The organism is Burkholderia sp. JP2-270, assembly GCF_003233675.1.
Lineage (GTDB): Bacteria > Pseudomonadota > Gammaproteobacteria > Burkholderiales > Burkholderiaceae > Burkholderia > Burkholderia pyrrocinia_C.
Window position 1 is genome coordinate 286,818 of the sequence record NZ_CP029825.1, and the last position, 56,900, is coordinate 343,717.

Sequence of the window (56,900 nt, forward strand, 5' to 3'; positions counted from 1 at the left end):
CGTGTCGGCCGCGCGCGCGAGCAGGTACGCGAGCCCGACCGGGTCGCGCATGCCGTCGGGCAGCACGCGCAGCGTCAGGTAGAAGGAGCGGGAAACGTTCTTCAGCAGGTCGCCGAGCAGGTAGGCGGAATCGGTTCGGGTCGTCATGGGTCGGGAAAAATCGGCCGGCGCGGGCCCCGGGCGCACAGGGGCGCCGGGCGCCCGCGCCGGCCCGCGAGTCGCCGCATCGTCGCGCCGCGCGGGCGTCGGCCCGGGCGCTGCGATGCAAAATTCCCGCAAGTTTAGTGCATCCGGCGCGCGGCCTGCCCGCGACGGCCGGAATACGGCACGCACATCGATGCCGCGCCCGTCCCCGCCGCCCTCGTCGCAGCCCAGAACAAAACGGAAAGGACAAAGTAATACATATGTAATTATTCGATGCGACGATCGCGTCCCGTTCGACTCCGTATGGCACGGCGCAACAGCCGCGCCGGCGAAGCGAGCGCCCTTTCCCGACTTTTCCGACTCCCGTTTCGAAGGTTCATCGACATGTTCTTCACGCGCCCGAGCGCCCTGCGCTACGTCCCGTTCGCCTGTGCCGCCGCCTTCCTGCTCGCCGCGTGCGGCGGCGACGACGACCTGACGTCCGATCCCACGCAGCCGATTTCCGCGAAGGTCCAGGTGGTCGGCCATCGCGGCGCGAGCGCACTGCGCCCCGAACATACGCTCGCGTCATACCGCAAGGCGATCGAGGACGGCGCGGACGTCATCGAGCCCGACCTCGTATCGACGCGCGACGGCGTGCTCGTCGCGCGCCATGAGAACGAGATCTCGGGCACGACGAACGTGTCGGCGCTGCCGCAGTTCGCAGGCCGCAAGGCGACCAAGACGATCGACGGCGCTCAATTGACTGGCTGGTTCACCGAGGATTTCACGCTCGCCGAACTGAAGACGCTGCGCGCGCGCGAGCGCATTCCGCAGATCCGCCCCGCGAACACCGCGTACAACGACCAGTTCGAGATTCCGACCTTCGACGAGATCGTCGCGCTCGCGAAGCAGATGTCCGCGCAGACCGGCCGCACGATCCACCTGTATCCGGAAACCAAGCATCCGACCTACTTCCAGTCGATCAACCTGCCGCTCGAGGATCGCCTTGTCGACGCGCTGCTGAAGGATTCGTACACGTCGCGCACGGCGACCGTCTACATCCAGTCGTTCGAGGTCGCGAACCTGAAGACGATCCGCAACCGGATCAAGTCGAGCCAGCCGAACTGGAAGCTCGTGCAGCTGATGGACGAAGCCGGCCAGCGCCCGTACGACTTCGTGAAGGCGAACGACAAGCGCACCTACGGCGACCTGTCGACGCGCGACGGCATGCGCGAGATCGCGACCTATGCGAACGGCGTCGGCCCGTACAAGACGTCGATCATCGCGGTCGCCGCGGACGGCACGCTGCAGCAGCCGACGCCGTACGTGCGCAACGCGCACGAGGCCGGCCTCGTCGTGCACCCGTATACGTTCCGCCCGGAAAACAACTTCCTGCCCACGTCGCTGAAGGACGGCGGCACGCCGGCCACGCGCAACCCGGCCGGCTCGGTGCGCGAGATCCAGGCCTACCTGCGCGCCGGCATCGACGGCTTCTTCACCGACGATCCGGCCGTCGGCCGCACGGCCGTCGATACGTTCAAGCGCTGAACGTGCGGAGCCGGGTGCGGCGCGCTGCGTGCCGCTGCGCCCGGCTCCGCCATAGGCTGTCAGATCACGCTGAAGTGGTGCGTGCCGTCGCGCTTCAACTGGTCGACCAGCCCGTATTCCCAGTCGAGATACGCCTGCATCGCGGCAGCCGCGTTAGTGGTGCCTTCGTACGGGCGCCGGTAGCGGTCGACGCGCGGCGACGCGAGCCGCGTCTCGCCGCTTTCGAGCGGCAGCCCGGCATCGATCCATGCGGCCGTGCCGCCGGTCAGCACCCGGATGTCGGCCGAAGCCGGCAGCAGCGCGCGCGCGTCGTCCGCAGCGAACCGCGCGAGCAGGCTCGATCCGCACGTGAACACGTAGCGCTTCGCGGGCGGGATCGCCGCAAGCGCGTCGCGCAACTGCGCGCGCGCGACGAACCAGGCGCCCGGAATGTGGCGCTTCACGTAGTTCGCGCTGGCCGTCACGTCGACGATCGCCAGTTCGCCGGGCACGGCTTCCTTCAGCCAGCCCGCGAGCGTCGCGGGCGACACGTCGGTCGCGGGCGGCGTCGCCGGCACGTCGCGCGGCGGCTGGCCGCGCTCGCCGAACGCCGCCGCGCCGGCCGGTTCGACCACGCGCACGTCCCAGCCCATCTGCGCGAGCCACGACGCGGTCATGTCCGCGCGCACGCCGTCGTCGTCGGCGAGCACGATCCGCGCGCCGCGCACGGCCGCGTGATGGTCGGTCTCCTGCACGAGCTGGCCGCCTGGCGTGCTCAGGAAGCCCGGCAGGTGGCCGGCTTCGTATTCCTCCGGCGTGCGCACGTCGAAGCGGTACAGCGTGCGGCCCGGCTCGTCGAGCGCGGCGACATCCGCCAGCGCGATGCGCGGCACGCCGGCGCGTTCGGCCACCGCGCGTGCAGCCTGGCGAGCCTCGGCGCGCTGCGTCGCGTCGATCTCGTCCGGAAAGCGGCGCGCCGCGCCGTGCTCGAGCGTCTGGCCGGCGAGCGTCCAGCCGATCGTGCCGTTGCGCAGCGCCGCGACCGGGTTCGGCAGCCCCGCGTTGACGAGCGACTGCGTGCCGATGATGCTGCGCGTGCGGCCCGCGCAGTTGACGATCACCTGCGTGCGCGGATTCGGCGCGAGCGCGCGCACGCGCAGCACGAGTTCCGCGCCCGGCACGCTGGTCGAGGTCGGGATGTTCATCGTCTGGTATTCGTCGAAACGGCGCGCGTCGACGATCACGACATCGGCCTTCGCGTCGATCAGCGCCTGCACTTCCTGCGCGGACAGCGACGGCGTATGCCGCTCTGCCTCGACCCATTCGCCGAACGACTTGCTCGGCACGTTCACGTCGATGAACAGCTCGCCGCCCGCGGCCAGCCAGCCCGCGAGGCCGCCGTCGAGCAGCCGCACGTCGGTATAGCCGAGCTGCGCGAGCTTCGCGGCCGCGCGCGGCGCGAGATCCTCGCCGCCCGCTTCGCCGAACACGACGATCGGCGTGTCGCGGCGCGGAATCCGCGTCCACGCGTCGAGTTCGAGCTTCGACAACGGAAAGTTGGCGGCCCACAGCGGATGGCCCTGCGCGTACGGATCTTCCTCGCGTACGTCGATCAGCGCGAGCTCGTCGCGGGCAAGCAGGCGCGCGCGCACGTCCTGGAACGACGCGACGGGAAAGCGGGAGGTGGAATCGGCGGATTGCGTCACGATGTCTCTGTCGGATTCTGTTGAAGTCGGTGAAGAAAGCGAAACGGATGAATCTTCGGCCTGCCGGCGCACGCCCGCTACGGGCCGCTCCGGCCGGCCTTGCGTCAGGCGTTCGAATAGCCGGACACGAAAGGCTTCACGGTGCCGTCGTCCAGGTACACCGCGCGCTCGACCTTGCCGATGTTCGCGCCGTACACGTGGATGCTGATCGATACCTGGTCGGCGAATGCGTTGGTCACGCGATGGACGTCGCCGATGCGCGGCGACACGGCCTCGACCTCGCCCGGCTGCAGGCGCACGGCTTCGCCCGCCGGCACGGGTTTGCCCGCTTCGTCGAACCGGTACGGCTGCGAGAACTCGCCGCCGCGCAGCATCCCGATCAGCCCCCACACCGTGTGATTGTGGATCGGCGTCGTCTGGCCGGGCCCCCACACGAAGCTGACTACCGAGAACCGCTCGTCCGGGTCGAGATGCAGCAGGTACTGCCGATAGCGCACGGGATCGGGTTGCGCGAACGCGTCGGGCAGCCAGTCGTCGCGTTCGACGAGCGCGGCGAGCAGCGTGCCGCCCTCGTCGAGGATGCGCGCCTCGTTCGCGCCGGACGCGAGCAGCGCGCCCAGACCGTCGACGAACGGACGCAGCGGCGTCTGATGCAACGAAAGCGTACTCATCGGCTGCCTCCTCGAATATGATGCCGAATATGATGGATCGTCATGATGCACCTGAAAGACCATGCAGAACAAACATGAAAATTAGCGATATCGACGCTTTTGCAGCAGTCGTCCGCTGCCAGACCCTGAGCCAGGCCGCGGCCGAACTCGGGATGACGCAGCCCGCGATCACGCGGCGCGTCCAGAATCTCGAGGAAGCGCTCGGCGTGATCCTGCTCGATCGCAACACGAAGCCGCCGCGCCCGACCGACATCGGCCGGCAGGTATTCGAGCAGTGTCGCGCGATCCTGCGCGAAGTCGATGCGCTGCGCGAACTGACGGCCGGCCGGCAACCGCCCGCCGGCGAATTCCGGATCGGTCTCACGCAGGGGCTCGGCGAACTGATGCTGCCCGCGCTGATCGCCGAACTCGCCACGCAATGGCCCGCACTCGCGACGCAGGTCACGACCGCGTGGGGCGGCATGCTCGTCGAGCGCGTCGCACGCCGCGAACTCGATGCCGCGCTCGTATTCCTCGCGCGCGAGATGGTGCTGCCGCCATACGTCGAAGGCGAACGGGTGCTGGCCACGCGGCTCGTCGCGGTCGGCCGCAAGGGCGACTGGCCGCGCCGCAGCTACCGGCTCGCCGATTGCCACGCGCGCGGCTGGGTGCTCAATCCCGACGGTTGCGGCTTTCGCGCGGGCCTGCGGCGCGCGCTCGACGCACAGGGCCTGCCGATGCCGGTCACACTCGACGCCTACGGCCGCGACCTGCAACTGCAGAGCGTCGCAAACGGTTTCGGCATCGGGCTGATGCCGCTGCCGCTCGTCGAAGGCAGCCCGCTGCGCGACGCGCTCGAGATCGTGCCGCTCGCCGATTTCAAGCCGCAGATCGATCTGTGGCTGCTGCGCCGGCACGATGCGGCCCGCTTCGACGCGCCGCTCGCGACCGTCGCCGCGCATGCGCGCGCGGCATTCGCGTTGCCCGAGCAGACGCACGGCAAGGCTGCATGACCGTACGGAGCGGCGTCTGCTTCGCGCCGCCCTGTTCGCTTCCGCCGCAGCGCTGCACCGCTCACGCATCGTTTCGGCCGCGTTCGACATCGTTGCGCGACGCCCCGCCCGTGTCCGCTTTCGTGTCGCCCCGACTCGCCGACTCGAGCACCTCACGCCCCGCCGCCACCGCGATCGCGTCGTCCTGCGGCGTATGCACGCGGCTGCACAGCACGTCGCGATAGTGGCGTTCGAGCGGATTGCCGCGGCTCAGCCCGTGATTGCCCGACAGCTTCAGCGCCTGCTCGACCGCGCGGATCGCGTGCTCGGTCACGGTCCGCTTGACGAGGCCGCTCGTCGTGACCGGCGGCGCGTTGCCGGCGTCGGTGCGCGCGATGTGATCGTCGAGCAACACGCGGTTCGTGTGCAGCCAGCCCTCGATTTCGCCGACCGCCTCCTGCACGCGCGGCAGCGTCGCGAGCGGTGCACCGAGCCCGCTCGGTGCACGCGTCGTCGCGAATCCGACCAGCCAGTCGCGCGACGCGCGCGCCACCGCGTCGTACAGGCTGCCGAGCAGCGCGACCATCCACGCGTGCTGGTCGGCGTGCGCGTCGGCATCCGCATGCGTCGCGGCCGATACGGCCCACGCGTGCGGCGCGCGCACGTCGACCGCGTGGTCGGCCGGCAGCCGCACATCGTCGAATACGACTTCGTGACTGCCCGATGCGCGCAGGCCGAGGTGATTCCAGCTTTCGATCACGCGGATGCGCTCGCCGTCGGCATCACGGCGGCGCGGCACGAGAAACACGCCGACGCGCGGCTCCGGTTCGTCGGTACGCGCCCACACGGCCAGCCAGCGCAGCGCCGGAATCCCGGTGCTGTACAGCTTGTGGCCGGACAACCGCCAGCCGTCGCCGTCGCGGCGCGCGACCGTTTCCGGCAGGCCGCCGCGCGACGGCGAACCGAGCGCCGGCTCGACGCGCAGCGCGTTGATCAGCGCGCCTTGCGCGACCGCACTGTCGAACACCGCGCACCGCACCTGGGCAGGCCAGCGGCTGTCGGCACGGCCGAGCGCGCGATGCTGCAGATACGTCATCGTCAGCACCAGCGCGGTCGCCGGATCGGCGCGCGCGACGGCAGCCACGATCCGGCTCGCCCGCGCGAGCGTCGCGCCCGCGCCGCCATGTTCGCGCGGCACGACCTGCGCGATCAGCCCCGCGCGATGCAGCCGTGCGAAGTTCTCGTGCGGGAAACGGCCGTCGACGTCGTTGCGCGCGGCGTCGGCGGCGAGTTCGGGGGCGAGGCGGTCGAGCAGCGCGGCGACGCGCGCGTCTTCTGCATCGTCGGCGTCGTCGGCAGGCAGAAGGCGCAGCGAAGGCGGCTGCGGCGACGGTGAGGAAGCGGCAAGGCTGGCGGACATCGAGACGGATTCCCTGGGTAGTGCAAACGCGGCAACGCCGGCAATAGCGGTGATCGATCGGCGCGCGGCACGGCGCCGACGCGCGCCCGATCGTTCGTGAGCCCACAGCGTATGCGCAACGCTCAGCCACCCAAACCATGCAAATCTGATATTCAAATCGGGATTGATTATTTCCATTCCGCATGATCACGGCGTTAACCTGCGCTCCATTCCTGCCCGGCGATGCGCCGGGCCGTCCCTGCACCGGAGACCCAGATGAGCGTCGAATTCATCGGCATGATCCAGAGCCAGAAGCAGTCGGAAATCCACCCGCCGTCCGGCCCCGTGGTCGATCCCGACTATGTGCGCGACTTTGCGCGTGCCCACGAAACGGCCGGCTTCGACCGGATCCTCGTGCCGCATCACTCGACCGGCCCGTCGGCGACGCTGACGATCGCGTTCGCGGCGGCCGCAACCGAGCGCATCCATTTCATGCTCGCGCATCGCCCGGGCTTCACCGCGCCGACGCTCGCCGCGCGGCAGATCGCGACGCTCGACCAGTTCAGCCGCGGCCGGCTCGCCGTGCACTTCATCTCCGGCGGCTCGGACAGCGAGCAGCAGCGCGACGGCGATTTCCTCGACCACGACGCGCGCTATGCGCGTACCGACGAATATCTCGGCATCCTGCGGCGGATCTGGACCGAAGCGCAGCCGTTCGATCACGACGGCGCGCACTATCGGTTCAAGCAGGGTTTTTCGGAAGTGAAGCCGTTCCAGCAGCCGCATGTGCCGATCTACTTCGGCGGCGCATCGGACGCTGCGCTCGCGGTGGCCGGCAAGCACGCGGACGTCTACGCGCTGTGGGGCGAATCGCTTGACCAGGTGCGCGACCTGACGACGCGCGTGCGCGCCGAAGCCGCTCTGCACGGCCGGCAGGTACGTTTCTCCGTATCGTTCCGCCCGATCCTCGCCGCGACCGAGGACGAAGCGTGGGCGCGCGCGCATCGCATCCTCGACGAAACGCGCCGGCTGCGCGAAGCAGCCGGCCTCGGCGCCGGCGGCCCGCAGCAGAGCGAAGGTGCGCGCCGCCTGCTCGCCGCGGCCGAACGCGGTTCGCGCGTCGACAAGCGGCTGTGGACCGAGATCGCGAAGCTCACCGGCGCGCGCTCGAATTCGACGGCGCTCGTCGGCACGCCCGAACAGGTTGCCGATGCGCTGCTCGACTACTACGACCTCGGCGTGACGACGTTCCTGATCCGCGGCTTCGATCCTCTCGAAGACGCGATCGACTACGGTCGCGAACTGATTCCGCGCGTGCGCAGCGCTGTCGCGGAACGCGACGCGGCGCGCCGCGCCGCATGACGCCAACGGAGCCGCACGCCATGTCCGCCGCCCTCGCCACGCCCGTTCGTACCGCATCGGGCCTCGTGCTCGCCGAAGCGCCACGCCAGCATTTCTGGTTCGACCCGCCCGCGCCGCGCATCGACGTCGCCTCCGAACGCCGCCACCGGCAGGAACGGCTCGCGGCCGCATTCCGCCTGTTCGCGCGCTACGGTTTCGCGTCCGGGCTCGCCGGTCACATCACCGCGCGCGATCCGGAACTGCCCGACCATTTCTGGGTGAATCCGCTCGGCGTGCATTTCTCGCAGATCAAGGTGTCCGACCTGCTGCTCGTCAACGCGCACGGCGAAACCGCGATCGGCACGCGGCCGCTGAACAAGGCCGCGTTCGCGATCCATGCGGCGATCCACGAAGCCCACCCGCACATCGTCGCCGCCGCGCACACGCATTCGACCTACAGCAAGGCGTGGTCGACGCTCGGCCGCCCGCTCGATCCGCTCACGCAGGACGCGTGCGTGTTCTACGAGGATCACGCGCTGTTCGACGACTTCACGGGGATGGTCGTCGACACGAGCGAAGGCGCGCGGATCGCACATGCGCTTTCAAAGCCGGACGGCAGCACGCACAAGGGCGTGATCCTGAAGAACCATGGAATCCTGACGGCCGGCCCGACGGTCGAGGCCGCCGCATGGTGGTACATCGCGCTCGACAACGCCGCGCACACGCAGTTGCTGGCCGAAGCGGCCGGCACGCCGCAGCCGATCGATCACGCAACCGCGCGCCACACGCACGGCCAGATCGGCGGCCCCGACGGCGCGCTGCATGCGTTCGACAGCCTGTTCGCGCGCGTCGTCGCCGACGAACCCGACCTGCTCGACTGAGCGCCCTTCCGCAAGCCCGGAGACCAGACCACCATGACCCAACCCACCGCACCCGCGCCGGCCATCGCGCACGACGACAAACGCCGCCGGCTGCTGCGCGCGGCCGGCGCCGCCGCGCTCGCCGCGCCGGCGATCACGCTCGGCCGCAACGCATGGTCCGCGCCGCCGCTGAAGAAGCTCACGTTCGCGTGGAACCAGAACGCGTTCTGCCTGACGCCGATCGTCGTCGCGCAGGAGCGCGGCTTCTTCGAGAAAAACGGCCTGAAGGTCGACCTGATCAACTACAGCGGGTCGACCGACCAGTTGCTCGAATCGATCGCGACCGGCAAGGCCGATGCGGCGGTCGGAATGATCCACCGCTGGCTGAAACCGCTCGAAGCCGGCTTCGACGTGAAGATCATCGGCAGCTCGCATGGCGGCTGCGTGCGGCTGGTCGGCGCGAAGGCAGCCGGCGTCACGACGCTGCAGGCGCTGAAGGGCAAGACGGTCGGCGTCAGCGATCTCGCCGCGCCCGGCAAGCATTTCTTCTCGATCCTGCTCGCGAAGAACGGGATCGATCCCGAGCGCGACATCACGTGGCGGCAGTATCCGGCCGACCTGCTCGGCGTCGCGGTCGACAAGGGCGAGATCCATGCGATCGCCGACGGCGACCCGAATCTCTTTCTGCTCGAAAAGCGCAGCAACGGCGCGTATGCGGAACTCGCGACCAACCTGTCCGGCGAATACGCGCGCAAGGTGTGCTGCGTGATCGGCGCGCGCGGCGATCTCGTGCGCAACGACCGGCCGGCCGCTGCCGCGCTCGCGCGTTCGATCGTGCAGGCGACCGAGTACACGCACGACAACCCGAACGAGGCCGCGAAGGTATTCGCGAAGTATTCGCCGAAGATCAGCCCCGACGACCTGCGCAAGCTGTACGCGACGCTCACCTATACGCATCATCCGACCAACGTCGACCTGCAGCAGGAAATCGCGTTCTATGCGGACGATTTCCGCCGCATCAGCGTGCTGAAGAAAAGCACGGACCCGCAGCGCTTCGCGCAGCAGGTCTATGCGAACGTGCTGGGGTGACGCGATGTCGACCATCGAACATGCCTCCCCCGCGCGCGCTGCATCGGCACCGGCCGACGGCGCCGCTGCCTCCACTGCGCCTGCTCGCATCGCCTGCACGGCCTGCGAAGCCACGCTGGCCGCCGACGCCCGCCGCGCACGCACCTGGCCGACCGGCATCGTCGCGGCGTTCGCGTGGGCCGCGCTCGGCGCGCTCACGCAACTGTGGCCGAACCGCGTCGTCGGCTTCACCGACTGGGCATACACGGACACGTTCGGCACGGCGGCATGGACGATCGCCGCGTTGCTGCTCGTCGTCGCGACGCTCGGCCATCTCGTGCCCGCCACCCGCACGCGGCTCGCGCGCGTGCGTCCGGCCGGACCGTGGCTCGTCGCGCTGCCGCTCGTGCTCGCCGCATGGGAAATCGTCACCGCGAAAACCGGCTGGCTGCCGACGCCTTTCTTCGCACCGCCGCAGGCGCTGATCGAGGTGTATGTCGACGACTGGCCGCGCCTGCTCGGCAGCGCCGGCAACACGCTGAAGCTGCTCGCGCTCGGGTTTGCGTACGGCGTCGCGGTCGGCTTTGCCGTCGGCGTATCGATCGGCTGGTCGCGCCGGATCGGCTACTGGGTGCATCCGGTGCTGCGCGTGCTCGGCCCCGTGCCGGCCACCGCGCTGCTGCCGCTCACGTTCTACTTCTTCCCGTCGAGCTATTCCGCCGCCGCGTTCCTGATCGCGCTGTCGACCGGCTTCCCGGTCGCGGTGCTGACGTGGTCGGGCGTCGCGAGCGTCAACAAGCAGTATTACGACGTGGCCCGCACGCTCGGCGCGAACGCGCGCTTCCTGGTGCTGCGCGTCGCGATTCCGGCCGCGCTGCCGCACGTGTTCGTCGGCATCTTCATGGGGCTGAGCGCATCGTTCACGGTGCTGGTCGTCGCCGAGATGATGGGCGTCAAGTCGGGGCTCGGCTGGTACCTGAGCTGGGCGCAGGGCTGGGCATCGTACGTCAACATGTATGCGGCGCTGATCGTGATGGCGCTGCTGTTTTCCGGGCTGATCGCGCTGCTGTTCGCGGTGCGCGACCGCGCACTCGCGTGGCAGAAAGGAACCGTCAAATGGTAAGCGCCGCCGTACTCGAACCGTCCGTTGCCGCTTCGCCCGCCGCTTCGTCCACCGTCACGGCGCCGCGCGGCGCGCGCATCGACATCCGCCGCGTGAGCCATGCGTTCGACGGCCCCGGCGGCCCGCTGCCGGTGCTCGACGACGTCACGCTGTCGGTCGCGGCCGGCGAATTCGTCGCGCTGCTCGGTCCGAGCGGCTGCGGGAAATCGACGCTGCTGCGCCTCGTCGCGGGCCTCGACGCCGCGCGGCAAGGCACGATCGCGCAGGACGGCGTACCGATCGAGCGACCCGATCCGTCGCGCATCGTCGTGTTCCAGGACCCGACGCTGTACCCGTGGCGACGCGTGCGCGCGAACGTCGCGCTCGGCCTCGAAGCGCGCGGCGTGGCGCGCGTCGCGCAGCATCGCGTCGACGATGCGCTCGAACGCGTCGGGCTGCAGGAATTCTCGAACGTGTTTCCGCATCAGTTGTCCGGCGGGATGGCGCAGCGCGTCGCGCTCGCCCGCGCGCTCGTCAACGATCCGCGCCTGCTGATTCTCGACGAACCGCTCGGCAAGCTCGATTCGCTGACGCGGCTCACGATGCAGGCCGAACTGACCGCGCTGTGGCAACGCGACGGTTTCTCCGCGCTGCTCGTCACGCACGATGTCGAGGAAGCGCTGTTTCTCGCGCAGCGCGTGATCGTGTTCGGACCGCGTCCGGCACAGATCGTTGCCGAATTGCACGTCGACCTGCCCTACCCGCGCCATCGCGGCGACCCGCGCCTCGCCGAACTGCGTCACGACGCGCTGCGGCATCTCGGGCTGGATGCGAGCTGGTAGATGCAGGGTGCCGTTCGACGCTTGGCCGCCGCGCGGCGGGAACGCGGCCGATGAACGCGCCGCCGTTCTCCGACTGGGTGCTCGCATTCCTGCAACTGCTGTATCGCGCGCAAGTCGCATTGGCGCGCGTGCTGTACGCGGTCGGCCTGACCGGCGACGCCGACGGTCAGGCCGCATGGCCGTGGACGCACCGGATCGCGCTCGAGACGCTGCGCATCGACGCGGGACTCACGCGGCAACTCGCGCTCGCCGGCGCGTTGACGGCGCTGGCCGTCGTGCTCGCCTGCATCGCGCTCGCTTCGCGCAAATGGCGTTTCGCATCCGCGATCGCCGCGCTCGCCGTTGCCTGGTTCGCACCGTGGCCGCCATCATCGCTGTGGCTCGCGCCCGCCGTGCCGACGAGTTTCCAGCGCGATCCCGCGCCGTTTTCGGTGACGAACGTGATGCGCGGCGCGCACCTGTATGCGCAGCACTGCGCGGCCTGCCACGGCGCGGACGGCCGTGGCGAAGGTCCGCTCGCGGCCACGCTCGCGCACTGGCCGCCGACCTTTGCCGGCGCGCTGCTCGCGCGTCGCCTCGACGGCGAACTGTTCTGGCGCGTGCGCCACGGCACGCGCGACGAACACCGCGCACCGACGATGCCCGGCTTCGCAGCGACGCTCGGCCCGCAGGACACGTGGGCCGTGCTGGACTACCTGAAAGCGCTCTCTGCAGGCAGCGGCGCGCAGGCCGAAGGCGCGTGGCCCGTGCCCGTCCCGCTGCCGGCGCTCGACGTGCGCTGCGGCGCCGCCGCGCCCCAACCGCTCGATCGCTGGCGCGAAGGCCAGCGCGTGCGGATCGTCGCGCTCGCACCGGGCGTCGCGCCACCGCCGGAAGACGCGCGCTGGCAAACCTTGCTCGTCACTGCGCGCGGCGCGGCCGTGCCGCCGGCAACCGGCACCCGCGCGAACTGCGTCGCGTCGACGCCCGATGCATGGCTCGCGTTTGCGACGATTGCCGGCGTCTCACCCGACGCGCTCGGCGGCACGCAACTGCTCGCCGACAGGCGCGGCTGGCTGCGGGCGCGCGCGCTGCCGGGCAGCGCCGGCTGGTCGGATGCCGACCTGCTGTGTCGTTCCGATGCCGCTGCGCGGCCGACGGCGGCCGCCGCGAACGGCGACCCGCTGACCGCGCTGCTGCTGCGCGTCGACGCAGAACCCGTCCGCGACGTGCAGGCCGGGCTCCCGCACTGAATTCCCGAACCTCTCTTTCGATCAACCGAACTTCACGATGAATCCGACCCGACGCCATTTCCTCGCCCAGGCAAGCGCCCTCGCCACGATCGCCGCGGCCCCGGCCGCGCTGCGCGCGCAATCGGGCACACGGCCGCTGCTGCACGCCGGCGACCAGAAAGGCGGGCTGCGCGCGCTGCTCGAAGCGGCCGGCGAACTGAACGGCCTCGCATACGACATCGCATGGACCGAGTTCCCGGCTGCCGCGCCGCTCGCCGAAGCGCTGAACGCGGCCGCCGTCGATTGCGGGCCGATCGGCGACGCGCCGGTGATCTTCGCGCTCGCGTCGGGCGCACGCCTCAAGGTGATCGGCGCGAACCGTTCCGATCCGTACGGCACGGCCGTGCTCGTGCGGCCCGACGCGGCGCTGAAAGGCGCGGCCGACCTGAAGGGCAAGCGCATCGGCACCACGCGCGGCTCGATCGGGCATTTCGTCACGTTGAAGGCGCTCGACGCGGCCGGCTTGCCGCCCGATGCCGTGTCGTTCCGCTTCCTGCCGCCGGCCGACACGATGCTTGCGCTCGCAACCGGATCGATCGACGCATGGGCGACGTGGGAGCCCTACACGGCGCTCGCCGAAACGAGCGGCCGCGCGCGTGTGCTCGTCAACGGCCGCGGGCTGTGGTCGGGCCTCAGCTATCTCGCGGCGACCGACGCCGCGATCGCGTCGAAGCGCGACGTGCTGCACGATTTCCTGCGGCGCGTCGTGCGCGCCCAGACCTGGTCGTACCGGCATGTCGACGCGTATTCCGCGGCGCTCGCACGCATCATCGGCATTCCGCCGGCAGCCGCGAAGCTGCAGTTCGAGCGCCGCAACACGCGCTGGCTGCCGATCGATGCGACGGTGATCGCCGAACAGCAGCGCACGGCCGACTTCTATCTGAAGGCCGGGCTGCTGCGCCAGCCGCTCGACGTGCGCACGACCTTCGACGCGGGTTTCCCGCTCGCATGACCCGCCGCGCGGCGGTGCGCAACCGCCCGAACGGCTTCGGCACGATCTGGCACAATCGCGCTTTGACCATCCACGTCATTCGAAGCCAGCGCCATGCCAGCCATCAGCGAACTTTTCGTCTACCCGATCAAATCCTGCGCCGGCATCGCGCTGACGCGTGCGCAACTGCTCGAAACGGGCCTCGCATACGACCGCCACTGGCTGATCACCGATCCAGACGGGCAGATGATCACGCAGCGCACGCACCCGCGCCTCGCGCTGATCCGCACCGCGCTCGACAGCGATGCACTCGTGCTGAACGCGCCGGGCATGCGCGAGATCCGCACGCCGCTCGACGGCGACGTGTCGCCCGCCACGCCGAAAATGGCCGCGACCGTCTGGCGCGACACGGTCGATGCGATCGACACGGGCGCCGAAACGGCCGCATGGCTCACCGAATTCCTCGGCATGCCCACGAAGCTCGCGCGCTTCGGGCCTGACGCACGCCGCGGCTGCAGCCGCAAATGGACCGGCGAGATCGATACGCACACGCAGTTCGCGGACGGCTATCCGCTGCTCGTGATCGGCCAGTCGTCGCTCGACGACCTGAACGCGCGGCTCGCCGCGAAAGGCGCGCCGCCGATTCCGATGAACCGCTTCCGCCCGAACATCGTCGTGTCGGATCTCGATGCATACGAAGAGGATTTCGTCGAACACCTCGACACCGACGGCGCGACGCCGGTGCGGCTGCGCCTCGTGAAGCTGTGCACGCGCTGCCCGATACCGACGATCGACCAGGTCACCGGCGTGCCCGATCCCGCATGGCCGCACGAACCGACCGACACGATGCAGACCTATCGCGCAAACCCGAACTACGACGATGCGGTGACGTTCGGCATCAACGCGATCGTCGTCGAAGGCGCTGGTGCCTGGCTCGAAATCGGCCAGACGGTCGAAGCGGAGATCGGGTTCGGCGATTAAGACGCGCTCGCGGAATCCTGGAGCTTGCGGAGCCGCAAAGCGGCCGGTCCGGCACGCAGGCCGACGTCGGCGGTTCGTACCGGAACGTGCGTGACCGGTACCGGTCCACAACGGTCGTCAGGTCGCGCTTGCGCTGCAGTAACTCGGCACGCGAATCCTCATCGGACAACACACGCCGTCACGCCGCGCGCTGGTCCGCAGCGTGCGCCGCCGGCAGCCGGATCGTCACGACCAGCCCGCTGCCCGCCGCGTCGGCGAGCTTCACGCTGCCCTGGTGCACCCGCGCGATCTCCCGCACGATCGACAGACCGAGCCCCGTCCCTTCGACCGTCTGCGTCTTGCTGCCGCGATGGAAGCGCTCGAACACCGCGTCGCGCTCGTCCGCCGGAATACCCGGCCCGTTGTCGATCACGTCGAGCCGTGCATGCTCGCCGTCGCGCGACACCCGCACCGTGATCACCGCGCGGTCGCCCGCATAGCGGATCGCGTTGTCGATCAGGTTGCCGATCATTTCGCCGAGCAGCTCCGACTGCCCGTGCACGTCGACGTCGGCCTCGTGCTCGAAGCCGAGATCGATGTCGCGCGAGCGTGCGACGGGCGACCAGTCGAGCGTCACGCTGCGCGCGAGCCGGTGCAGCGCGACCGGCTTGTGCGCGACCGCATGGCCGCTGTCCGAATCGAGCCGCGACAGCGACAGCAGTTGCTGGACGATCTTCGCGGCCTGCCGCACCGCGCCGTTCGCGCGCCGCAGGTGCGCGTCCGCGCGCGGCTGCTCGTCGGGCCGCAGCGCGAGCTCGACACCGGCCTGCACGGCCGCGAGCGGCGTCTTCAACTGATGGGCCGCATCGGCAAAGAAGCGGCGCCGTGCGACCTGCATCCGCTGCGTGCGGCCGATGTACTGGTTGATCGAATCGACGAGCGGTGCAAGCTCGCTCGGCATCGCGCCGGTGTCGAGCGGCGTCGGATCGTCCTCGCTGCGCGCGGCGACCGTCGCCGACAGCCGGTTCAGCGGCCGCAGCCCGCGGCCGACACCGAGCCATACGATCCCGAGCGCGAGCACGACAAGCAGCCCTTCCTGCAGCAGCGAGCCCACCAGGATCTCGCGGGCGAGCGCCTGGCGCGCCTCGATCGTTTCCCCGACCATCACCCACACGATGCGCGACTGCGCGGTCGGCACGTCGTGCACCGGTATGCGTAGCGCCGCCATCCGCAACTGCTCGTCGCGATAGACGACGTCGTAGTAGCGCGTGACGAACAGCGCGCCGTCGCCGGCGTCGCGCCCCTGCGGCAGCGGCAGGTCCGGGTAGCCGGTGATCGTGCGGCCGTTGTCCTCGCGGATCAGGTAGTAGATCTTGCCGCCGTCGCTCGATTCGAGCATTTCGAGTGCGAGATACGGCAGGTCGACCTCGACCTCGCCGTCGTTGAGCCGCACGCCTTCGCGAATCGACTTCAGCGACGACGACAGCGTGCGGTCGAACGCGACGTGCGCGGCGCTCATCGCGCGCTGGTACGTGAGCCACGAGTCGAGCGCGAGCAGGCCGAGCAGCGGCAGCAGCAGCCACAGCGCGACCTGCGTGCGCAGGTTCGGGCGGGTTACCATGGCTCCCGCCGGGCCTCCCCAAGGAAGCCATGCGCCCCCTTGGCGGGCAGCGAACGTGTCGATCCGGAGTTAGCGCCTTTGGCGCTTACTCCGGTCCCATGCAAAGCTGTCGATCCGGAGTTAGCGCCTTTGGCGCTTACTCCGGTCCCATGCAAAGCTGTCGATCCGGAGTAGCGCTTTAGCGCGTACTCCGGTCCCGTGCAGAGCCAGTGAGCGTGGGGGGCGTAACTCATACCGCCTTCGCTTCGAGCAGATACCCGAGCCCGCGCAGCGTGACGATCGCGACGCCCGTGTTCTCGAGCTTCTTCCGCAGCCGGTACACGTAGATCTCGATCGCGTCGGCGTTGACCGACTCGTCGAGCCCGAAGATCTTCTCCGACAGCGTTTCCTTGTTGATCGCACGACCGTTGCGCAGGATCAGCACCTCGAGCACCGAGCGCTCGCGCGGCGTGAGCGACAGCGGCTCGCCCGCGAGGTGGAAGCTGCGGTCGATACTGTCGTACGAAAGCGGCCCGCATTCGACGCGCGAATGCTCGTGGCCGAGGCTGCGCCGGATCAGCGCGCGGGCGCGCGCTTCCAGTTCGGTCAGCTCGAACGGCTTCGCGAGATAGTCGTCGGCGCCGAGATCGAGCCCCTTCACGCGGTCCTCGACCGACCCGTGCGCGGTGAGGATCAGCACCGGCACCGGATTGCGCCGCGCGCGCAGCCGCCGCAGCACCTCCAGCCCGTCGAGCTTCGGCAGCCCGAGATCGAGGATCACCAGCGCGTAATCCTGCGTGCGCAGCACGTGGTCCGCCGCCTCCCCGTCCGCCATGTGATCGACCGCGAAGCGCGCGGCGCTCAGCGCGTCGTTCAGCGACTGGGCCAGGTTCGGATTGTCTTCGACGAGCAGCACACGCATGGGGATTCCGGTAAGGTCAGCGACAGGCCGCTACATTACATGATCCTTTCCATGTCGACGCCTCGCGGAAACACCGGTTGCGCCGCCCCGGCGAACCCGCGCCGCCCGGTCCGGCCGACCGCCGCTCATCGCTCGGCGGCGGGATGGCTCCCCGTCACAAAGCGCGAACCGTCGATTACGTTCCGCTCGCGAAGACCGACGACCACCGCCAGGAACGCGACGCTCGCGCCGACCGTGACGGCAATCATCGGGCGGGCCGTTCCATCCGACAGCCACGCCAGCACGCCGCCGCACGCGGCCGTGATCGCCATCTGGATAAAGAAGAAGAGCCCGGACGCCGTGCCGGCGATCTTCGTGTACGGCTGCATCACCGCGAACTGACAGGCCGGAATCGCGATCCCGACGGCGATCATCACGACGAACATCGGCGCGACGAGGGCTGCCAGCGCCGTCGGGGCGATCGCACCGCAGCCCCACAGCGCGATGGCGCCGACCAGATTGACGGCTGCCGCCGCCACGATGACCGAATCGGCTTTCCAGCGGCCGCTGGTCCGCGCGAACACGCTTGAACCGATCAGGTAGCCGAGCACGGTCAGGCCGAAGATCGCGGCATAGACCGGGCCGGACACGCCCATTTGCCGCTGAAACAGCGTCGACGATTCCGCGATGAACGGATAGTACGTGCAGTAGGCGAAGCTGATCGCCAGCGAGTAGCGCAGGAAACGGCGCTCGCGCAGCAGGCCGGCATACGTCCGCAGGAGCCCGCGCCCCGGCGTCGGCCGTGCGTCGCTTTCGCGGGTCTCGGGCAGGTAGCGCAGCACCATCGCCGTCGCGACCAGCCCGCCCGCCGCCAGCCATCCGAACACGCCGCGCCAGCCGAGCCACTCGGCGACCGCGCTGCCGGCCAGCGGCGCAATCACCGGCGACAGCGCCATGCCGGCCGAGATGCGACCGAGCATCGTGGCCTGCATCGCGGTCGGAAAGCGCTCGCGCACGATGACGCGCCCGATCACCGTTCCACTGCAGCCGCCCAGCGCCTGGAAGATGCGTGCAGCGATGATCGCCGGGACGCTGGTCGACAGCGCGCACGCAACGCTCGCGATCGCGTAGACGCACAGGCCGCCAATGAGAACGGGGCGGCGGCCGTATCGATCGGACAACGGCCCCGACACCAGCATCGACAGCGCATACCCGACCATGTAGAGGGTCAGCGTGAGCTGCAATTGGGCGTCGGTGCCGTGCAGCGCGTCAGCCATCGCAGGCAGCGACGGCAGGTACGCATCGATCGTGACTCGCGGCAGGCACACGACGAGCATCAACAGGAACAGCCAGCCCCACTGGGGCAAGGAACGTGTCTTCATGCGGTGAGTCCGTCTCCGGTCGGATGGGTGTGGTCGACAGCAATCTAAGGGGAAAGTGATATAAGCTGAAGGACCATTAAATCGAACAATGACTGGACCACTATGCCGCGAGGCAAAGCCGCGAATCCGCTTGATCTGCCGCGCCCGTCCGGGCTGTCGACCGGCAGCCCGCAGTCGAAGCAGGCGTGCATTGCCGACGCGATTCGCGATGCGATCCTGAAGCGCCTGCTTCCCGGCGACAGCCCGCTGCCGTCCAGCCGAACCCTGGCCGCACGCTGGAGCGTCGCAAGGGGAACCGTCGAAGCGGCGTACGACCTGCTGTGCTCCGAGGGCTACATCGCGCGTACGCGCGGCTCCGGGTCGCGGGTCTGCGCGGTGGTGCCCGACAGCTATCTGCGCGCGGCCGCGCAGTCGCGCGACAGCAGCCCCCGCCGCCCCGACGCGGGCCCCGCGCCGGCCGGCGCGACGGATGCGGCCGCGCCGGAACATGGCGTGCGCCCGGGCGTCCCGTTCGTCGCGCGGCTCGCCGATCCCGGCCTGATGCCGATGCAGCAATGGAAGAAGGCGCTCGGGGCGAGCCTGCTTGCCGCGACGGCGAACGACCTCGGGGCGACGCCGTCGCAAGGCGTCGAAAGCCTGCGCGCCGAAATCGCCGCGTACCTGCGGGAATACCGCGGCATTCCGTGCAAGGCAGGCGACATCTTCATCACGACCGGCATCCGGAATTCGATCGATCTCGTCGCGCGCACGCTCCTCGCGCCCGGCGCGACGGTGCTGATGGAAGATCCCGGCTATGCATCGGCCCGGCAGATTTTCACGATCGCGGGCGCGACCGTGATCGACGTGCCGGTCGATCGGGAAGGAATCGACACGGCGTCGCTGGATCGCCATTCCGATGCGCGCGCGGCCTACGTGACGCCCGCCCATCAGGCACCGCTCGGCGTCACGATGTCCGTGTCGCGCCGGCTCGAACTGCTCGACTGGGCGCAGCGCAGCCGGGCGTGGATCATCGAAGACGACTACGACGGCGAATTCGGTTACCAGACCGCCCCGCTGCCCGCGCTGAAATCGCTCGACACCTGCGATCGCGTGATCTACTGCGGTTCATTCAACAAGACGCTGTTCTCGGGGCTGCGCATCGGCTTCATGGTCGTGCCGGCGGAACTGCGGCCAATGCTGTCGGCCGTGTGGCACGCGACCGCGCGCTCCGTCGGCGTGGCGCCCCAGCTCGCGCTGGCCCGCTTCATCGCGCACGGCGATTTCGCGAAGCACCTGCGCGCCAGCCGCCACGCGTACCGCCAGCGGCGCGACATCGTGCTCGACCAGTTGGCGAAACACGCCGGCGGGCAATACACGGTGTCCGGCGAGCACGCGGGATTTCATTTCGTGCTGTGGCTGCCGCCCGGAATCGACGACGCATCGTACGTCGCACAGGCGCACGCGGCCGGCGTCGAATTGCAGACGATCCGCGGATTCTGTCGGAGCGCCGAGTGCGAAGCGGGTGTCGTCGTCGGGTATTCGGCACTGACGACCGCGCACGCGCGGCATGGCGGCCGAATCCTCGGCCAGTTGCTGGCGCAACCCGCGTAGCGGTCGTTGCCGGCATTCCGGCGTCCGGCGGCAACCCGCTTTCTTCCCTTTTCAAACCGCCCCGCGCGCCGTGAGAACCGCGGCCGCCGTCGTTTCGACCTCGGGAAATCCATGACACAAAGGACGCGATTGTGAACCGGAATGAAAGCAGGCTGAAAGTGCCCCGCAATTAACATCCGCGTCACTCGAACAACATCTATGGGTAACTGGAGGAAGACATGCCGTTTGCACCGAAACACCTCGCCGCCGCGCTGACGATCGTCCTGGGCACTGCCGCCGGCAGCGCCGTCGCGCAGGTTCCGGCCGGGTATCCTGGTAACTACCAGGGCGTGATCGACGCCGCGAAGAAGGAAGGCAAGCTGATCGTCTACTCGACGACCGACACGGGCCTCGTGCGTCCGCTGATCAAGGACTTCGAAAGCGTGTACGGCGTGAAGGTCGAGTACAACGACATGAACAGCACCGAGCTGTACAACCGCTACATCAGCGAGAATGCAGCGAGCAGCACCAGCGCCGACGTGCTGTGGAGCTCCGCGATGGACCTGCAGGTCAAGCTCGTCAACGACGGCCTGATGGCGTCCTACGATTCGCCCGAAAGCCCGAACGTGCCGCAATGGGCGCAATACCAGAAGCAGGCGTACGGCACGACCTTCGAGCCGCTCGCGATCGTCTACAACAAGCGCCTGATCCCGGAGAACGAAGTGCCGACGACGCGCGCGGACCTGATCAAGCTGCTCACCGCGCAGGCCGACAAGTTCAAGGGCAAGGTCACGACCTACGACATCGAGAAATCGGGCGTCGGCTTCAACTACCTGACGCAGGACGCGCACGTGAACGAGAAGGTCACGTGGGAACTCGTGAAGGCGATCGGCGCGACCGGCCCGAAGCTGCAGTCGAGCACGGGCGCGATGATGGAGCGGATCTCGTCGGGCGAGAACCTGATCGGCTACAACATCATCGGTTCGTATGCGTACGCGAAGGCGAAGAAGGACAAATCGATCGGCTATGTGTTTCCCAAGGACTACACGCAGGTCGTGAGCCGCCTCGCGACGATCTCGAAGAAGGCGAAGAACCCGAACGCCGCGAAGCTGTGGGTCGACTACCTGCTGTCGAAGCGCGGCCAGACGCTGATCGCGAACCAGGCGAACCTGTACGCGATCCGCGCGGACGTCACGGGCGAAACGTCGGCCGCGAGCCTGACGAAGGAGCTCGGCGATTCGCTGAAGCCGATCCAGATCGGCACCGGCCTGCTCGTCTATCTCGACCAGTCGAAGCGCCTTGCCTTCCTGAAGCAATGGCAGCAGGCAATCAAGCGCTGATCCGCTGACTGCCGGCCGCTCGCCACGCATCGCGCGGGCGGCCGCTTCCCCTTACCGACTTCCTAGAGGCGGCCATCCGGATGGCCGCAGGGGCGAACTCATGCTTTCAACCAGCACACGCGGAACGGCGCCGGCCGTTGCGCTCACCACCGGCCAGGGCGGAGCGATTCCCCCGCTGCCGGTCAACAGCCTGCAGCCGCTCGCCGGCATGCTGCGCTGGATCGTCGTCGCGGTACTGACCCTCGCGGTCGCGCTGCCGCTCGGCTTCATCCTGTTCCAGAGCCTGCTGTCCGCGCCGTTCTTCGACGCGAACAAGACGCTCGGCATCGAAGGTTTCCGCTTTATCTTCAGCGATCCCGACTTCTGGTCGGCCGTGAAGAACTCGTTCATCATCGCCGGCGGGATGCTGTTCATCTCGATCCCGCTCGGCGGCATCCTCGCGTTCCTGATGGTGCGCACCGACCTGCCCGGCCGCCGCTGGCTCGAACCGCTGCTGCTCACGCCGGTGTTTGTGTCGCCGATGGTGCTCGCGTTCGGCTACGTGGTCGCGGCCGGCCCGGTCGGCTTCTACTCGGTGTGGTTCAAGGAACTGTTCGGGGTGCAAAACGTGCCCTGGAACGTCTATTCGATCTTCGCGATCACCGTGATCGTCGGCCTCACGCACGTGCCGCATGTGTATCTGTATTCGTCGGCCGCGCTGCGCAACCTCGGCTCGGACGTTGAGGAAGCCGCGCGCGTGACGGGCGCCCGCCCGTTCCGCGTCGCGCTCGACGTCAGCCTGCCGATGACGATGCCCGCGCTGCTGTTCGCCGGCGTGCTCGTGTTCTTCCTCGGCTTCGAGGTGTTCGGGCTGCCGCTCGTACTCGGCGATCCGGAAGGCCACCTCGTGCTCGCAACCTACCTGTACAAGCTGACCAACAAGCTCGGCGTGCCGTCGTATCACCTGATGGCCGCGGTCGCGGTGTGCATCGTCGCGATCACGTTCCCGCTCGTGCTGCTGCAGCGCCGCCTGCTGAAAACCGCCAACCGCTTCGTCACGGTGAAGGGCAAGGCCGGCCGCGCGACGGTGCTGCCGCTCGGCGTGTGGCGCTGGGTCGCGCTCGCGATCGTCGCGCTGTGGCTGATGCTGACCGTGATCGTGCCGATCTCGGGCATCGTGCTGCGTGCGTTCGTGACCAACTGGGGCGAAGGCGTCGCGCTCGCCGAGGTGCTGACGCTGTCGAACTTCATCGAGCTGTTCGAGCAGGACAACCTGGTGCGCGCGATCGTCAACACGCTCGGCATCGGCGTTATCGGCGGTGCGCTCGCGGTCGGCTTCTACTCGCTCGTCGCGTTTGCCGGCCACCGCCGCCCCGACTGGGCGACCAAGCTGCTCGACTATCTGGTGCTGCTGCCGCGCGCAGTGCCGGGCCTGCTCGCCGGTCTCGCGTTCCTGTGGATCTTCCTGTTCGTCCCCGGCCTGCGCGAGCTGAAGAACTCGATGTGGAGCATCTGGATCGCGTACACGGTCGTATGGCTCGCGTACGGGATGCGGCTCATCCAGAGCGCGCTGCTGCAGGTCGGCCCCGAGCTCGAGGAAGCCGGCCGCAGCGTCGGCGCGACGCGCAGCCGCGTGTCGCTCGACGTGACGCTGCCGCTCGTGCGCTTCGGACTGCTAGCGGCGTGGCTGCTGATCTTCATGATCTTCGAGCGCGAATACTCGACGGCCGTCTACCTGCTGTCGCCCGGCACCGAAGTGATCGGCGCGCTGCTCGTGTCGCTGTGGGCGACCGGCGCCGTCGACCAGGTCGCCGCGCTTTCTGTCATCAACATCGCGATGGTCGGCGCCGGTCTCGGCGTGGCCCTGCGTTTCGGAGTGAAACTTCATGGATAAGCTCATCGTCGACGATCTGCATCTCAGCTACGGCGCCAATCCGATCCTCAAGGGCGTGTCGTTCGAACTGAAGGCCGGCGAAGTCGTGTGCCTGCTCGGCGCATCGGGCAGCGGCAAGACCACGCTGCTGCGCGCGGTGGCCGGCCTCGAACAGCCGTCCGACGGCCGCATCCAGCTCGACGAGCGGGTGTTCTTCGACGGCGCGAAGCGCGTCGACCTGCCCGTCGAGCAGCGCTCGCTCGGCCTCGTGTTCCAGTCGTACGCGCTATGGCCGCACCGCACCGTCGCCGACAACGTCGGCTACGGTCTGAAGCTGCGCCGCGTCGCACCCGCCGAACAGAAGCGCCGCGTGCAGACCGCGCTCGACCAGCTCGGCCTCGGCCATCTCGCGGAACGCTTTCCGCATCAGCTGTCGGGCGGCCAGCAGCAGCGCGTCGCGATCGCGCGCGCGCTCGTCTACAACCCGCCGGTGATCCTGCTCGACGAGCCGCTGTCGAACCTCGACGCGAAGCTGCGCGAGGAAGCGCGTGCGTGGTTGCGCGAGCTGATCGTGTCGCTCGGGCTGTCGGCACTGTGCGTGACGCACGACCAGACCGAAGCGATGGCGATGTCCGACCGCATCCTGCTGCTGCGCAACGGCCGCATCGAGCAGGAAGGCACGCCGGCCGAGTTGTACGGCGCGCCGCGTTCGCTTTACACGGCCGAGTTCATGGGCAGCAACAACCGGATCGACGCGCGCGTCGCCGCGATCGACGGCGAATGCGTGACGCTCGCCGGCGACGGCTGGGAGCTGCGCGCGCTCGCGCGCGACACGCTCGCGCCGGGCCAGGACGCGCAGGCCGTGATCCGTCTCGAGCGCGTGCAGGTCGCCGACGGCCCGGGCGCGAACCGGCTGCAGGCCGACCTCGTCACGTCGATGTATCTCGGCGACCGCTGGGAATACCTGTTCCATTGCGGCGACATGCGCCTGCGCGCATTCGGCCACGTGCCGCGCGCGGCCGGCAAGCACTGGCTCGAATTCCCGACCAACGACTGCTGGGCGTTCGCAAAAGCGGGCTGACCCGATCGCGGCGGCCCGCACGCCGCCGCATCTGCACGCCGCGCGCATCGCGCCATGCGACGACATGCAGGTTCGGCGGACGTCTTGCGGCGCCCGCCACGGCTCGTTGCGCGCAGCACCTGTTTCACCCAACCCACAAGAACCAAGGAGACACCGTCAATGAAGTCACGCGCAGAACGTTCGATTCGCACAGTAGTCCTCACGAGCTCGGCCGCCGCGGCCTGGATCGCCGCGCCCGCCGCGCACGCGCAGTCGTCCGTCACGATGTACGGGATCATGGATGCCGGCATCGAATACACGAACCACGCGGCGCCGCAGGGCGGCAATTCGTTCAAGCTGAAGTCCGGCAACAAGAACACGTCGCGCTGGGGCTTGCGCGGCGTCGAGGATCTCGGCGGCGGGCTGAAGGCGATCTTCCGCCTCGAAAGCGGGATCGATCTCGCGAACGGCGCCTTCGACGACGGCCCCGACTCGATCTTCGCGCGCCGCGCGACGGTCGGCCTGAAAGGCAAATGGGGCGAGTTGTCGCTCGGCCGCAACTTCACCGTCACCTATGACTACATGCTGCCGTTCGACCCGATGGGTTACGCGCAGAACTACTCGTGGGCGACCTCGTCGATGGCGACGGGCGGCCGCAAGGACGGCCTGTTCACGCGCTCGTCGAATGCGGTGCGCTACGACGGCGAATTCAGCGGCTTCAAGTTCGGCGCGCTGTACGGTTTCGGCAACGTGCCGGGCAGCGTGAAGACCAGCTCGAAATACGATTTCGCGCTCGGCTACGAGACCGGCCCGTTCGCGGCCGTGGTCACGTTCGACCGGCAAAACGGCGCGGCCGACAGCGTCACGCCGGCCGATACGGTCAACTACATCCAGGGCATCCATGCGGGCCTGAGCTACGACTTCGGCAACCTGAAGACGATGGCCGGTTACCGCAATTACAAACGCACGTTCCGCACGACGGCGGCGAACCAGCTGAGCGATATGTATTGGGTCGGCGGGTCGTACCAGTTCACGCCGGCGTTCTCGCTGATCGCGGCGGTCTATCACCAGAACATCAAGGGCGGCACCGACGCCGATCCGACGCTGGTGTCCCTGCGCGCGAACTACGCTCTGTCGAAGCGCACGGTGCTGTACGCGGCCGGCGCGTTCGCGATCGCGAAGCACGACCAGAAGGTCGGCGTGTCGCGCGATTTCGCGGGATACGGCACAACGCAGGTCGGCGTGACGGCGGGGATTCAGCAGCGGTTCTGAGCCTGATGCAGCGGGCGGCAGCGGGCGTCTGCCGCCCTGCTTTCCCCCACCCGCGGCGGCATCACGACGGATGGCCGGTCGTCGCCGCGCGGCCGTTCATCGCGCCGCGTCCGCTGCGGTTCGGTCGCCGCTCACGCGCCGTGCATCGTGAACACCGGACGCACGAGACTGTTTGCATCGCCCCAGTGTTCGCCTACAGCCGACAGCGGCACGGTGCGCGTCTCGATCGCGAGGCCCGCCGGCCCGGCCGCGTCGAACACACCGCGCACGGAGTCCAGCAAACGCGGCAGCGACACGCTGCCGAGGCCGCTGCCCATCAGTTCGATTGCGGTTGCGCGCAGCACCGCACCCGGCAGCAGCACGTCCGCGCCGCCGATCGAGCCGATCTGCACGAAACGCAGCCGGCGGCCATCGGGCGCCGCCTTCGCCGCGGCAACCAGCAGCGTCTGCGCGCTGGCACCCCACAGATAGTCGAGCACGACATCCACGCCCGCGCGCAAATGCGGTTCGAGCGCACGCGCCAGATGCACGTCGTCCTGCTGCAGCGACACGACGGCGTCCGCACCGGCGTTCAGCAAAGCGTCCAGCGCGGCCGCGTTGCGGCCTGTTGCGATCACCTTCGCGGCGCCGAGATGCTTCGCGATCCGCACCGCCAGCCGGCCCGACGTACCCGTTGCGCCGTTGACGAGCACCGTCTCGCCTGCCACGAGCCGCGCGCGTTCGGTCAGCGCGGCCCACGACGACATCCCGGGAATCGCGATCGCCGCGGCCGTGACGTCGTCGAGCCCGTCCGGCAGCGGCACGCACTGCGTGTCGGGCGCGATCGTGCGCTCGGCCATCGCGCCGAACGGCGCGGGGACGCCGAAGAAATAGACGCGCTGCCCGTCGTCGCGACGGCCCACGCCGTCGACGCCGACGACGAACGGATAACGTCGATCCGACGAGTAATGCGCGCCGGACGCGCGCGCCTGCGCGATCCGGCTCAGCGCGGACGCCGCCACGTCGATCAGACTGTGGCCCGGCATCGCGCGTGGCGGTTCGAATTCCATATGGACGGGGCGCTCGCCGGCGCCCTTCACGACTGCGGCTTTCATGGTGGCTCCTTGAATCGGGTATCTCGATAGACGGTTGCGGCGAACGTCAGCGTGCGTCCAGCCACGCACGCAGCGCCGGATCGCGCACTTCCATCACGTCGAACAGGCCGAGCGTGCGCAGCGCGGGCAATGCGTCGATCGCGTCGGCTTCCGCGCGGGCCCGGTCGGCGGGCGCGGCATCGGGATCGGTCAGCACGCGCGCGTTGACCAGAAACGCGCCGACGGTGCCCTTGCGGATCGTCGTTCCGCCGGCATCGATCCGGTCGGCATGATCGGGAAGCATCTGTTCGGCTCGCATCGTGTCGTACTCCGGTTGTCATCGATGGACGCAGTGTAGGCGTGCGAAGCCGGCCGATCTCCGGTATAACAGCCATTCGATACCGATATCCGGCCATGTCCGATCCGCTCCTGCCCGCCCGCTTCATCACGTCCGACGACGGCCCGTTCGTCGTCGCCGCCGTCCTGTCGCAACGCGACCCGCGCGTGACCGCGCCGCACTCGCATGCCCGCGGCCAGCTCGTCGGTGCGCTGAGCGGGCTGCTGACGATCGGTCTCGACGACCAGGACTGGGTCGTGCCGGCGATCCACGCGATCTGGATTCCGCCGCATTGCCGGCATTCGCTGCGTTCGTTCGGGCCGATTTCCGGCTGGTCGGCGTTCGTCGCCGAAGCGCGCTGCGCGGCGCTGCCGGATACGCCGCGCGCGATTCGCACGACACCGCTGCTGCGGGAAGCCGTGCAGCGCGCAGCAAGCTGGGGGGATTCGGAACTCGATGCCGCGCAGACGCGAATCGCCGACGTGATCCTCGATGAAATCGCTGCTTCGAAAGTCGAATCGCTGAGTCTCGCGCGGCCGCGCGACGCGCGGCTCGTGCGCATCACCGATGCGCTCGCCACGAACCTCGCGGACAACCGGCGGCTGGAGGAATGGGCCGAATGGGCCGGCATCAGTGCACGGACGATGAGCCGCCGCTTCGTCGCCGAGACTGGCCTGACGTTTGCCCAGTGGCGTCAGCAAGCAAGGTTGCTGCGAGCGCTGGAGAAAATCGCCGACGGCATACCGGTGACGACGATCGCGCTCGATCTCGGGTACGACAACGTGAGCGCGTTCATCGACATGTTCCGGCGCGCGTTGGGGACAACGCCGGGGCGGTATCTGGAAGCGGGAATATCAGAAGTCACGATAACTGGAAGTCAGTCGTAACCCATCCCCGAGGCTTGCGCGTGCGCACTCAATTCCGCCATCACATCCGGGATTGCTTCGCCGCTTTCGTCCATGCGCCGCGCCAAGGCGATGGCGGGGGGGCGTAGATGAGCCATCGCCTCGCAATTCGGGATCGCATTCGATTCGAGCGATGTCATCCGGTCCCTTCGCAAAACCGTGTGCCGATTCCCCGATTCGTCAGGCAGTGCCTCTGCGTTGCTGGGCTTATCTGCCACGGCCTCTCGCTCAATACGTCGTGTCGCCATTCCTTTCCGTCGGCCGGGATACTCCCTTGAACTGCGCCGCCAACCGCTCCGCACTCCTCGCCAGCAGCGTCGTATCGACCCCGACCGCGACGAACAGCGCACCCGCTTCGAGATACCGCCGCGCCGCCGCCTCATCTGCACTCAGAATCCCCGGCGCCTTGCCGGCCGCCGCGATCGTCCGGATCGCGCCGTCGATCGCTGCCTGCACGTCCGGGTGCCCCGGATTGCCTAGATGCCCGAGATCGGCCGCCAGATCGGCCGGCCCGATGAACACGCCGTCGACACCTTCGACCCGTGCAATCGCGTCGACCGCATCGAGCCCCGCGCGCGTCTCGACCTGCACGAGCACGGCCATCTCGTCGTTCGCGCGATGCAGGTAGTCGCCGACGCGATTCCACCGCGACGCACGCGCCAGCGCGCTACCGACGCCGCGCATCCCGTGCGGCGGGTAACGCGTCGCGGCAACGGCCGCGCGCGCTTCGTCGGCGCTCTGCACCATCGGGACCAGCAGCGTCTGCGCGCCGAGATCGAGCACCTGCTTGACGATCACCGGATCGTTCCACGGCACGCGCACGACCGGATGCGACGGATACGGCGCGATCGCCTGCAGTTGCGCGAGGATCGTCGGCACCGTGTTCGGCGCGTGCTCGCCGTCGATCAGCAGCCAGTCGAAACCGGCGCCCGCGACGACTTCGGCGCTGTACGGGTTCGCGAGGCCGAGCCACAGCCCGATCTGCGCGTCGCCGCGCGCGAGCGCGGCCTTGAAGACATTCGAAGGAATCTGCATCGCTCGCTCACTCGAAGTAGCACTGGATCGTCCCGAGCGGGCCGTAGTCGACGCTGAACGTGTCGCCCGGCCGCGCCGCGCACGGCCGCGTGAACGAGCCGCCGAGCACGATCTGCCCGGGTTCCAGCGCGACGTCGAAGCGCGACAGCCGGTTTGCGAGCCACGCGACGCCGTTCGCCGGATGGTTCAGCACGCCGGCCGCGACGCCCGTTTCCTCGACCACGCCGTTGCGCGACATGATCGCCGCGACCCAGCGCAGGTCGACGTCGTGCGGCTTCACCGGCCGGCCGCCGATCACGACGCCCGCGTTCGCCGCGTTGTCGGCGATCGTGTCGAATACCTTGCGCGGCCGTTTCGTATCGGGGTCGATCGACTGGCTGCGGGCGTCGATGATCTCGAGCGCGGGCACGACGTAATCGACCGCGTCGTACACGTCGAAGATCGTGCAGTTCGGGCCCGAAAGCCGCTTGCCGAGCACGAACGCGAGTTCGACCTCGACGCGCGGCACGATGAAACGACCGGTCGGGATCGTGCCGCCGTCCGCGAAGAACATGTCGTCGAGCAGCGCGCCGTAGTCGGGTTCGTCGATCTGCGACGTGTTCTGCATCGCCTTCGACGTGAGGCCGATCTTGTGCCCTTTCAGCGTGCGGCCTTCCGCGAGCTTGAGGGTCACCCACGCGCGCTGGATCGCGTATGCGTCGTCGATCGTGATGTCGGGATGGTCGAGCGAGATCTGGCGGATCTGCGTGCGCTCGCGCTCGGCGTCGTGCAGACGCTGCGCGAGCTGGTCGATGATGGCGGGTTCGAGCATGGTCGGATCGCGAATGGGGTCAGCCGGCTCGCTTGTAGCGGGCGTGGATGTTGTTGTGCTTGTACGAGCCGCTTTCGCTGAACTCGGTCAGTTCCATCGACAGCGCGAGATAGCGTGTCGCGTACAGCTCGGCGAAATGGGCCTTGATCGCGTCGAACAGCGCATCGCACACGGCTTTCTTCGTGTCGTCGCGGCGGCCCGAGCCGATCTTCAGCGTCACGTGGACGAACGCGTCGTCCTCCGTGCCGTCCGCGACGCAGTAGTCCTGCAGCTCGATCGCGCGCGACCGGATGCCGCCGGTCGGGAACACGCCGCCCTGCGCGATCAGCGTCGCGTTGATCGTGTGCAGCAGCGCGGGAATGTGCGCGTCGTCGCGGATGTTCGCGGTGTATTCGACGACGATGTGGGGCATGGCAAGTCTCCGGTCGGATGTCGGATGCGGGGTGGCAGCGTTCAGGGGAGCGGAAAGATCGCGTTGATCTGCCCGGTGCCCGAACTCGCGAAATAGTCGGTGACGATCTCGACGGGCTTGTCGTAACGATCCCAGCCGAGCAGGCCGAGCAGCATCGCCGTGTCGTGCATGCCGCCTTCGCCGTGGCAATGCGTGTTGTACTCGGGCAGCATCGCGCAGAAGGTCTTGAAATCGCCCTGCTTCCACAGCTCGACCACGCGCAGGTCGACCTGCCGGAAGAATTCGCGGCTGATCTGGTGGATCGATTCCTCGGGGCTGCCGTTGTCGTTGAAGCGATGCGACAGCGAACCGCTCGCGAGGAAAGCGACATTCGAATCGCTGTTCTCGATCGCTTCGAGCAGCGCCTCGCCGAAGCGCCGGCTTTCGTCGAGTGTGTGCCACATGCACCAGCCGGCGATCGACACGACCTTGAAGTGCTGGTCGCCGTTCATGTAGCGCATCGGCACGAGCGTGCCGTATTCGAGTTCGAGGCTGTCGATCTCGTGTGCGCGCGTCGCGATCCCGCGCGCGCTGGCCGTCTCGGCGATCAGCCGGCCGAGCGCCGGGTTGCCCGGGTACGCGTACTGCATGTCGCGGATGAAATGCGGCAGCTCGTTGCTCGTGTACGTCCCCGAGAACCGCGCGTTGCAGTTCACGTGATAACCCGCGTTGACGAGCCAGTGCACGTCCGACACGACGATCGTGTCGACGCCGAGCGCGCGGCAGCGCTCGCCGATCAGTTGATGGCCGCGGATCGCCGCTGCGCGGCAGCCGTGATGCCTGCCGGGCATTTCCGACAGGTACATCGACGGCACGTGCGTGATTTTCGCGGCGAGGGACAGTTTGCCCATCGTTCAAGTCTCCATATCGTTCTTGCAGCGAAACGACCCGCGCCCGTCACACGCCCCAGCGCGGAATGTGATGCGAACCCATCGAGATGCACACGTTCTTGATCTCCGCGAACACCTCGAAACTGTACTCGCCGCCCTCGCGCCCGGTGCCCGACTCTTTCACGCCGCCGAACGGCTGGCGCAGGTCGCGCACGTTCTGGCTGTTCACGAACACCATCCCGGCCTCGATGCCGCGCGCGAGGCGATGCACCTTGCCGACGTCCTGCGTCCAGATGTACGACGCGAGGCCGTACGACGTGTCGTTCGCGAGACGCAGCCCTTCTTCCTCGTCCTCGAACGGGATCAGGCACGCGACCGGCCCGAAGATCTCTTCCTGCGCGATGCGCATCCGGTTGTCGACGTCGGCGAACACGGTCGGCCGCACGAAGTTGCCGTTGCGCAGATGGTCGGGCATGCCCGCCGGCTTGTCCGCGCCGCCCGCGACCACGCGCGCGCCTTCCCGCTCGCCGATGCGGATATAGCCCGTCACCTTCTCCCAGTGCTGGCGCGTGATCATCGCGCCGAGCTGCGTGGCCGGATCGGATGGATCGCCGACCACCAGGTTGTTCGCGCGGCGCGAAAATTCCTGCACGAAGCGGTCGTAGATCGTGCGCTGCACGAAGATCCGCGAGCCCGCGGTACAGCGTTCGCCGTTGATCGAGAAGATCGTGAACAGCGACGCGTCGAGCGCACGATCGAAATCCGCGTCGTCGAAAATCAGCACCGGTGACTTGCCGCCGAGCTCCATCGAATACTTCTTGAGGCCCGCGCGCTCCATGATCCGCTTGCCCGTGACGGTGCCGCCGGTAAACGACACTGCCCGCACGTCCGGATGCCGCACGAGCGCGTCGCCGGCGGTCGCTCCATAGCCCTGCACGACGTTCAGCACGCCGGGCGGAATGCCGGCTTCGAGCGCGAGCCGGCCGAGCTGATCGGCCGTCAGCGGCGACAATTCCGACATCTTCAGCACGGCCGTGTTGCCGAGCGCGAGGCACGGCGCCGTCTTCCACGTGGCCGTCATGAACGGCACGTTCCACGGCGACACCAGCGCGCACACGCCGACCGGCTGATACAGCGTGTAGTTCAGCATCTGGTCGTCGACCGGATAGGTGCGCCCATTCGTCTGCACGCACACTTCCGCGAAGAAATTGAAGTTCTCGGATGCGCGCGGAATCAGCTGCTTGCTCGTCTGCGCGATCGGCAGGCCGGTGTCCTGCGTCTCCAGCGCCGCGAGCATCGGCACGTTCCTCTCGATCAGCTCGCCGAGCTTGCGCATCAGCTTCGCGCGCTCCTTCGCCGGCGTGTTCGCCCATTTCGGGAATGCTTCCTTCGCCGCGCGCACGGCCGCGTCGACTTCGGCCTCGCCCGCCGACGCGACGTCGGTGATCACGTCGCCCGTCGCGGGATTCAGCGTCGTGAAGGTCTCGCGGCTCTCGACTTCGCGGCCGTCGATCCAGTGCTTGATGGTCATGGGTTCTCCTTGGGCGACGGGCTCAGCCGGCGCGATAGTAGTCCGCTTCGGCGACGATCGTGTTCACGAGCCGGCCGACCCCTTCGATTTCGGTCACGACCTCGTCGCCCGGCTGCGTGTCCGCCAGCCCCTCGGGCGTGCCGGTCAGGATCAGGTCGCCCGGCGAGAGCGTCATGAAGCTGCTGATGTGCTCGATCAGCGCCGGCACGTCGAAGATCATGTCGCGCGTGCTGCCGCGCTGCGTCTCCCGGCCATTCACCGTCGTGCGCAAGCTCAGGCCGCCCGCGTCGCCTATCTCGTCGCGGCTGACGAACCACGGCCCGAGCGGCGTGCAGGTGTCGCGGTTCTTCACGCGCAGGTTCGGGCGGTAGTAGTTCTCGAGATAGTCGCGGATCGCGTAGTCGTTCGCGACCGTATAGCCGGCCACGTAGTCGATCGCCTGCGCGCGGCTCACGTTGCGCGCGGGCCGGCCGATCACGACGGCCAGCTCGCACTCGTAGTGCATGTGGGTGGCATCGGCCGGACGCACGGTGCGCGACCGGTGGCCGATGAACGTGTTCGGCCCCTTCAGGAAGATCAGCGGCTCGCTCGGCGCGTTGAACGCGAGTTCCTTCGCGTGGTCGGCGTAGTTGAGGCCGAGCGCGAACGTCGTGCGCGGCGCGACGGGCGGCAGCCATGCGACCGTCTCCTCGGCAACCACGCGCCCCGTGTCGAGGCGGATCGCGCCGTCGCCGGCCGGCTCGGCCGCATGCAGTGCGCCGTTGTAGATCACGCGCGCCGTCTTCATCGTGCCTCCTCCGCAATCAGCGTGTGCCGCAGCGTGCCGATGCCGGCCGCGGCGATCTCGATCGTACTGCCCGCGCGGGCGCGCGGCGCGCCGCCGGCGACGCCGAGCAGCAGCACATCGCCGGCGTCGAACGACATGAAGGCCGTCACGTCGGCGATCAGTTCGCGCACGGGGCGAATCAGCGTCGCGGTCGACGCCGATGCGGCCACCTCGCCGTCGATCCGCACGGTCAGTGCTAGCGCGTCGACATCGGCCAGCGCGGCGGCCGGCACGATCGCCGGGCCCAGCGGGCAGAAGCCGTCACGGCACTTGAAGCGCACGGCCGGACGGTAGTAATCGGGATGCGGCACCGACACGTCGCTCGCGAGCGTGAAGCCGCGCACATAGTCGAGCGCCTGTGCAGCCGGCACGCGCGTGGCGCGCCGGGCGAACACGACGGCCACCGACGCGCCGATCTCGAGCGCATCGACGCCGGCCGGCACGACGACGGCCGCGCCGTCGGCCGCATGCGTGTTGGCCGGCTTGATGTAAAGGATCGGTGCCTGCGGCGGGCGGCCGTACGGCGGTGCGTTCACCGCATCGCCGAGCGCGTCGAGCGCCGCGCGCTCATTGAGCAGCGCACCGTAGACGGTACCGATGGCGACCGGCAACGGCGGCGCCGCGGCGGTCGTGCAACACAGCTCCATGCGTCATTCCCCTGCCGCGCGTCGCGGCGCATCGTCAATACTTAATATCTTAAGTAAACAATCGGGCACTGGCAACCTCGATTACCCTGATACGCGAAATTCACCACCTTCGGCTGTTAAGATTGATGCGTCCCCGTCCACAGTCCACCCCGATGAACCGTACGCTCGACCATCGCAACCTGGCCATGCTGCTGCTCGAGGCCCGCGAAACGCTGATGGGCCTGTTCCGCCCCATTCTCAAGGAATTCGCGCTGACCGAACAGCAATGGCGGATCATCCGCGTGCTCGACGGCGAACCGGCGCATGCGCTCGAAGCGGGACAGATCGCGCGGCGCTGCTGCATCCTGAGCCCGAGCCTCACGGGCGTGCTGGAACGGATGGAGCGCGACGGGCTGATCACGCGCACGCGCGCGCAGGAGGATCAGCGCCGGCTGCTGGTCAGCCTGACGCCGCAAAGCAGGAAACTCGTCACGGAAATCGGTCCGCGCATCGACGAGCAATACCGGCAGCTCGAGTCGCGCTTCGGCCAGGACGGCCTCGAAGACATCTACCGCGCGCTCGATCGGCTCATCGAACTCGGCGGCAACGCGTGAAGATGGTGCCCGCTCCCGCCAGCCGCGGGAACGGGCACCGGTACCACGCGGGCGGTCAGTGCATCGCGCCCCGCATCAGCTCGGTCACGGCGACGCCGCGTGACGTGCGCATGCATTCCTCGACGTAATCGATGAACGGCAACGGCTCGAAATCGATTTCGTCGCGCACACGGCTGTTGTCGAACACGCGATCGACCGTCGCGAATTCCGCGCAGCGCTGCAGCGCCCGGCCGATCACGCGCTCGAGTGCCGGATCGGGCCGCCCGAGCACGTCGCGCACCACCAGCGGCAGCTCGGCCGGCGCGCACGCCGCGTAGCGCGGCGCCCCCGTCATCCCCGCCGCCTCGTCCATCGCGCGCACGATCTGCGCGACCTGCGGCGCCTCGTCGCCGGCCGACACGTGATAGAGATCGTGCGCGAGCGTCGGCTTGACGGCCAGCAGCATCGTCGCGCGCGCGACATCGTCCACCGACACGATGTCGATGCGCGTCATCGGCCGCGCGGTGAAGCGGCGCGCGGCATGCGCAAGCCGGAACATCCAGAATGAATTCGGCGCGGGCCGCGTGCCGAGCACCGTGTGGCCGACGACATGCGACGGCCTCACGACGACGAGCGGCAGCCCGAGCGCGCGCAGGCGCTGCTCCGTTTCCGCCTTCGCATGCAGGTAGTCCGCCGCGAGCACCGCACCCGGCAGGCCTTCGCCGTGTTGCGCGACATCGTTCGCCGCGTCGTCCGCCACGACTTCTTCGTGCACGATGCCGCCGCGCCCCGCATGCGCATAGGCCGTGCCGACGTATACGAAGCGCTGCAGACGCGGCGCCCGTGCGAAGCGTTCGGCGAAGCGCACCGAATCGGCGATGTCCGCCTGCAGGTGCGCGCCGTCGGCCGGCGACGCATGGCCGGCGCAGTGGATCACGTGCGTCGCGCCGGCGAGCCGAGGCGCGTCGGCGCCCTGCCACACGTCGCCGAGCGCGCCGACGATCACGTTCGCGTCGGTCAGGCGCGACGCCCAGTACGGCGTCAGCCCCGCGCGCAGCGCCGCTTCGCGCAGCCGCGCGACGGCGTGGCCGCGGTCCTGCGCGCGCACGACGCACACGATGCGTTCGAGCAGCCCTGCATTGACGAGCGCCGTCAGCACGGTACTGCCGATGAAGCCGGTCGCGCCGGTCAGCACCAGCCGTCCGACGTTCGCCGCCGCGACCGGTGCGCTGGCCGGCGACACGAGGCTCGTCCGCCAGTTCAGCGACAACGCGGTTTTCCAGATCAGCACGATAGTCTCCTTCGAAGAGTGGGCCGGACGGCGCGGCGCCCGCGGTTGCGGGCTGCGCTCGGCATACCGGCCGGACCGGGGCTGACGCGCGCCCCGGCAGTCCCGATCGGGCGTGCGGCCCGCGATCGCGTCGATTGCGCCTCTGGCACGAGGCGGCGGCAACCGCCGAGGACGGGCGTCCGCGGCACAGGATCGGGAAGTTCCCAGTGTGGGGCCCGATCGCGGGCAAGTCTGTCCCGAAAGTTTCGTGAAAGTGTGCCGATTTGTACGCGATTGTTGGAGTGTGTCGTTCCGGCCGCGCCGTCAAAACGCTGAAACATCGGGTCGGACCACATTCTGGCGGCGCCGGATTGCGTAGTCGGCACGGGTTCGGCGGCGGCCCGCGCGCGACAGATCGACGCGCCCCCGGCCATGTCATCCCATATCTCGATCGTCACCGAGGCACGCGCCGACACCGAAATCGCCGATGCCACGCACGTTTGCGCGCGCTGCCGAAATGTCCGTGAATCGTCAGACGTCGTTTCATCTGAAACCGCAATGGACTCGATATGGATCTATTGCGGATTATCACTTGCGTTTCACACCAGTCTATCTAGACTGTTCAAGTCCAAACGGTCAAATTCGTCCTTTCTTCCAGGAGACGATCCAATGCGCCTCACCATTCGAATTAATGGCAGCGAATCGGCAACCCGGCAATCCTTCGCGGTACTGTGGGTGGATACCGACGAGGGACTGTGGTCGCGTGAGGCACATCAGGGCATCGATCTTCCGACGTGGGGCAAGGTCCGCGACGTCGAGGGCGCAATGGCGCTCTGCGCGGCCGACGGCGGGAAAGCCGTATGCCAGTTGAAGGGGCTGTCGTTCGGTGCGACGCAGCGCGAACAGGGCCTCGCCGTGCTCGCCGGCAATCACCCGGGCGCGTGGCGGCTGCAGGCCGTCGATCGCTGCACGACCCAGCCGGAATACCGGGAATTCATTTCCGTCGCCCGATAGAAAATTTTTTACGTAAATCGTCTGCGGTTTTCGGGTTTATTCCAGTTTCAGAGATAGTCATTTCGATATTCAGCATTAACGGCGCCTCATTCTGGGGCGCTTTTTATTTTCCGCCATTAAAGAAATAACCGAGGGCCGGGCAATTGATCGCATACCGGCGGCGGCCGCGATCGACCGGTAGCGAATACCGCATGCCCGGATCGACACGCCGTCGATCGCCCGTCGTTCATCGTCTGCGGCGGCGGCGAAAATCCGCTCGCGCCCCACCTTTCCAGCCTCCTTTTCAGCGCTTTGCCGGATGGCCCCGCCCGCCTTTTCACGGGGCCGGAACATACTTTCCCCACACGGCGTTTACTCATTTATTACAATCGCATTATTCAGACTGACCTGCCGCCGCCCGGCGGCCCGACCCGGCCCTTGCATGAGCGTGAAAAAGAAGACCCACCCCGCCGACCCGTACTCGGCCGCGACGAAGAATCCGATGCTCGCGTCGCGCCTGCCGATGTGGCGCTCGAAACTGGTCGTGATCGTCGTGTTCCTCGCGTTCGCCGCGCTGCTTGCGCGCGCCTTCTGGGTGCAGGTCGCGAACCAGGATTTCTACGTCGGCCAGGGCCAGAAGCGCTACCAGCGCACGATCGAGCTCGACGCGATGCGCGGGCGCATCGTCGACCGCAACGGCGCGATGCTCGCGGTCAGCCTGTCGACCTATGAAATCTGGGCGAACCCGAAACAGGTCGCCGATACCGACTATCCGCAGATCGCGAAGCTGCTCGACCTGCCGCTCGTCGAGGTCAAGCGGCGTCTCGGCAACGACAAGACGTTCGTGCTGCTCAAGCGGCAGGTCGACGCGGACACTGCGGGCCGGCTCGACAAGCTCGCGATCGACGGCATCACGCAGATCGCCGATTCGAAGCGCTTCTACCCGGAAGGCGAATCGGCCGCGCACGTGGTCGGCTTCACGAACGTCGAAGACAAGGGCCAGGAAGGCGTCGAACTCGCGGCGAATGCGCGCCTGTCGGGCACGTCCGGGCAGCGCGAGGTGATCCGCGACCGGCTCGGCCGCATCGTGTCCGACACGCGCCCGCTCGTTCCCGCGCAGCACGGCGCGACGATCGAGCTGACGATCGACCGCCGGATCCAGCAGCTCGCGTTCAGCCAGCTCAAGACGGCCGTGATCGAGAACAACGCGGTGGCCGGCAGCGTCGTCGTGCTCGATGCGCAGAACGGCGAAATCCTCGCGCTCGCGAACTACCCGACCTTCGACCCGAACGACCGTGCGCGCCTCACGGGCCAGCAACTGCGCAATCGCGCGGTGATCGACACGTTCGAACCCGGCTCGACGATCAAGCCGCTCGTCGTCGCATTGTCGATCGACGAGCGCAAGGTCACGCCGAACACGATCATCAACACGTCGCCGGGCACCTACAAGATCGGCCCGGCCGTGATCCACGACACGTCGAACCACGGGTCGCTGACGGTGTCGCAGGCACTGCAGAAGTCGAGCAACGTGGCGCTCGCGAAGCTCGCGCTGAACCTGCCCGCCGAAACGATCTGGAACAAGTACCAGGAATACGGGATCGGCCGCGCGCCGGAGCTGACGTTCCCGGGCGTCGCGTCGGGCCGGCTGCGCGGCTACAAGCGCTGGCGGCCGATCGAGCAGGCGACCATGGCGTACGGCTACGGGCTGTCGATGTCGCTGCTGCAGATCGCGCAGACCTACACGGCCTATGCGGGCGACGGCACGCTGCACCCGGTGTCGCTGCTGAAGAACGGCACCGACCAGCAGACGATCGACGCGCATCGCGGCCACCGCGTGACGTCGCCGCAAACGGCCGCGTCGATCCGCTCGATGCTGGAGATGGCGGTCGGCGAAGGCGGCACCGGGCGCCGCGCGCGCGTCGACGGCTACCGGATCGGCGGCAAGACGGGCACCGCGCGCAAGCAGGTCGGCGCGACCTATGCGAAGGGCAAGTACCGCGCGCTGTTCGCGGGGATGGCGCCGATGAGCAACCCGCGCCTGATCGTCGCGGTGATGATCGACGAGCCGCGCGGCAAGGGCTATTACGGCGGCACGGTGGCCGGCCCGGTGTTCGCGTCGGTCACGAGCGGCTCGCTGCAATTGCTCGGCGTGCCGCCCGATGCGCCGGTCGAGCCGGAGAAGCCGCAGCCGGCCAAGGCGGTTGCACCGCTGAAGACGGTCGAGGCGCCGAAGGCGGCGGCCCAACCGAAAACGGCTGCGGCGCAGAAAGCCGCCGCGCCGGTGAAGACGGCCGCACAGTCCGGCACGATCGTGCCGACGAAGGCGGCGGCAAGCTGAAGCCGCCCGGCGGGCGACGTGAAGCCGTCGCCGCCCTGCCCGGTGCGCGGCGCGATGCCGCGCGCCGTCAATGTGCCGCCGCCGCGACCGGCTTCACCATCCGGCCGAGCACATGCTCGGTCATTCCGCGCGCGAGTTCGGTCTCGCCCATGAACACGGTGCCGATGCCCTCGCTCGACAGCAGCGCGGCCTCGTCGCCGCTGTTCGTGCACAGCACGACCTCGAGCGTCGGATTGAGCGTGCGCGAGATCTCGACGATCTGCCGCACGTCGAACACGTCCGGCAGCGTGACGACCAGCATCCCGGCGCGCGCGATATGCGCCTGCACGAGCACGATCGGCTCGATCGCGTCGCCGGACACGGCCGCGATGCCGTCGGCACGCAGCTTCTCGACGAGCTCGCGGTTCTGCTCGACGACGACATACGCGATCCCGCGCTCGTCCAGCGCATGCGCGATCCGCGTGCCGACCTTGCCGTAACCGACGATCACGACCTGCCCGGTCAGGTGCGTCTGCGGCGTCGACATCGGCAGCGCGGCGAGCGGATCGTCGCGCGCCTCGAGCTTGCGCGCGAACGCCGAATGCTTGCGGATCCACGCGAGCGCCGGATCGATCATCGCGAACAGCAGCGTGTTCATCGCGATCGAGATCAGCGCGACCGCCAGAATCAGGCTCTGCCCCTCGGCCGACAGCAGCCCGAGCGCACGGCCGAGCCCCGCGAGGATGAACGAGAATTCGCCGATCTGCGCGAGGCCCGCGCCGACCGTCAGCGCGGTATTCAGCGGATAGCGGAACGCAATCACGAGCGCGACCGCCGCGAGCGTCTTGCCGACCAGCACGATCGCCGCGACCTCGATCACGTGCAGCGGCTCTTCGATCAGCACCTTCGGGTCGAACAGCATCCCGACCGAGATGAAGAACAGCACCGAGAACGCGTCGCGCAGCGGCAGCGTCTCGTCTGCCGCGCGCCGGCTGAATTCCGACTCGCGCATCATCATCCCGGCGAAGAACGCACCGAGCGCGAACGACACGTCGAACAGCTTCGCCGCGCCGAACGCGATGCCGACCGCGGCCGCAATCATGCACAGCGTGAACAGCTCGCGCGAGCCCGTGCGCGCGACGAGCCACAAAATGCGCGGGAATACGCGCTTGCCGACCACGAGCATCAGCGCGATGAACGCCGCGACCTTCAGCATCGTCACGCCGAGCGTGCCCCACACGCTGCCGCCGGCCGCCTGCAGGTCGCCGGGCGGCGTGCCGCCGAGCAGCCCCGCGACGGGCGGCAGCAGCACGAGCACCAGCACCATCACGAGATCCTCGACGACGAGCCAGCCGACCGCGATGCGCCCGTTGACCGTCTCGACGAGCCCGCGCCCTTCAAGCGCGCGCAGCAGCACGACGGTACTCGCGACCGATAGCGCAAGCCCGAACACGAGCGCCGCACCGAGGCTCCAGCCCCACGCGAGCGCGAGCCCGCCGCCGAGCAGCGTCGCGACGGTAATCTGCACAACGGCTCCCGGCAGCGCGATCTTGCGCACCGCGAGCAGGTCGCCGAGCGAGAAATGCAGGCCGACGCCGAACATCAGCAGCATCACGCCCACTTCGGCGAGCTGCTGCGCGAGCGACAGGTCGCCGACGAAACCGGGCGTGCCGGGGCCGATCACGATCCCGGCGAGCAGATAGCCGACGAGCGGCGGCATTTTCAGCAGCGACGCGAGGTAACCGAAGATCATCGCGAGACCGAAACCGGCCGCGAGCAACGCAATCAGGCTGACGTCATGGGGCATCCCCCCTCCCGAGTTCTTGTAACTATTTAGTAAGGTTCAAGAATGGAAGGATAAGGGATGAGGCGGAACAATGGCGCGCCGCCGCGAAAAATTCACGCGGTGGCGTGCCTTTGCGGGGTGCAACCCCGGTGGAACGGCAAGCGCCGCGCGGGCTCGGCGGCGCCTTGAAGCGGCTCGGACAGGCGGGGCCGGCGCCCCGCCGCCCCATCAGCGCGACGCTTGCGGGAACCGCGCGCCCGGCGGCGGTTCGGGGCGGGTCGACGGCACGCTCTTGCGCACCTTCGCGACCTGCGCGGCCGTCACCGGCGCGCCCGTGTTGCCCCAGCTCGTGCGCACGAAGTTCGACACGTCCGCGACTTCCTGATCCGACAGGCGCCAGCCGAACGGCGGCATCGTGAAGGTCGACGGCGCGGTGTGCGTGCCCTGCAGCGCGCTGCCCTCCAGCACGACGTGGATCAGCGACGTCGGATCGCCGCCCTGCACGACCGGGTTGCCGGCGAGCGCCGGGAACACGCGCGTGTAGCCGTGGCCGTCGCTGCGGTGGCATGCCATGCAGTTGTCGCGATAGACGGCCGCGCCCGGCTTGCTCGCGTCGCCGGCCTGCAAGGCCTTCGCGGCGGCCGCGTCGTACACGTGCGGCTGCTCGCCCTGCACGCGCGGCGGCAGCGTCTTCAGGTAGCGCGCGATCGCATTCAGGTCGTCGTCGGTCATGTGCTGCATGCTGTGGCCGACCACGTCCGTCATCCCGCCGAACGCTGCCGTGCGCAGCGTGCGGCCGGTCTTCAGGAACTGCACGATCTCGGCTTCCGTCCACGTGCCGAGCCCGGTGCGCGGCTCGCCGCGCAGGCTGGTCGGCACCCAGCCGTCGATCGCCGCGCCGCCGGCCAGGAAGTCCGGGCCGTCCGCATCGGTCAGCCCGCGCTCCTGCATCGTCGGCGCGCGCGGCGTGTGGCACGCGCCGCAGTGGCCGAGCCCCTGCACGAGATACGCGCCGCGCGCGACCACCGGGTCGGTGTACGGCACCGCGTCGAACGGCTTCGGCGACGGCGCGAACATCTTGCGCCAGATCCCGAGCGGCCAGCGCATCGACAGCGGCCACACGATGTCGACCGCGCGGTTCTCGTGCTCGACGGGCGCGACGCCGTGCATGAAGTACGCGTACAGCGCCTTCATGTCGTCGTCGGTGAGGCGCGCATAGGACGGGAACGGCATGGCCGGATACATCGTGTCGCCGTTCTTGCGCACGCCCTCGCGCACCGCGCGGGTGAAGTCGTCGAACGTCCAGCCGCCAAGCCCGGTTTTCGGGTCCGGCGTGATGTTCGTCGAATAGATTCCGCCGATCGGCGTGTCGAACTTCAGCCCGCCCGCGAACGGCTTGCCGCCGCTCGCGGTGTGGCACGCGATGCAGTCGCCCGCGCGGGCCAGGTATTCGCCGCGCTTGACGAGGTCCGCGTCGGCGGATCGGGCCGCGGGCGCGGCTGCCGGGCCCGAAGCCGCCGCGGGCGCAACCGCCGGTTGCGCGAAAGCCGCGGTGCCCGCGAGGCCGAACGCGGCCCAGGCCGCGCCGGCCGCCAGCGCGCGCCGCACCGGGGAAAGGCGGCGCGCGGCGTTGTGGTTCATCGTCCTCTTCATGCGGTCACCAGCGGAGCGGGATTCTTCAGGTATTGCTCGCGGATCGCGCGTGCCGACCAGTAGGCCAGCGCCGCGATGATCCCGGTCGGGTTGTAGCCAATGCCCTGCGGCAGCGCCGACGCGCCCATCACGAACACGTTGTGTACGTCCCAGCACTGCAGGTAGCGGTTCAGCACGCTCGTCTTCGGGTCGGTGCCCATGATCGCGCCGCCGACGAGGTGGGTCGTCTGGTACGCGCGCGAATCGAAGTGCTTGCCGAACTCGCGCGTCGACACGCCGATCGCCTTCGGCCCCATCGCCTCCGCGATCTTCTTCATCTGCCCGGTCACGTACTGCGCCATCCTGATGTCGTTGTCCTTCCAGTCGAAGGTCATCCGCAAGAGCGGCTGGCCGTACGAATCGCGATAGGTCGGATCGAGGTCGAGATAAACGTCGCGGTACGACATGTTCGTGCCGTGCGCGTCCATCGAGATCGTGTGCGCGTAGTAGTCCTTTACGGACTTCTTCCACGCCGAGCCCCACTGCGGCGTGCCGGGCGGCGTCGCGATGCCGCTGATCGGCTTCGCGCCGGCCTGGTTCACCCACAGCGGCGAGCCGCCGACGAAGCCGAGCGGGCCGTGGTCGAAGTTGTCCGCGTTGAAATCGTCCACCGCGACGCCGTTGCCGCCCGCGCCGATGAACGGGTTCGTGTAGGTGTCCTTGTCGAAGAACGCCTTGATCGTCGACAGGTTCTGGTACGCGAAATTGCGGCCGACCACGCCCTCGCCGGAGATCGGGTCGTAAGGCTTGCCGATGCCCGACAGCAGCAGCAGGTGCACGTTGTGGTACTGGAACGCGGCCACGATCACGAGATCGGCCGGCTGGTGCACTTCGCGTCCGGCCGGGTCGACGTAGGTGACGCCCGTCGCACGCTTCTTCGTGTCGTCGAGGTCGACGCGCAGCACGTGGCACTTCGAACGCAGCTCGAAGTTCGGCGCCTGCTTCAGCGCGGGCAGGATGTTCAGGTTCGGCGACGCCTTCGAGTACATGTAGCACGCGTAGCCGCTGCAGTAGCCGCAGAAATTGCACGGCCCCATCTGCACGCCGTACGGGTTCGTGTACGGACCCGACGTGTTCGCCGACGGCAGCCGGTACGGATGCAGGCCGAGCGACTGCGCCGCATCGAAGAAGCGCTGCGCCGAATAGGTATTGAGCTGCGCGGGCAACGGGAAGTTGTTGCTGCGGTTCGCCTCGAACACGTTGCCGTCGCCGACCACCTTGCCGCCGACCTTGTACGCCTGCCCCGACGTGCCGAACACCTTCTCGGCGAAATCGAAATGCGGCTCGAGCTCGTCGTAGCTGACGCCCGTGTCCTGGATCGTCATCCCTGCGGGGATGAACTTCTTGCCGTAGCGTTCTTCATAGTGGCTGCGCAGGCGCAGCTCTTCCGGCGTGATCCGGAAGTGCACGCCCGACCAGTGCAGCCCCGCGCCGCCGACGCCCTCGCCCGGCAGGAACGCGGCGAGCTGCCGGTACGGCAGCGCGGTGTCCTGCACGCCGTGGCGGATCGATACGGTCGTCTTCGACAGGTCCAGGAACAGCTTCTTGCGGACGTTGTAGGTCAGCTCGTCGATCGTGTTCGGATACGCGCCGTCCGGATAGGTGTCGCGATACTCGCCGCGCTCGAGCGCGACGACCTTCAAGCCCGCTTCGGTCAGTTCCTTCGCGAGAATCGCGCCGGTCCAGCCGAAGCCGACGATCACCGCATCGACGTGCGGCTTTTTCTCTGCGGCCATCAGCTGCGCTCCCCGTTGATCGAGACGGGGCCGTACGGATAGGGCTTGCCGTTCTGGTTGACGAAATCCATGAAGTCCGCGCGCGCGCCCGGAAAGCCGATCATCTTCCACGCGGCCATATCGTGATTGCCGCCGTGCACCGGGTCGCAGAAGTAGCCTTCGCGCGTGTTCTGCAGCAACTGGCCGAACAATACGCCAGGCGGCACGTCGTCGATCTGCGCGCCGCCCTTCTCCAGCGCGCCGAGCACGGTGTCGCGCGTCGGCGCGTCGAGATCCGCGAACGCCTTGCCGTGGGTCTTTTCGCAATAGCGGTTGACGGCCGCGATGCCGAGCCGGTAGATGTCGCGCGGCACGAGCTTCAACTGGTAGCCGAGCTCGGGCACGCCCTGCTGGAACGGCCCCTGCATGTACCACGTCGCACCGTGTGCGTACGGCGTCTCCATCTGGCGGTCGATGAATTCGGGCACGCCCGATTCGAGCGCGCCGGGACCTTCGGCGTCGGCCGGAATCAGCCGGTCGACGGCGGCCCGGACGAACGCCCACTCCTTCGCATCGAAGAAGGTCGGCTTGTACGGGGCGCGTTCGGCACTGGCCGAGGCGGCGGGCGCATTGCCGGCCGTCGTCGCGGATGGCGACGACGCGCGCAGGTCGCAGCCGGCGACCGACGCGATCGGCACGAGCGCGACCGACGTGCGCAGGAAACGGCGGCGCGAGTTGGGTTTGTCAGGTGGCGTGGACATGTCGGATGTTGATCGTTGGGGATCGGGGGCCGGACGCGCGCATTCCGCATGCGGCGGGTCCGGCACGGCAGCCATGCCGCATGCAGCTGGCCGTCCTGTTCATTCGTGTGTTGCGAACAACCTCGATGCGGACACCGGCCGCGCGATGCGCGGCGGCGCCGTCATGCAGCCGCGTGCGTGCCGGTTCCGGCGGCGCGGATCGACCTCTTTGCGGGCCTTATCGTCGGACAAATACCGGCCTGTCGGCCTGGACCTGCCCGCCATCGCCATGACCGTGATTCAAACTGGACGCCGCGGTTGCCGCAGCAAGCGCGACGCGCGCGCCCCTCCTTCGGGTCCGGCGACGAGTGCCGCGAATTATATATGGAACCGGTTCCATTGCTAGATAATTCGATGCAATTCAATGCATCGAAAATTGCAACAATTGAAAAATCCGGAACGCCACACGTTCTTCGTCGCCGAAAACGGCGTATGGCTGACCGATGCCGTGCCGGCCGAATATCTCACGCAGATCGACACGCCGGCGCGCTGAGCCGCACGCCGCTCACCACGGCCAGAACATCGACGCGAGGGACAGCGCGAGTGCCGCGCAAAGCGGCGAGTAATACAGCGTGTCCATCCGCGCGAAACGCGACCCGCGAACCCGCTTGAAGAAGCCGACATAGCGGAAATCGCCGACGGCCCGCACCGCGAAGATCAATGCGAGCGCAACGACCGCGAATGCGATCGTGCCGGGATACGCGTTCCGCCCCAGCCAGCCGGCACGCGCGGCGACCACGCATGCGCCGGCCAGCAACGCCGCCGCGACGGCAAACGTGCCGACGGCGGTCGGCCGCAGCAGCGGCATGCCGTCCTGTTCCGGAATGGCCGCACGCTTGCCGAGCCGCCCGCCAAACGCCCAGTAGACGTGAACGAGCGCGATCGCGCAAAGCGTCGGCACGCTGAAATACGCGCCGGTCATGTCGGTAAATATCCTCGTCTCGTTGTTTCGTTGTTTTGCCGGAAGATTCCGGCACGCGGCCCCGGCCCGCGACACGCAAGACGATACCGAAACCCGGCAGTGCGCGCATTGCGACGTCCGGTCGCAACCCGCCGCATTGCGTGCTGCGGTGCAATGCGCAGGCATCGTCGAGCCGGCCGCCCGCTTGACTTCCCTCCGCGCGCTACTACGCTGGTATTCCAGTACTGCGGTCGGCATGCCCCTGCGCAACCGGCCGCACGCGCATCGTTCGCCGCGCGGCGCACATGCACGACAACGATAACGAAGGCCATGGAGGCGACTCATGCTGATCGGTGTGCCGAAGGAGATCAAGAACCACGAATACCGCGTCGGCCTGACGCCGGCCGGCGCGCGCGAACTCACGCGGCACGGCCATACCGTGCTCATCCAGCGCGGCGCGGGCACGGCGATCGGCCTGCTCGACAACGACTACACGGCCGCGGGCGCATCGCTTGGCGACAGCGCCGGCGAAATCTTCGCGCGCGCCGACATGATCATCAAGGTCAAGGAGCCGCAGCCGGCCGAATGCGCGATGCTGCGGCGCGGCCAGATTCTCTATACCTACCTCCATCTCGCGCCCGATCCCGGACAGGCGGCCGCGCTCGTGAAGTCCGGCGCCGTCTGCATCGCGTATGAAACCGTCACGGGGCCCGGCGGCGGCCTGCCGCTGCTCGCGCCGATGAGCGAGGTGGCCGGACGCATGTCGATCCAGGTCGCGGCGACCCACCTCGAAAGCCCGCGCGGCGGCCGCGGCCTGCTGATGGCCGGCGTGCCTGGCGTGCCGGCCGCGCATGTCGTCGTGCTCGGCGCGGGCGTGGTGGGTACCGGTGCGCTGCAAATGGCGGTCGGCCTCGGCGCGCGCGTCACCGTGCTCGACAACAACGTAAACCGCTTACGTCAGCTCGACCTCGTCTTCGCCAACCGGATCACGACCGTCTGCTCGAATGCGCATACGATCGACGAAGCCGTGCGCGAAGCCGACGTCGTGATCGGCGCGGTGCTCGTGCCCGGTGCATCGGCGCCGCGGCTCGTCACGCGCGACATGATCGCGACGATGCGCACGGGTGCCGTCGTCGTCGATGTCGCGATCGACCAGGGCGGATGCTTCGAGACATCGCATGCGACAACGCATGCGGACCCGACCTTCGTCGTCGACGGCGTCGTGCACTACTGCGTCGCGAACATGCCCGGCGCGGTCGCGCGCACGTCGACCTTCGCGCTGAACAACGCGACGCTCGGGCATGCGCTCGCGCTCGCCGACAAGGGCTGGAAGCAGGCGATGGCCGACGATCCGCACCTGCGCGCGGGCCTGAACGTCTGCGACGGGCACATCACGTACGAAGCGGTCGCGCTGGCGCTCGGCCTGCCTTATGTGCCGGCCGCCGGCGTGCTGGCGTGATATGAACGCACGGCTGGCAGCACGCGCTGCCACCCGTCTTCACGCGCCCTTCGACCGGATCCGCTTCGACCCGCCGCCCCCGCCCATCGTGCGCGCGAGCAGCGGCCGCAGTTGCGCGAGCGTGCGCGTGTTGAGCACGTCCGGCCGCGTGAGCCAGCCGCGTCGCGCCTGATCGACGCCGTACGCGAGGTTGTCGAGTTCGTCGGCGCTGCACGCATCCGAGCCGATCGCGACCGGCACGCCGGCCTTCGCGGCCTCGCGGCACCAGATGTCCGGCAGGTCGAACCGCCGCGGCTGCGCATCGAGTTCGACGAAGCAGCCGCGCGCCGCGGCCTGCGCGATCACGCGCGGCACGTCGAGCTCGCATGCGTCGCGCTCGCCGAGCATGCGGCCGGTCGGGTGCGCGAGTATCGTGAAATGCGGATGGTCCATCGCGCGCAGCATGCGGTCGGTCTGCGCGGCGCGCGACAGGTCGAAGCCGTCGCGTACCGCACCGACGACGAGATCGAGCCGGCCAAGCATCGCGTCGGGCACGTCGAGACTGCCGTCTTCAAGAATGCCGGCTTCCACGCCCTTGAGCAGCACGAAATCGTCGAACGACGCATTGATGCGATCGATCTCGTCGAGCTGCCGCGCGAGCCACTCGAAGCCGCTGCGGCCGCCGTCGGCAGACGGTGCCCGGTCGGTGACGGCCAGGTACGCGAGCCCGCGTGCGCGCGCCGCGTCGGCCATCGCACGCAGGCCGTCGCGGCCGGCCGATGCGTTCGTATGCGCATGCAGGTCGCCGTGGATATGCTTGCGCTCGACCAGCGCCGGCAGCGTGCCCGCGCGCGATGCGTCGATCTCGCCGCGATTCTCGCGCAGTTCGGGCGGCACGACGTGCAGCCCGATTGCATCGTAGACCGACGCCTCCGTCGTGCCGGCAATCCGCTCGTCGCCGCGAAACACGCCGTATTCGTTGATCTTCAGCCCGCCGGCCTGCGCGATCCTGCGCAGCGCGATGTTGTGCGCCTTCGATCCGGTGAAGTAGACGAGCGCCGCGCCGAACGCATCGGCGTCGACGACGCGCAGGTCGACCTGCAACCCGCTGTCGAGCACGACGCTCGACTTCGTCTTGCCGTGCGCGAGCACGCGCGCCACCTTGTCATAACCGACGAACGCGTCGGCGACGGCAACCGGATCGCGTGCAGTGGCGAGAATGTCGAGATCGCCGACCGTCTCGCGGCGGCGGCGAAAACTGCCGGCCGGCACGACCTTGCCAACGCCTGCCACCGCGCGCAGGCGTTCGAGCAACGGCGTCAGCGATTGCTCGGCATCCGGCAGCAGGAAACGCTGCGGTTCGCGCTGCAGGCGATCGTCGATCGCTTCGAGCAGATGGGCTTCGGTTTTCGCGCCGAAGCCCGGCAACTCGCGCACGTGCCCGCTCTTCGCTTCGACGCGAAGCTGTTCGAGCGAATCAACGTGCAGTGCGTCATGCAGCGCCTTCACGCGTTTCGCGCCGAGCCCCGGTACGTCGAGCAGTTCGACGATCGCGCCCGGCAGCGCGTGGCGCAGCGTTTGCTGCAGTTCGCAGGTGCCGGTCGCGGCGATCTCGCGCAGCTTCGACGCGAGATCGGCCCCGATCGACGGAATCTTCCCGAGATCGTCGCCGTTCGCGATCATCGTCGGAATGTCGCGCCCGTAGTCGGAAATCGTACGCGCGGCGTTGCGGTAGGCACGCACGCGGAACGGATTGGCGCCCTGGATTTCAAGCATGTCCGCGATCTCGGCGAACACGGCCGCGCACTCGGCATTGTGGATCGGCATGATCGGCGTGGCTCCCTTCCACGTGGATGGCGCCGCACGCGTGCGCGACGGCGTCTGCCCGCCCGGCGCCGCAGGTCGACGCCGCCGGGCGCCCGTTCGTCATCCTACGCCGGCCGTGCGTCGCGTGCAGCGCGTGGAGCACGAAAACGGGCTCGGGATCGCGAGCGCGACCCCGACGTCAGAGCGATGCGCGCGGTGTCGTCGCGTAGCGTCGCTCGTAGACCGACTGGCAGTGCGTGCAGCGCTCGGCGGTCGGGCGCGCGAGCAGACGCTCATAGCCGACCGGCGCATCGCAATCGATGCATTCGCCGTAGCTGCCGTCGCGCATCCGCAGTTGTGCGCGTCCGATCGCACGCAGTTCGGTCAGCTTCATGCCGATCAACGCATGATCGACGTCGACGAACAGATCCGCGTTCGCCTCGTCGCCCTCATCCGGCGACGCGCCGGCAAGGTCCGCATAGGATTCCGACGCGCGCTGGTCTTCGCTCGTGCGGATCTCCGCACGCAGCGTCTGCTCGCTCTCTTTCAGCCGCTGTTGCAGCATCTGCCGTTGTTGTTGGTCGAGCGCCATGGCCGTCTCTCCTGTTCCGGGTTCCGCGCGGAAAGTGTGGCGCGCGGTGTCGCGCCGGAGCGCGGCGGATAGACACGACCGGCGCCGCCGCGCCCGGATATGCGCCCGGACGCATGCAGCGCCGGATGCATTCGACGCAGGATAAACCCATTGAACACGCGTGTGTTGACCGGAATCAGCGCGGCGCTCGCCGCATGCTTGCGGAAACTGGGGACGGACGCGAAAACGCGCCATCGCCGGATTCGTCTGATGCAATCGCCGCGAAGGATCGCTCAATCTGCAGCGCAACATGACGTCATCGCACGTCAGGCATCGGCACGAACGATGTCGAGCAATGCGCGCGCCGAGCGCTGCCAGCTGTAACGCTGCGCATGCTCGCGGCCCATCGTGCGCAGCCGCGTACGCAGTTCGGGATCGTCCATCACGCGCGCGATCGACGCCGCGATATCCGGCGGCGAATACGCGTCGCAGAACAACGCCGCTCCGCTGCAGACTTCCGGGAGTGCGCCCTCGTGCGACACGACGACGGGGCAGCCGCACCGCATCGCCTCGAGCGGCGGCAGCCCGAATCCTTCGTATAACGATGGAAAGACGAAGCAGCCCGCGTGCTCGTACAGCGCCTTCAGTTCGCCGTCGGTCACGTAGCCGGCCCACGTGATGCATGGGTCGTCTTCGCGCAAGCCGGCTGCCCTTGCGCCGAAGATCTTCGCATTGGCGCCGCCCGCGATCACGAAGCGCAACGTCGGATGCGACTCGCGCATCAGCGCGATCGCGGCAAGCGCGCGCACGAGATTCTTGCCGGGCGCGAGCGACCCGACGAACAGCACGTAGCGGTCCGTCTCCAGATTCAGCCGCGACAGCACGCCGGAGTCGGCATCGATCCGGTCGATATGATCGACTGCGCCCGGCACGACCGACAGGCGTGCGGGCGGCACGCCAAGCCGCGCGGCCAGCCGCGCCCGCGAAAAATGCGAGACCGTCACGATATGGCGCGCGCGCCGTTTCAGGATCGAGAACGCAAAGCGATACCACAGACGGAACGCGAGCGAATAACCGGCCGGCAGATCGAAAATCGCCGCATCGTGAATCATCAGCAGTTGATCGCGCTTCGCCAGCGGCCCGATGTTGCACAGGCTCAGCAAGGTCCGGCCGCGCGTCGTGCGCGGCAGCGTCCATTGTTCCCACAGCGCGCCGTGGCGGCGACCGGAGGCTTGCGACCGCACGCCGGCCGGCAATGCCGCCGGATCGTGATCGGACGGCACGACCAGCGCCGGCGCATCGTCGGCGTTCGCGATGCGCGCGAGCTCGGCCGTCAGTTCGTATGCCACCCGCTGAACGCCCGTCATGCGCTGCGCAGTGAATTTTCCGTTGATTGCGAGGCCGCGCAACCGCGCGGTGTGCGCGGCTGTGCCGACGCCCCGTTTCGCGCGCGCTTCCTGCAACACAGGTGCGCCTCGCTCCCGAATCGACGTTGACATGATCGTGACTGTTCCGATGGCTGCGGCGCGATTGCGCGCCGCCGGACACCCCGTTGCGCGGGATGCTGCTATGCCGTCAGTGTGTCCGCCGCCAGCGATCCGGTCGGTACGTTCGACCGCATAACGCACCGCTTTCCGGACGATTCGCGATCCTCAGAAAGCGTTGCGCCCGATGAAGCCGCGCACGACCGTCAACAGGATGATCTTCATGTCGAACCAGAAGCTCCAGTTCTGCATGTAGAACAGATCGAACTTCACGCGCGCGGCCATCGCCTCGACCTTGCGCGTCTCGCCGCGATAGCCGTTCACCTGTGCCCAGCCGGTGATACCGGGCCGCACGCGGTAGCGGTACATGTAGCAGTCGATCAGCTGCCGATAGAAGTCGTCGTGCTCGATCGCATGCGGACGCGGCCCGACGACCGACATCTGCCCGAACAGCACGTTGAAGAACTGCGGCAGCTCGTCGAGCGACGTGCGTCGCAGGAACGCGCCGACGCGCGTGATGCGTGAATCGTTGCGCGACGCCTGCCGCAGGACGCCCGGCTGTACGCGATGCACGCGCATCGTCCTGAACTTCAGGATGTCGAACTCGCGACCGTCGACACCCTTGCGGCGCTGCCTGAACAGCACGGGCCCCGGCGACGACAGCTTGACCGCGATCGCCAGCATCGACAGCAGCGGCAGCAACGGAATCAGCACGCCGAACGCGAACAGCCGGTCGAACGCGAACTTCGCCCACAGCTCCGGCGCGGAGCGCGGCGTGGTTGCGAGATTGATCGCCGGCATGCCGAGCACGTCGGTCGCCGAGCGATCGACGACGGCCATCTGCCGCACGTCGGGCAACAGCCGCAGCTCGACGAATTCGTCGCGCAGCTCGCGCACGATGCGCTGGATCCGCCACTCGTGCGACATCGGCAGCGTGAGCCACACCTCGTCGATCGCGCCGCCGCGAATCATGTCGCGCAACGCATTCCAGTCGTCGATCACCGGCACGCCGCCGATGCCGCCCGCGGCGGCCGGCGCATCGTCGTCGAATACGCAGGCCGCGACGAACGGGCCATTCGATGCAAGCTGCATCCGCTCGATCGCGACGCGCCCGTATGCGGTTGCGCCGACGACGGCGACGCGGCGCTGCCGCGCGCGCGGGTCGTCACGCCTCAGCGCGAGCGCCAGCAGCGCGGCGCGGCCGAGCAGCAGCGCCGCGTCGCCTGACAGTACCGTGCGCGCGATCCAGCGTGTCGTGACCGTGCCGCCGCGGTTCATGATCCACATCGTGGCCGCCACCGTCAGCACGCTCGCGCAAACGACGGCCACCATCGTCTGCGTCAGCACGTGTGTGCCGCCATGCGGCGCCACGCCGCCGCGCACGGTGCGCAGGTGTCGCGGCAGCAGCGCCACGGTCAACACGCACAGCAGCGCGATCGCACCGCGCTGCGCATCGGACAGCTCGCGCCACGCAAGTCCCGACGCCGCCTGCGCAGCGAGCGCCCCCGCCAGCACGAGCACGACGTCGGCCGCCGCGATCGCGGCACGCCGCATCGTTCCACCGGACCTCGACTGCATCGTCACGCACCATGTGCAGGGAATCCGCAACGTACCTCCTGGATGCGGGGGCGTAGCGGCGTCGACCGCGCATTCCCGCGCGTGCCGAGCAAGCGGCGATAGTCGGCACGGATCATGTCGTAGCATTCGCACGCGTGATGTTCGAGGCCGTCGCGGTCGAGCACCGTGATGCGGCCGCGGCGCTGCCGGATCAGCCCGGCTTCCTGCAGGTTGCCGGCCGCTTCCGTCACGCCTTCGCGCCGCACGCCGAGCATGTTCGCGATCGTCTGCTGCGTGACGGCCAGCTCGTCGCCGTCGATCCGGTCGTGCGCCAGCAGCAGCCAGCGGCTGAGCTGCTCGCTGACCGAGTGATGCCGGTTGCACAGCGCGCTGCGCGAAATCTGCGCCATCGTCGCCTGGCAGTAGTTGAGCAGCAGCCGGTAAGTCTCGGGCGAACGCTCGAATTCGGCGCGCATCACGCAGGTGGGCACGCGATAGGCCATGCCACCGATGCGCACCTCGACCCGGTTCGACGCGGCGACACCCCCGACCAGCGTGCCAAGCCCGACGACGCCCTCGCGGCCGACCACCGCCACCTCGACCATCGCACCGTCCTCCATCAGGTGCTGCACCGACATCATTGCCGTCGTCGGGAAATGCAGATGGCGCATCGGCTCGCCGACCCGGTCGAGCATGCCGGCCTTGATCCGGACCAGTTCGAGGTGCGGTGCGATGGTGCGGATGCTGTCCTCCGGGAGGGCATCGAGGATGGCATTCGCCGAGTAGCTCAAGTGAAGATGAAGCATATCTATATCCCTTTTATGTCCGCGCCGCGTGCAGCCGCATGCACGGAACTCGTTATCGCGATGCGTGCCCGGACGCTCACAGCAGTTGCGGCCCACAACCGTGAATCCGGCTGCCCATCGGCTTCACTTCCGGATTGAGTCGATCGTCTCGTTTCGACACGCCAGCCCGAATAAGCGATTTACGTGCCAATACCCGCCCGTCCTTAATATATGAATCACATTCGATTTAGATCGGCCGAATAACCCGCCCAAAACGGAAAAAAGCGTCTCATTTCCGGACACTCTTCCGCGCGACGGACACAGCACCGCATTCAACTGATCAATTCGCGCACCGGACCGGAACCGCCGCAGCGATGCCGCGAGGCTTATCGGTCATATACTTACAGCCGATTTTCAATTGTTTCCGTGATGTGCCGGACAGCATGCGCCAGCGCCGCAACGCTTCACACGGTCGTTTGAAACTGTCTCAAATTTGAATCGACACACTAATTTCAGGCTCTGTCTGCTATCGCACACACCTCATGCAAGCCATTGATTATTGGCGACATTTAAGCACCACCCGCTTATTTGTCAAATAATGTTTAATGCTCGCGCGGCACTTTCCCCTGTCCGGCGCGCGGTGTCGACCGATTGATTCCCGATCGACATTGAATGGTCGACCAGCTTGTCATTCCATTCCCGGATGATTAATTTCACGACAAATGAACCATTAAATCCGGATAACGTTTGCGCCCAATCAAAATCGTCAAACTTTGTGAAATGACGTAATGTGCAATTGGTTGAATTCAATTGCGTGCTAGCCTTTCAGCAGCATCGTCATTCGAATTTCGATGAACACAAGTCCGCACGAGCGTGCGAAATTCCCTTTTCGGGAGTATCGCCGCGACAGCGCGCGACCGCCACCCTACGAGGATGCGCCGTGACTCACCAGGCCCCCGACGTCGTCGCGCACGCGAACGGCATGATCGAGCTTTCCCACAGTTTCGATGCGAACCGGTTTCTCGCGGCCGTCGACCGCGACGAGCTCGCAACGCTGGCCCCCCACCTTCGACTCGTTCACCTGGAATCGGGGCAGGTGCTGTGCGAACCCGGCGAAATGCTCGCCGCGGTCTACCTGCCCGTCACGACGGCGATTTCGCTGCAGTACGTGTCGTCCGACGGCATGACGCTGGAAGTCGCGGAAATCGGCAGCGAAAGCGTGGTCTGCGACGACGTGATCGGCGGCAGCGGACGGATGCCGTGCCGTGCCGTCGCCTGCCGCGACGGCTTCGTCTACCGGCTCGACCGTCGCGTGTTCGCGGCCGCGTTCGACGCATCGCCGGTGATCCGCCATCTCGTGTTCGTCTGCGTGCGGCTCTTGATGGCGCAGGTATCGCAGATCACGTTCTGCAGCCGTCATCACGTGCTCAAACATCAGTTATGCCGATGGTTCCTGCTGGCGTACGACCGTACGCGCAGCATCGAGATCCAGGTGACGCACAGCATGCTGGCGCAGATGCTCGGCGTGCGGCGGGAAACGGTCACCGATGCCGCCGGTGAAATCCAGAAGCTCGGCCTGATCCGGCAATACCGGAGCTCGATCGAGCTGGCCGACCTCGACGGCCTCGAGAAGATGTCGTGCGGCTGCCGCGCGATCGTGCGCGACGAGATGAAGCGCATCCTGTCGGCCGATTCGGGCGTGCCGGCCGCATCGCGTGCCTGATTGCCGCGCCGATTCGTGCGACGCCTGCATGCGGGGTTAGCGGTTTGTAGGGTGGCGAACAGAACGCCGAGCGTGCGAGTGGTCTACTGATGCCGGACTGCCGGGGGGATGTCAGCGCAATGCGCGCGTCTGCCCGAGCGGACGACACCACGCACGCCGGAGCAGCACGTGAAAAACGAAATCAGAACCATCCTCAAGCACGTCGCCCACCTCGAAGCCGCGATCGATTCGATCGGCGACGGGGACGACCTCTACGAAGCGGGCCTCTCCTCGCTCGACACGATCCAGTTGATGCTCGCGATCGAGAAGCAGTTCAACATCGAGATTCCCGACGAGATGCTGAACCGCAACCTGTTCCGCAGCATCGACGCGCTCGCGGACACGATCGCCACGCTGCAACGCACCGAGCATTCCGCATGAGCGCGCTGCTTCCCGAACTCGCCGCCGACAGCGAATCGCATCGGCTCGACGAGGCGGCGCACGCCGTCGCGCAGATCGCCGCGCAGCACGCGGATGCGGTCGACCGGGACGCGCGCTGCCCCGTCGAGGCGATCGAGGCGATGCGCGCGCGCCGTTTGCTGGGCGCGATGGTACCGCCCCATCTCGGCGGCGCTGGCGCGTCGCTGCAAGACATCGCGTCGGCCTGCTCGATCCTCGGCCAGGCCTGCGCATCGTCGGCGATGGTGTTCGCGATGCACCAGATCCAGGTTGCATGCATCGTCGACCACGCCGTCGACCAGGGCTGGCACAAGCTGTTCCTGCAGCAGCTCGTGCGCCAGCAGTGGCTGCTCGCGTCGGCCACGTCGGAAGACGGCGTCGGCGGCAACCTGCGCGCGAGCCAGTGCGCGCTCGAAACCGACGGCAGCGAATTCCGGCTGCGCAAATCCGCGCCGACGATCTCGTACGGCGACTACGCGGACGGCATCCTCGCGACCGCGCGACGCGACGCAGACGCGCCGGCTTCCGAACAGGTGCTCGTCACGCTGCTGCGCGACGGCTATACGCTCACGCGCCGCGGCGAATGGGACACGCTCGGAATGCGCGGCACCTGCAGCAACGGCTTCGTGCTCGACGCACAGGGCGCCGCCGTTCAATGCCTGCCGGTGCCGTTCGCGAAGATCGCCGAGGAAACGATGGTGCCGGTCTCGCACATTCTGTGGGCCGCGGTCTGGATCGGCGTGGCCGGCGATGCGTTCCATCGCGCACACCAGTTCTTCCGCGCACAGGCACGCCAGACCGACGGCGCGCCGTCGCCCGCGTCGCGACGCATCGCCGAATCGCTCGAGCTGATGC

The 56,900-nt window shown here is 68.2% G+C and carries 52 protein-coding genes (2 of these 52 cut by a window edge); 23 read left to right on the forward strand and 29 right to left on the reverse strand.

What is annotated here, in order from left to right; all coding sequences use genetic code 11:
• Positions 1–147 carry the beginning of a phytoene/squalene synthase family protein gene (locus tag DM992_RS18960; protein ID WP_111018160.1) on the reverse strand. The gene continues 918 nt to the left of window position 1, outside the view, so 147 of the gene's 1,065 nt are visible here — the first part of the coding sequence; the start codon lies at positions 145–147; its stop codon lies off the left edge, out of view.
• A 381-nt stretch (positions 148–528) separates the two neighbouring features.
• On the opposite strand from DM992_RS18960, the gene DM992_RS18965 reads away from it, so the two are divergent.
• Positions 529–1,674 (forward strand): glycerophosphodiester phosphodiesterase, encoded by a 1,146-nt coding sequence (locus DM992_RS18965; protein ID WP_111018161.1) that lies wholly within the window; start codon positions 529–531, stop codon positions 1,672–1,674.
• Positions 1,675–1,733: 59 nt separating this feature from the next.
• Here DM992_RS18965 and DM992_RS18970 read toward each other — a convergent pair whose 3' ends face one another.
• Positions 1,734–3,359 carry a rhodanese-related sulfurtransferase gene (locus DM992_RS18970; protein WP_111018162.1) on the reverse strand — a complete coding sequence of 542 codons (1,626 nt, stop codon included), beginning with the start codon at positions 3,357–3,359 and terminating at the stop codon, positions 1,734–1,736.
• A 104-nt stretch (positions 3,360–3,463) separates the two neighbouring features.
• A complete protein-coding gene (locus DM992_RS18975) occupies positions 3,464–4,030 on the reverse strand; it encodes a cysteine dioxygenase (protein ID WP_111018163.1) in 567 nt (188 codons plus the stop codon).
• A 17-nt stretch (positions 4,031–4,047) separates the two neighbouring features.
• Between DM992_RS18975 and DM992_RS18980 the strand changes: the two genes are divergently transcribed.
• Positions 4,048–5,022, forward strand: a complete 975-nt coding sequence (locus DM992_RS18980) for a LysR family transcriptional regulator (protein ID WP_204356157.1) — start codon at positions 4,048–4,050, stop codon at positions 5,020–5,022.
• Between the two features lie 61 nt (positions 5,023–5,083).
• On the opposite strand, the gene DM992_RS18985 is transcribed toward DM992_RS18980, so the two are convergent.
• Positions 5,084–6,421, reverse strand: coding sequence for an acyl-CoA dehydrogenase family protein (locus tag DM992_RS18985; RefSeq protein WP_111018164.1), 1,338 nt, complete (start codon positions 6,419–6,421; stop codon positions 5,084–5,086).
• A 255-nt stretch (positions 6,422–6,676) separates the two neighbouring features.
• Between DM992_RS18985 and DM992_RS18990 the strand changes: the two genes are divergently transcribed.
• The 8 genes from DM992_RS18990 to DM992_RS19025 all read left to right on the forward strand — a co-directional run bounded on the left by DM992_RS18990 (position 6,677) and on the right by DM992_RS19025 (position 14,796).
• The gene (locus DM992_RS18990) at positions 6,677–7,762 is read left to right on the forward strand and encodes an LLM class flavin-dependent oxidoreductase (RefSeq protein ID WP_111018165.1); all 1,086 of its coding nucleotides are present in this window, start codon (positions 6,677–6,679) and stop codon (positions 7,760–7,762) included.
• A 20-nt stretch (positions 7,763–7,782) separates the two neighbouring features.
• Positions 7,783–8,622: a class II aldolase/adducin family protein gene (locus DM992_RS18995; protein ID WP_111018166.1), complete on the forward strand. Its 840-nt coding sequence runs from the start codon at positions 7,783–7,785 to the stop codon at positions 8,620–8,622.
• A 33-nt stretch (positions 8,623–8,655) separates the two neighbouring features.
• Positions 8,656–9,690, forward strand: coding sequence for an ABC transporter substrate-binding protein (locus DM992_RS19000; RefSeq protein WP_111018167.1), 1,035 nt, complete (start codon positions 8,656–8,658; stop codon positions 9,688–9,690).
• Between the two features lie 4 nt (positions 9,691–9,694).
• Positions 9,695–10,792, forward strand: a complete 1,098-nt coding sequence (locus DM992_RS19005; protein ID WP_111020289.1) for an ABC transporter permease subunit — start codon at positions 9,695–9,697, stop codon at positions 10,790–10,792.
• A complete protein-coding gene (locus tag DM992_RS19010) occupies positions 10,786–11,613 on the forward strand; it encodes an ABC transporter ATP-binding protein (protein ID WP_111018168.1) in 828 nt (275 codons plus the stop codon). The genes DM992_RS19005 and DM992_RS19010 overlap by 7 nt, the downstream gene beginning before the upstream one ends.
• Before the next feature lie 50 nt (positions 11,614–11,663).
• Positions 11,664–12,845 carry a cytochrome c gene (locus tag DM992_RS19015; RefSeq protein ID WP_111018169.1) on the forward strand — a complete coding sequence of 394 codons (1,182 nt, stop codon included), beginning with the start codon at positions 11,664–11,666 and terminating at the stop codon, positions 12,843–12,845.
• A 37-nt stretch (positions 12,846–12,882) separates the two neighbouring features.
• The gene (locus tag DM992_RS19020) at positions 12,883–13,836 is read left to right on the forward strand and encodes an ABC transporter substrate-binding protein (RefSeq protein ID WP_111018170.1); all 954 of its coding nucleotides are present in this window, start codon (positions 12,883–12,885) and stop codon (positions 13,834–13,836) included.
• Positions 13,837–13,929: 93 nt separating this feature from the next.
• Positions 13,930–14,796: an MOSC N-terminal beta barrel domain-containing protein gene (locus DM992_RS19025; protein ID WP_111018171.1), complete on the forward strand. Its 867-nt coding sequence runs from the start codon at positions 13,930–13,932 to the stop codon at positions 14,794–14,796.
• A gap of 178 nt (positions 14,797–14,974) precedes the next feature.
• On the opposite strand, the gene DM992_RS19030 is transcribed toward DM992_RS19025, so the two are convergent.
• From DM992_RS19030 to DM992_RS19040, 3 genes are all read right to left on the reverse strand, one after another.
• Positions 14,975–16,396, reverse strand: a complete 1,422-nt coding sequence (locus DM992_RS19030) for a sensor histidine kinase (RefSeq protein ID WP_111018172.1) — start codon at positions 16,394–16,396, stop codon at positions 14,975–14,977.
• A gap of 229 nt (positions 16,397–16,625) precedes the next feature.
• On the reverse strand, positions 16,626–17,297 hold the full coding sequence (locus DM992_RS19035; protein ID WP_047903423.1) for a response regulator: 672 nt from the start codon (positions 17,295–17,297) through the stop codon (positions 16,626–16,628).
• A gap of 125 nt (positions 17,298–17,422) precedes the next feature.
• Positions 17,423–18,658 carry a multidrug effflux MFS transporter gene (locus DM992_RS19040; protein WP_111018173.1) on the reverse strand — a complete coding sequence of 412 codons (1,236 nt, stop codon included), beginning with the start codon at positions 18,656–18,658 and terminating at the stop codon, positions 17,423–17,425.
• A 102-nt stretch (positions 18,659–18,760) separates the two neighbouring features.
• On the opposite strand from DM992_RS19040, the gene DM992_RS19045 reads away from it, so the two are divergent.
• From DM992_RS19045 to DM992_RS19065, 5 genes are all read left to right on the forward strand, one after another.
• Positions 18,761–20,248, forward strand: coding sequence for a PLP-dependent aminotransferase family protein (locus DM992_RS19045; RefSeq protein ID WP_111018174.1), 1,488 nt, complete (start codon positions 18,761–18,763; stop codon positions 20,246–20,248).
• A 218-nt stretch (positions 20,249–20,466) separates the two neighbouring features.
• Positions 20,467–21,567 (forward strand): ABC transporter substrate-binding protein, encoded by a 1,101-nt coding sequence (locus tag DM992_RS19050; RefSeq protein ID WP_111018175.1) that lies wholly within the window; start codon positions 20,467–20,469, stop codon positions 21,565–21,567.
• Between the two features lie 100 nt (positions 21,568–21,667).
• The gene (locus tag DM992_RS19055) at positions 21,668–23,440 is read left to right on the forward strand and encodes an iron ABC transporter permease (protein ID WP_111018176.1); all 1,773 of its coding nucleotides are present in this window, start codon (positions 21,668–21,670) and stop codon (positions 23,438–23,440) included.
• Positions 23,433–24,500: an ABC transporter ATP-binding protein gene (locus tag DM992_RS19060; protein ID WP_111018177.1), complete on the forward strand. Its 1,068-nt coding sequence runs from the start codon at positions 23,433–23,435 to the stop codon at positions 24,498–24,500. The genes DM992_RS19055 and DM992_RS19060 overlap by 8 nt, the downstream gene beginning before the upstream one ends.
• Before the next feature lie 159 nt (positions 24,501–24,659).
• A complete protein-coding gene (locus DM992_RS19065; protein WP_111018178.1) occupies positions 24,660–25,751 on the forward strand; it encodes a porin in 1,092 nt (363 codons plus the stop codon).
• 131 nt (positions 25,752–25,882) lie between these two features.
• Here DM992_RS19065 and DM992_RS19070 read toward each other — a convergent pair whose 3' ends face one another.
• On the reverse strand, positions 25,883–26,845 hold the full coding sequence (locus DM992_RS19070) for a zinc-binding alcohol dehydrogenase family protein (RefSeq protein WP_111018179.1): 963 nt from the start codon (positions 26,843–26,845) through the stop codon (positions 25,883–25,885).
• Positions 26,846–26,891: 46 nt separating this feature from the next.
• Positions 26,892–27,143 (reverse strand): hypothetical protein, encoded by a 252-nt coding sequence (locus DM992_RS19075; RefSeq protein WP_111018180.1) that lies wholly within the window; start codon positions 27,141–27,143, stop codon positions 26,892–26,894.
• 95 nt (positions 27,144–27,238) lie between these two features.
• On the opposite strand from DM992_RS19075, the gene DM992_RS19080 reads away from it, so the two are divergent.
• Positions 27,239–28,048, forward strand: a complete 810-nt coding sequence (locus tag DM992_RS19080) for a helix-turn-helix transcriptional regulator (protein ID WP_111018181.1) — start codon at positions 27,239–27,241, stop codon at positions 28,046–28,048.
• On the opposite strand, the gene DM992_RS41710 is transcribed toward DM992_RS19080, so the two are convergent.
• The 8 genes from DM992_RS41710 to DM992_RS19115 all read right to left on the reverse strand — a co-directional run bounded on the left by DM992_RS41710 (position 28,039) and on the right by DM992_RS19115 (position 34,197).
• The gene (locus DM992_RS41710; RefSeq protein WP_162631691.1) at positions 28,039–28,206 is read right to left on the reverse strand and encodes a hypothetical protein; all 168 of its coding nucleotides are present in this window, start codon (positions 28,204–28,206) and stop codon (positions 28,039–28,041) included. The two genes, DM992_RS19080 and DM992_RS41710, sit on opposite strands and share 10 nt — an antisense overlap.
• Positions 28,207–28,294: 88 nt before the next feature.
• A complete protein-coding gene (hpaI, locus tag DM992_RS19085) occupies positions 28,295–29,101 on the reverse strand; it encodes a 4-hydroxy-2-oxoheptanedioate aldolase (RefSeq protein ID WP_111018182.1) in 807 nt (268 codons plus the stop codon).
• A 7-nt stretch (positions 29,102–29,108) separates the two neighbouring features.
• A complete protein-coding gene (hpaH, locus tag DM992_RS19090; protein ID WP_111018183.1) occupies positions 29,109–29,912 on the reverse strand; it encodes a 2-oxo-hept-4-ene-1,7-dioate hydratase in 804 nt (267 codons plus the stop codon).
• 19 nt (positions 29,913–29,931) lie between these two features.
• Complete coding sequence (locus DM992_RS19095) at positions 29,932–30,324, reverse strand: 5-carboxymethyl-2-hydroxymuconate Delta-isomerase (RefSeq protein WP_111018184.1); 393 nt, start codon at positions 30,322–30,324, stop codon at positions 29,932–29,934.
• Positions 30,325–30,365: 41 nt separating this feature from the next.
• Positions 30,366–31,214, reverse strand: coding sequence for a 3,4-dihydroxyphenylacetate 2,3-dioxygenase (gene hpaD, locus DM992_RS19100; protein ID WP_111018185.1), 849 nt, complete (start codon positions 31,212–31,214; stop codon positions 30,366–30,368).
• A gap of 46 nt (positions 31,215–31,260) precedes the next feature.
• Entirely contained in the window at positions 31,261–32,724 is a 1,464-nt protein-coding gene (gene hpaE / locus DM992_RS19105; RefSeq protein WP_111018186.1) for a 5-carboxymethyl-2-hydroxymuconate semialdehyde dehydrogenase, read from the reverse strand.
• Between the two features lie 22 nt (positions 32,725–32,746).
• Complete coding sequence (locus tag DM992_RS19110; protein WP_111018187.1) at positions 32,747–33,511, reverse strand: fumarylacetoacetate hydrolase family protein; 765 nt, start codon at positions 33,509–33,511, stop codon at positions 32,747–32,749.
• Entirely contained in the window at positions 33,508–34,197 is a 690-nt protein-coding gene (locus DM992_RS19115) for a fumarylacetoacetate hydrolase family protein (RefSeq protein WP_111018188.1), read from the reverse strand. The genes DM992_RS19110 and DM992_RS19115 overlap by 4 nt, the downstream gene beginning before the upstream one ends.
• A gap of 152 nt (positions 34,198–34,349) precedes the next feature.
• Here DM992_RS19115 and hpaR point away from each other — a divergent pair, with 152 nt between their 5' ends.
• Complete coding sequence (hpaR, locus tag DM992_RS19120; protein WP_034179682.1) at positions 34,350–34,790, forward strand: homoprotocatechuate degradation operon regulator HpaR; 441 nt, start codon at positions 34,350–34,352, stop codon at positions 34,788–34,790.
• A 55-nt stretch (positions 34,791–34,845) separates the two neighbouring features.
• Here the strand turns inward: hpaR and DM992_RS19125 are convergent, their stop codons facing one another.
• Positions 34,846–36,060 carry an SDR family oxidoreductase gene (locus DM992_RS19125; RefSeq protein ID WP_111018189.1) on the reverse strand — a complete coding sequence of 405 codons (1,215 nt, stop codon included), beginning with the start codon at positions 36,058–36,060 and terminating at the stop codon, positions 34,846–34,848.
• Between the two features lie 648 nt (positions 36,061–36,708).
• On the opposite strand from DM992_RS19125, the gene DM992_RS19130 reads away from it, so the two are divergent.
• The gene (locus tag DM992_RS19130; RefSeq protein WP_111018190.1) at positions 36,709–37,053 is read left to right on the forward strand and encodes a DUF3564 family protein; all 345 of its coding nucleotides are present in this window, start codon (positions 36,709–36,711) and stop codon (positions 37,051–37,053) included.
• A 75-nt stretch (positions 37,054–37,128) separates the two neighbouring features.
• Here the strand turns inward: DM992_RS19130 and DM992_RS41715 are convergent, their stop codons facing one another.
• Positions 37,129–37,386 carry a hypothetical protein gene (locus tag DM992_RS41715; RefSeq protein ID WP_162631692.1) on the reverse strand — a complete coding sequence of 86 codons (258 nt, stop codon included), beginning with the start codon at positions 37,384–37,386 and terminating at the stop codon, positions 37,129–37,131.
• A gap of 88 nt (positions 37,387–37,474) precedes the next feature.
• On the opposite strand from DM992_RS41715, the gene DM992_RS19135 reads away from it, so the two are divergent.
• Positions 37,475–39,370 (forward strand): penicillin-binding protein 2, encoded by a 1,896-nt coding sequence (locus DM992_RS19135; RefSeq protein WP_111018191.1) that lies wholly within the window; start codon positions 37,475–37,477, stop codon positions 39,368–39,370.
• A 67-nt stretch (positions 39,371–39,437) separates the two neighbouring features.
• Here the strand turns inward: DM992_RS19135 and DM992_RS19140 are convergent, their stop codons facing one another.
• The 5 genes from DM992_RS19140 to DM992_RS19165 form a co-directional block, all read right to left on the reverse strand.
• Complete coding sequence (locus DM992_RS19140; RefSeq protein ID WP_111018192.1) at positions 39,438–41,156, reverse strand: cation:proton antiporter; 1,719 nt, start codon at positions 41,154–41,156, stop codon at positions 39,438–39,440.
• Positions 41,157–41,363: 207 nt separating this feature from the next.
• Positions 41,364–42,788 carry a cytochrome c gene (locus DM992_RS19145; RefSeq protein ID WP_111018193.1) on the reverse strand — a complete coding sequence of 475 codons (1,425 nt, stop codon included), beginning with the start codon at positions 42,786–42,788 and terminating at the stop codon, positions 41,364–41,366.
• The gene (locus DM992_RS19150) at positions 42,785–44,563 is read right to left on the reverse strand and encodes a GMC family oxidoreductase (protein WP_111018194.1); all 1,779 of its coding nucleotides are present in this window, start codon (positions 44,561–44,563) and stop codon (positions 42,785–42,787) included. Before DM992_RS19150 ends, DM992_RS19145 begins: the two co-directional genes overlap by 4 nt.
• Positions 44,563–45,303, reverse strand: coding sequence for a gluconate 2-dehydrogenase subunit 3 family protein (locus tag DM992_RS19155; protein WP_111018195.1), 741 nt, complete (start codon positions 45,301–45,303; stop codon positions 44,563–44,565). The genes DM992_RS19150 and DM992_RS19155 overlap by 1 nt, the downstream gene beginning before the upstream one ends.
• Positions 45,304–45,847: 544 nt before the next feature.
• The gene (locus DM992_RS19165; RefSeq protein WP_072436652.1) at positions 45,848–46,264 is read right to left on the reverse strand and encodes a DUF3995 domain-containing protein; all 417 of its coding nucleotides are present in this window, start codon (positions 46,262–46,264) and stop codon (positions 45,848–45,850) included.
• 322 nt (positions 46,265–46,586) lie between these two features.
• Between DM992_RS19165 and ald the strand changes: the two genes are divergently transcribed.
• Entirely contained in the window at positions 46,587–47,702 is a 1,116-nt protein-coding gene (gene ald / locus DM992_RS19170) for an alanine dehydrogenase (protein WP_111018196.1), read from the forward strand.
• Positions 47,703–47,741: 39 nt separating this feature from the next.
• On the opposite strand, the gene polX is transcribed toward ald, so the two are convergent.
• From polX to DM992_RS19195, 5 genes are all read right to left on the reverse strand, one after another.
• A complete protein-coding gene (gene polX / locus DM992_RS19175) occupies positions 47,742–49,508 on the reverse strand; it encodes a DNA polymerase/3'-5' exonuclease PolX (protein WP_111018197.1) in 1,767 nt (588 codons plus the stop codon).
• A 178-nt stretch (positions 49,509–49,686) separates the two neighbouring features.
• Entirely contained in the window at positions 49,687–50,079 is a 393-nt protein-coding gene (locus DM992_RS19180; protein WP_111018198.1) for a TraR/DksA family transcriptional regulator, read from the reverse strand.
• A gap of 305 nt (positions 50,080–50,384) precedes the next feature.
• Entirely contained in the window at positions 50,385–51,425 is a 1,041-nt protein-coding gene (locus DM992_RS19185) for a glycosyltransferase family 1 protein (protein WP_239511455.1), read from the reverse strand.
• Between the two features lie 285 nt (positions 51,426–51,710).
• Entirely contained in the window at positions 51,711–53,120 is a 1,410-nt protein-coding gene (locus DM992_RS19190) for an undecaprenyl-phosphate glucose phosphotransferase (RefSeq protein WP_239511412.1), read from the reverse strand.
• A gap of 2 nt (positions 53,121–53,122) precedes the next feature.
• Positions 53,123–53,905 carry a Crp/Fnr family transcriptional regulator gene (locus tag DM992_RS19195; protein WP_111018200.1) on the reverse strand — a complete coding sequence of 261 codons (783 nt, stop codon included), beginning with the start codon at positions 53,903–53,905 and terminating at the stop codon, positions 53,123–53,125.
• A gap of 919 nt (positions 53,906–54,824) precedes the next feature.
• Here DM992_RS19195 and DM992_RS19200 point away from each other — a divergent pair.
• From DM992_RS19200 to DM992_RS19210, 3 genes are all read left to right on the forward strand, one after another.
• Complete coding sequence (locus DM992_RS19200) at positions 54,825–55,607, forward strand: Crp/Fnr family transcriptional regulator (RefSeq protein ID WP_204356158.1); 783 nt, start codon at positions 54,825–54,827, stop codon at positions 55,605–55,607.
• Between the two features lie 168 nt (positions 55,608–55,775).
• On the forward strand, positions 55,776–56,027 hold the full coding sequence (locus tag DM992_RS19205) for an acyl carrier protein (RefSeq protein WP_006490451.1): 252 nt from the start codon (positions 55,776–55,778) through the stop codon (positions 56,025–56,027).
• Positions 56,024–56,900, forward strand: partial view of an acyl-CoA dehydrogenase family protein gene (locus tag DM992_RS19210; protein ID WP_111018202.1) — the 5' portion only. Its footprint extends 320 nt past the window's final position; 877 of the gene's 1,197 nt are visible here — the first part of the coding sequence; the start codon lies at positions 56,024–56,026; its stop codon lies beyond the right edge, outside the window. Before DM992_RS19205 ends, DM992_RS19210 begins: the two co-directional genes overlap by 4 nt.

Excerpts from the sequence above, each read along its gene's own strand:
- hpaI (WP_111018182.1), bottom strand. The coding sequence starts at position 29,101 with ATGCAGATTCCTTCGAATGTCTTCAAGGCCGCGCTCGCGCGCGGCGAC.
- DM992_RS19010 (WP_111018168.1), top strand. The coding sequence starts at position 10,786 with ATGGTAAGCGCCGCCGTACTCGAACCGTCCGTTGCCGCTTCGCCCGCC.
- DM992_RS19180 (WP_111018198.1), bottom strand. The coding sequence starts at position 50,079 with ATGGCGCTCGACCAACAACAACGGCAGATGCTGCAACAGCGGCTGAAA.
- DM992_RS19055 (WP_111018176.1), top strand. The coding sequence starts at position 21,668 with ATGCTTTCAACCAGCACACGCGGAACGGCGCCGGCCGTTGCGCTCACC.
- DM992_RS19020 (WP_111018170.1), top strand. The coding sequence starts at position 12,883 with ATGAATCCGACCCGACGCCATTTCCTCGCCCAGGCAAGCGCCCTCGCC.
- DM992_RS18975 (WP_111018163.1), bottom strand. The coding sequence starts at position 4,030 with ATGAGTACGCTTTCGTTGCATCAGACGCCGCTGCGTCCGTTCGTCGAC.
- DM992_RS18965 (WP_111018161.1), top strand. The coding sequence starts at position 529 with ATGTTCTTCACGCGCCCGAGCGCCCTGCGCTACGTCCCGTTCGCCTGT.
- DM992_RS19190 (WP_239511412.1), bottom strand. The coding sequence starts at position 53,120 with ATGCAGTCGAGGTCCGGTGGAACGATGCGGCGTGCCGCGATCGCGGCG.
- DM992_RS19060 (WP_111018177.1), top strand. The coding sequence starts at position 23,433 with ATGGATAAGCTCATCGTCGACGATCTGCATCTCAGCTACGGCGCCAAT.
- hpaE (WP_111018186.1), bottom strand. The coding sequence starts at position 32,724 with ATGACCATCAAGCACTGGATCGACGGCCGCGAAGTCGAGAGCCGCGAG.
- DM992_RS19045 (WP_111018174.1), top strand. The coding sequence starts at position 18,761 with ATGCCGCGAGGCAAAGCCGCGAATCCGCTTGATCTGCCGCGCCCGTCC.
- DM992_RS19080 (WP_111018181.1), top strand. The coding sequence starts at position 27,239 with ATGTCCGATCCGCTCCTGCCCGCCCGCTTCATCACGTCCGACGACGGC.
- DM992_RS19165 (WP_072436652.1), bottom strand. The coding sequence starts at position 46,264 with ATGACCGGCGCGTATTTCAGCGTGCCGACGCTTTGCGCGATCGCGCTC.
- hpaD (WP_111018185.1), bottom strand. The coding sequence starts at position 31,214 with ATGGGCAAACTGTCCCTCGCCGCGAAAATCACGCACGTGCCGTCGATG.
- DM992_RS19150 (WP_111018194.1), bottom strand. The coding sequence starts at position 44,563 with ATGGCCGCAGAGAAAAAGCCGCACGTCGATGCGGTGATCGTCGGCTTC.
- DM992_RS19140 (WP_111018192.1), bottom strand. The coding sequence starts at position 41,156 with ATGCCCCATGACGTCAGCCTGATTGCGTTGCTCGCGGCCGGTTTCGGT.
- DM992_RS19065 (WP_111018178.1), top strand. The coding sequence starts at position 24,660 with ATGAAGTCACGCGCAGAACGTTCGATTCGCACAGTAGTCCTCACGAGC.
- DM992_RS19040 (WP_111018173.1), bottom strand. The coding sequence starts at position 18,658 with ATGAAGACACGTTCCTTGCCCCAGTGGGGCTGGCTGTTCCTGTTGATG.
- hpaH (WP_111018183.1), bottom strand. The coding sequence starts at position 29,912 with ATGCTCGAACCCGCCATCATCGACCAGCTCGCGCAGCGTCTGCACGAC.
- DM992_RS19185 (WP_239511455.1), bottom strand. The coding sequence starts at position 51,425 with ATGACGGGCGTTCAGCGGGTGGCATACGAACTGACGGCCGAGCTCGCG.
- DM992_RS18985 (WP_111018164.1), bottom strand. The coding sequence starts at position 6,421 with ATGTCCGCCAGCCTTGCCGCTTCCTCACCGTCGCCGCAGCCGCCTTCG.
- DM992_RS18990 (WP_111018165.1), top strand. The coding sequence starts at position 6,677 with ATGAGCGTCGAATTCATCGGCATGATCCAGAGCCAGAAGCAGTCGGAA.
- DM992_RS19015 (WP_111018169.1), top strand. The coding sequence starts at position 11,664 with ATGAACGCGCCGCCGTTCTCCGACTGGGTGCTCGCATTCCTGCAACTG.
- DM992_RS19000 (WP_111018167.1), top strand. The coding sequence starts at position 8,656 with ATGACCCAACCCACCGCACCCGCGCCGGCCATCGCGCACGACGACAAA.
- DM992_RS19030 (WP_111018172.1), bottom strand. The coding sequence starts at position 16,396 with ATGGTAACCCGCCCGAACCTGCGCACGCAGGTCGCGCTGTGGCTGCTG.
- hpaR (WP_034179682.1), top strand. The coding sequence starts at position 34,350 with ATGAACCGTACGCTCGACCATCGCAACCTGGCCATGCTGCTGCTCGAG.
- DM992_RS19095 (WP_111018184.1), bottom strand. The coding sequence starts at position 30,324 with ATGCCCCACATCGTCGTCGAATACACCGCGAACATCCGCGACGACGCG.
- DM992_RS19155 (WP_111018195.1), bottom strand. The coding sequence starts at position 45,303 with ATGTCCACGCCACCTGACAAACCCAACTCGCGCCGCCGTTTCCTGCGC.
- DM992_RS19135 (WP_111018191.1), top strand. The coding sequence starts at position 37,475 with ATGAGCGTGAAAAAGAAGACCCACCCCGCCGACCCGTACTCGGCCGCG.
- DM992_RS41710 (WP_162631691.1), bottom strand. The coding sequence starts at position 28,206 with ATGACATCGCTCGAATCGAATGCGATCCCGAATTGCGAGGCGATGGCT.
- DM992_RS19070 (WP_111018179.1), bottom strand. The coding sequence starts at position 26,845 with ATGAAAGCCGCAGTCGTGAAGGGCGCCGGCGAGCGCCCCGTCCATATG.
- DM992_RS18980 (WP_204356157.1), top strand. The coding sequence starts at position 4,048 with ATGATGCCGAATATGATGGATCGTCATGATGCACCTGAAAGACCATGC.
- DM992_RS19130 (WP_111018190.1), top strand. The coding sequence starts at position 36,709 with ATGCGCCTCACCATTCGAATTAATGGCAGCGAATCGGCAACCCGGCAA.
- DM992_RS19195 (WP_111018200.1), bottom strand. The coding sequence starts at position 53,905 with ATGCTTCATCTTCACTTGAGCTACTCGGCGAATGCCATCCTCGATGCC.
- DM992_RS19005 (WP_111020289.1), top strand. The coding sequence starts at position 9,695 with ATGTCGACCATCGAACATGCCTCCCCCGCGCGCGCTGCATCGGCACCG.
- DM992_RS19145 (WP_111018193.1), bottom strand. The coding sequence starts at position 42,788 with ATGAAGAGGACGATGAACCACAACGCCGCGCGCCGCCTTTCCCCGGTG.
- DM992_RS19035 (WP_047903423.1), bottom strand. The coding sequence starts at position 17,297 with ATGCGTGTGCTGCTCGTCGAAGACAATCCGAACCTGGCCCAGTCGCTG.
- polX (WP_111018197.1), bottom strand. The coding sequence starts at position 49,508 with ATGCCGATCCACAATGCCGAGTGCGCGGCCGTGTTCGCCGAGATCGCG.
- DM992_RS19115 (WP_111018188.1), bottom strand. The coding sequence starts at position 34,197 with ATGGAGCTGTGTTGCACGACCGCCGCGGCGCCGCCGTTGCCGGTCGCC.
- ald (WP_111018196.1), top strand. The coding sequence starts at position 46,587 with ATGCTGATCGGTGTGCCGAAGGAGATCAAGAACCACGAATACCGCGTC.
- DM992_RS41715 (WP_162631692.1), bottom strand. The coding sequence starts at position 37,386 with ATGTTCCGGCCCCGTGAAAAGGCGGGCGGGGCCATCCGGCAAAGCGCT.
- DM992_RS19110 (WP_111018187.1), bottom strand. The coding sequence starts at position 33,511 with ATGAAGACGGCGCGCGTGATCTACAACGGCGCACTGCATGCGGCCGAG.
- DM992_RS19050 (WP_111018175.1), top strand. The coding sequence starts at position 20,467 with ATGCCGTTTGCACCGAAACACCTCGCCGCCGCGCTGACGATCGTCCTG.
- DM992_RS19075 (WP_111018180.1), bottom strand. The coding sequence starts at position 27,143 with ATGCGAGCCGAACAGATGCTTCCCGATCATGCCGACCGGATCGATGCC.
- DM992_RS18995 (WP_111018166.1), top strand. The coding sequence starts at position 7,783 with ATGTCCGCCGCCCTCGCCACGCCCGTTCGTACCGCATCGGGCCTCGTG.
- DM992_RS19025 (WP_111018171.1), top strand. The coding sequence starts at position 13,930 with ATGCCAGCCATCAGCGAACTTTTCGTCTACCCGATCAAATCCTGCGCC.